We start from the raw sequence: 57,671 nt of genomic DNA on the forward strand, positions 1-57,671 counted from the left end.
GGGGGAAACGCCCGGTCCCATACCGAACCCGGAAGCTAAGACCCACAGCGCCGATGGTACTGCACTCGGGAGGGTGTGGGAGAGTAGGTCGCCGCCGGACAACCATTACAGCTCAGGCCCCCGCAGAAATGCGGGGGCCTGACCTGTTTAACCACCCAACCACCGCAGAACAGGGCCGCTCCTGAATCCTCCGGCCTCGGTGAGTGCCATCCCCGCAGCCTACGAACCGCCGGGGCTCTGCCGCGATCGCGTGAGCCATTCGCGCAGGGCTGCGGTCACCCCGGGCGGATCCTCGTAGGGCGATAGATGCCCGACGCCATCGAGGACGACGACTTCCGGATCGCCGGCGAGCTTGGACTGAAGTTCGTAGGTCTGCTGCACTGGGATCCAGGGATCGTCTCGGCCCCAACCGATATGGGATGGGCAGCGCGTCGTGGCCAGGATCCCGGCGACTGGACGAGTATCGGCGGATTTGAGCGAGGCGATCTGCTGGTAGAACGCCGTCTGCCCGGACGAGTCCAGCCAGGGTGAGGCCAGCACATCGATGTCCTGAGGGGACAGGCTCGCCGAGACAGCCCCGGCGATGTATTCCCTGACCAGCGCGGCATGGAGATGCGAAGGAAGTTGGGCGAACACGTCGGCGTTCTCTGCCACGAGACGGAAGAATGGCGACCCCCATGGGTCTAGCGTGAGTGACGGCATCCCACAGGGACAAGCCTGCGTACTCGACTCCGTGCAGCAGGTGGGCTCGTAGAGCCACCGCACCGCCGATATCATGTGCAACCACATGCGGCCTCTCGATGCCCCACATCCGTACCAGAGCGGCGAGCCGCTCCGCCTGCGTGGCGAGATCGGTCGCCACCTTCGGCCCCTTCTCCGACTCGCCGTAGCCCGGCATGTCCCAGAGGAATACTCGGTAGTCGATGCTTAGCTCGCGCGCGACGCCGGCCCAGATCCGAGAAGACCACGGCGTGCCGTGACACAGGACGAGTTCGCCCCCTGCGGGGTGAGTGGGCTCCAGTACCCGCGTCGCAACGGCGGTCCCGTCGATCATCACACGGCTTGGTTCCGGCAGCAGCGGTTCGCATGTCAGCATGGATCGACGGTAAAACCTCAGGTCGACCTGAGGTCAAGCGGAGAGGGCGCGCGCTATTGCGGATCGGGGAAGCTGCCAGACGAGTCGGCGTCGACATCCATGTCCTGCGGCACTGGGACGATGTGGGTGTGGTCGTTCCAGACCGAGCCGCATCGGGCCAGCGGGTCTATACCGAGGAACATATCCGGCGTCTCGGCATCGTACGGGCCTGCCAGAGCGTTGGAATGAGCCTTGCCGAGATACGCCTTGTCCTCCACCGCGACGAGGAGGGCCGTGCCGAGATCATCGAGAGAAGGCTGCAATCGATCCGCTCACAGCGGGCGCAGCTGGCAGATGCAGAGAAGTTCCTCGAGCACGTCGTCGGGTGCACTCATGATCTCGTCACGCGCTGTCCCGACTGCAAGAGATACCCAGCGGAGGAAGCGCAGATTCCTCCCTCAACCGGTTGAATCAGCGAGCTCCTGGCCGGGAACGTTCGGGCACATCACCCCCGGTCACGATGACTGTGCGAGACCCGGTTGTGAGCGGACCGATAGGCCAGATCGCCCCGAGGGAGGCCCCCGTTTGGCGGCCTCCAGTAGACTTGCATCTTGATGTTCACCGTCGTGACCCGATTCGAGGGGACGGCGGATAGAGGGAAAACCCAATGAGAGGAACGGCCACGTGGCTGATGACCGTCGCACGTCCGGTGCCGACCGTCCGGAAGGCGCTAACTCCAACCGCTCGCAAGGCGGTCAGCGTAATCGTGCAGGCGGGGCGCGGCCGTACAACGGTGGCGGTAGCCGCACTTCCGGTGACGGCGGCCGGGGCAACGCACCTCGCGGAGACCGGGATGGGCAGCGCAGTGGCTACGGCAACCGCGACGACCGCCCCCGCGGTGAAGGCGGCTACCAGAAGCGTGACGGTGAGCAGCGCGGTGGCTACGGCAACCGTGACGAGCGTCCGCGCCGCGAGGGTGGCTACCAGAAGCGTGACGGGGAGCAGCGCGGTGGCTACGGCAACCAGGGCAACCGTGAAGACCGTCCCCGCCGTGAAGACGGTTACCAGAAGCGTGACGGTGAGCAGCGCGGTGGCTACGGCAACCGTGACGAGCGTCCGCGCCGCGAGGGTGGCTACCAGAAGCGTGACGGTGAGCAGCGCGGTGGCTACGGCAACCGTGACGAGCGTCCGCGCCGCGAGGGTGGCTACCAGAAGCGTGACGGGGAGCAACGCGGTGGCTACGGCAACCGTGACGAGCGTCCGCGCCGCGAGGGCGGGTACGTGAAGCGCGACGCCGACGGCGGGCGCGGCCCAGCGCGCGGAGGCAAGCCCCCGTGGAAGGGCGACAAGCCCGCGGGCTCCCGTCCGCGCCGGGACGACGGCGGTCAGCGCGACGACCGCCGTCCCGGCGGCGGTGCAGAACGCTCCGACCGGCCCAACCGCGATCAGAGCTCCTTCAACCCGAAGCGTGGCGACCTCCGCAGCTCCAACCGTGCCGACCGTCCCCGGTCCCCGGAGATCGACGACGACGTCACGGGCAAGGAACTCGACCGCGCTGCCCGCGCGGAGCTGCGCTACCTTGAGGACCCCAACGGCACCTGGGTCGCCAAGCACCTGGTCATGGCAGGGCGCCTGGTCGATCTGGAGCCGGAGCTCGCCTACGAGCACGCACTTGCAGCCAGCCGACGCGGTGGTCGTATCGCCGTCGTCCGTGAGGCCGTGGGCCTCACCGCCTACGCCGCGGGTCAGTTCGCCGACGCCCTGCGCGAATTCCGCACCTTCCGTCGGATCAGCGGCTCCAACGTCCATCTGCCCATGATGGCCGACTGCGAACGTGGCCTCGGCCGTCCGGAGAAGGCCCTCGAGTTGGCCCGCTCCGAGGACGCCGAGAACCTGGACACGCCGCTCAAGGTCGAAATGGCGATCGTTGCCTCCGGCGCGCAGGCCGACTTGGGGAACCATCAGGCGGCCCTCGCGGAGCTGGAGATCCCGCAGCTGGACATCAACCGTGCCTACTCGTTCAGCCCTCGGCTGTTCACTGTCTACGCCGAGGCGCTCGAGGAGCTGGGCCGCCACGGCGAGGCGGAGAAGTGGTACTCGCGTGTCGTCATCGCCGAGCGCGCGCTCGGCTTGGGCGATTACGCCGACCCCGAGATCATGGATCTGGGGGAGGACGACGAGGACGAGCCGAAGCCGAGGGTCAAGGACATCCTGCCGTCCGACGGGCAGAGTGCCGGCGAGGGCCACCCCGCCGACTCGAAGGGCGAGGAGGGCATTGACGAGGAGGACGGCCTCCAGGTCGTCGACTCGTCCACCGCTGACGCTGACGAGGCCGACGACGCTGACTCCGACGACGAGGCCGACGAGGCCGACGACGACGCTGACTCCGACGACGAGGCCGACGAGGCCGACGACGACGCTGACTCCGACGACGCCGACGAGGCTGACGCTGACGCTGACGACGGCTCCGACGAATCGTCCGACAAGTCGGAGTAGCCGTGCTGCTGGATCGGTTCGACGCACTGCTGGCGGATCTCGACGGCGTCGTCTATGCGGGCGAGGAGCCTATCGACGGCGCTGCCGACGCCCTCGGCCGTCTCGAGGAGGAGGGTGTCAGCCTCGGCTACATCACCAACAACGCCTCTAGGTCGCCGACGGCTGTCGCCGATCACATCCGGCGGCTCGGCGCCCCGGCGTCGGCGGAGTCCGTCTTCGGTTCCGCCGATGCGGCGGCCGAGCTCCTCGCCGACCGTCTCGAGGCGGGCGCCAAGGTCCTGATCACGGGCAGCGAGTACCTGCGGTCCTGCGTCGAGGACCGCGGCCTCGTCCCGGTGAGCGATCACCGGGAGCGGCCCGACGCCGTCGTGCAGGGCTTCGATCCGACGCTCGGTTGGGCGGACCTCGCCGAGGCGTCGTACGCCATCAACGCCGGCGCGGACTGGGTCGCCACCAACACGGACTTCACGATCCCACGAGCCGAGGGGATCGCGCCCGGCAACGGCGCGCTCGTCAACGCCGTCGCGTTCGCCACCGGCGCGACGCCTGCCGTCGCCGGCAAACCCGAGCCCTACCTCTTCCACCACGCCGCCGGCCGGCTCGGCGCCGAACGCCCCCTGGTGGTGGGGGACCGGCTCGACACCGACATCCTCGGCGGCAACCGCGCGGGCTTCGCCACGGCCGCGGTCCTGACCGGGATCGACACTGTGCGCACCATCCTGGCCGCCGAGCCGGACCAGCGACCCGACTATTTGCTCGCGACCCTCGGCGACCTCTACCGGCCCTACCCCAGCAGGGACGACGACGGCGGCGAGGCCGTCTCCTGCGGGGACGAGCGGGCCGAGCTGGACGGCGCGACACTGTCCCTCAGCAGCGACAGCGTCGACGCCTGGCGGGCGGCCTGCGCGCTCTGGTGGCGCCTCCACCCGGAGGCGGCCGCCGCACCCGAGGCCATCCGAGTCGACGGAGAGGACCCGCGATGAGCGACGAGACGACGCCCGCGCCCGAGACCACCGGACACGACGCCGTCGACCGGGTGATCGACGGCCTCGCCGGGGTGCCGGACCTGCCGCTGGACGAGCACCTGGCCGAGTACGAGCAGGCCCACGCCGCCCTGCAGTCCGCACTCGACGGATCCGAGCAGGACCACCGCAGTGCCCTCCGCCGGGTGGCCGAGGGCAGCGGCCTGACCCACGACGCCGAAGACCCGGACGCCGAGGCCGGTGGCCCGGCCGGGGAGAGTGCCTAGTGACCCGTCTCGACCAGGAGCTCGTGGCCCGGGGCCTGGCGCGCTCGCGCACCCACGCGGCCTCCCTGATCGCAGCTGACCGGGTCACCGCCGACGGGCGCCCCGCCGGGAAGGCCTCGCTCAAGGTCGCCGACGGCACCGTCCTCCGGGTGAGCGAGCCCGACGGCGACGAGTACGTCAGCCGCGCCGGCCACAAGCTCGCCGGTGCACTGGACCGGTACCCCGACGTCGTCGTCGAGGGTCGGCGGTGCCTGGACGCCGGCGCATCCACCGGCGGCTTCACGGACGTCCTGCTCCGCCGGGGCGCCCGCGAGGTGGAGGCGGTCGACGTCGGCCACGACCAGATCGTCCCCGAGCTGCGGCAGGACCCCCGCGTCCACGTCCACGAGGGGATGAATGTCCGGCACCTCGACCCGGCGGACATCGGCGGTCAGGTGGACCTCGTGGTCGCCGACCTCTCCTTCATCTCGCTCACGCTCGTCCTCGGGCCGCTGGCCGCGGTGACGCGCCCGGGCGGAGACCTCGTGCTCATGGTCAAACCGCAGTTCGAGGTGGGCAAGGAGGCCCTGGCCCGCACCGGCGTCGTCACGGGCCCGGCGCAGCGCCGGTCCGCCGTCCTCAAGGTCGCCGAGGCCGCCGAGGACGCGGGCCTGGAGTGCCACGGGATGGCGCGCAGCCCCCTGCCGGGGCAGGATGGCAACGTCGAGTTCTTCCTCTGGCTGGGCCGGCCGGGAACCGCCCGTCCACAGGCCCGCGCCGCGGGTACGCTGATCGACGAGGTTGACTATTCTTGACGCAGTGCCGCACGCGGCCGTCCCCGAGGGCCGACGCGATCGCGGCCGGTGACGCGTGACCGACCCACGAGCGGCAACACGGAAGGAATGTATGCGACGGATTCTCGTCCTGGCTCACACCGGGCGGTCCGACGCGTTGCGGGCGACGTTCGACACCTGCGTCACGCTGCGCGACGCGGGGCTGATGCCCGTCATGCTGCCCGAGGAGCTGGCGGAGCTGACGCAGGCGCTGCCGCACCCGATGCCGGAGGTCCTCTCGCTCGGCGAGGACTCGACCCTGCAGGAGGTCGACCTCGCCATGGTGCTCGGCGGCGACGGCACGATGCTGCGCTCGGCCGAGCTGGTCCGCGGCTCGCAGGTGCCGCTACTGGGTGTGAACCTCGGCCACGTGGGCTTCCTCGCCGAGAGTGACCGCTCCGACCTGAGGCAGACGGTCCGGTGGGTCGTCGACCGCGACTACACGGTCGAGGAGCGCATGGCCATCGACGTCAACGTCTGGTTCGGCAACCGGCGCGTCGCGCAGACGTGGGCCCTGAACGAGGCCGCCGTCGAGAAGGCCGACCGCGAGCGCATGATCGAGATCGTCATGGAGGTCGACGCGCGCCCGATCAGCACCTTCGGCTGCGACGGCATGGTGCTGGCGACGCCCACCGGGTCCACCGCCTACGCGTTCTCCGCCGGGGGACCGGTGGTCTGGCCGGAGCTGGACGCGCTCATCATGGCCCCGATCAGCGCCCATGCGCTCTTCGCCAAGCCGCTCGTGGTCGCCCCGACGTCGGAGATCGCCGTCGAGATCCTCGCCCGCACCGACGCGCAGGCGGTCCTCTGGTGCGACGGGCGGCGGAGCATCAACCTCCCGCCCGGGTCCCGCGTCGAGGTGACTCGCTCGGCCACCCCGGTGCGGCTCGCACGCGTGAACCAGACGCCATTCAGTGAGCGCCTCGTGCGAAAGTTCGAACTGCCGACGGCGGGCTGGCGCGGGCCGGTCCACCACCCGGAGATCGACCCGGTGTCCACCGCGCTGCCGATCGTCGCGCACGGAGTCGAGGTCGTGGAGCCGCGGCGCAAGCAGGGGACGGAGGGCAAGGCATGATCGAGGAAATCCGCATCAACGACCTCGGTGTGATCGGCGAGGCCACGCTGCCCCTGGGACCGGGCCTCACCGTGGTCACCGGCGAGACCGGCGCCGGAAAGACCATGGTCATCACCGCTCTGGGGCTGCTGCTCGGGCGCCGCGCCGACGCCGGTGCCGTGCGCCACGGCGCCGGGCAGGCCGTGGCCGAGGCCAGTCTGCGTCTGCCGCCGGGCAGCCCGGTCGTCGAGCGCGCCGAGGAGGCCGGCGCCCTCGTGGAGCACGACGACGAGGGATCGGACCTGATCATCGCGCGCTTCCTCAGCGCGGCCGGACGCAGCAAGGCCGCCGTCGGGGGCCGCGCCGCACCGGTGGGTCTGCTCGGGGAGCTCGGCAGCGACCTCGTCGCCGTCCACGGGCAGAGCGACCAGCTGCGGCTCACGGGCGCGACCGCGCAGCGCCAGGCGCTGGACAAGTTCGCCGGCCCGGAGCTGACGGCGCTCCTGGAGGAGTACGGGAACGACTACCGCCGTTGGCGCTCCGTCACGGCTGAGCTGGACGAGCTCGTGGGCGCGGCCCGCGAGCGGCTGCGGGAGGCCGAGGGCCTGCAGGCCGCGCTCGAGGAGATCGATGCCGTGGCCCCGGAGCCCGGCGAGGACGAGCAGCTCAAGGCCGAGGCCACCAAGCTGGCCAACATCGAGGGGCTCCGCACGGCCGCGATGACAGCGCAGACGGCCCTCGCCGGCAGCGAGTTCAGCGAGGAGTACAACGCCCTCGGGCTGATCGCCGCCGCCAAGAGCGCCCTCGAGGGAGTGCAGGACGACGACGCCGAGCTCAAGGCGCTCGCCGAACGGCTCACCGAGATCAACTACCTCGTCTCCGACCTGTCCACCGAGGTCGCGAGCTACGCCACGGGCCTGGACACCGAAGGCCCAGAGCGGCTGGCCGAGCTGGAGGCGCGTCGCGCCGACCTGGGCCGACTGATCCGCAAGTACGCGCCGACCATCGACGAGGTCCTGGAGTGGACGCAGGCGAGCCGGGAGCGGCTCGAGGAACTCCAGGACGACTCCGGCCGGATCGACGCGCTCACCGCCGAGAAGGAGGAGCTCGAGGAGCGGCTGCGCGACCGAGCGGAGACGCTCAGCGAACTGCGCCGGAGGGCCGCCGCGGACCTCGCCGAGCGCGTCACCGCCGAGCTCGCCGCGCTCGCGATGCCGGACGCGCTGTTCACCACCGAGGTCCGCCCCACCGGTGAGCTCGGCCGCTACGGCCAGGACGAGATCCACATGCTCCTGCAGCCGCACTCCGGATCCTCGCCCCGTCCCCTCGGCAAGGGAGCATCCGGCGGCGAGCTCTCCCGCGTGATGCTGGCCATCGAGGTGGTCCTGGCCGCCGTCGACCCCGTGCCGACGTTCGTCTTCGACGAGGTCGACGCCGGCGTGGGCGGCAAGGCGGCCGTCGAGATCGGGCGGCGGCTGGCGATGCTGGCGCGGCACGTGCAGGTCATCGTGGTCACCCACCTGCCGCAGGTGGCCGCCTACGCGGACCGCCACATCAGAGTGATCAAGAACTCGGGCGCCGCCGGCGACCCCGAGGGCGGTGTCACTCAGAGCGACGTGGTCCTGCTGGACGAGAACGAGCGAGTGCGCGAACTGGCGCGGATGCTGGCCGGTCAGGAGGAGTCAGACACGGCGCAGGCCCACGCCGAGGAGCTGTTGAGAACCGCCCGAGATCATGTCTCCGTGATGGCCTGACCGGCCATTGGAGGAGACCGAGAAGTCCACGTGGTGGCAGAGAATGGTAGGCTAGAATTCCGTGGTGCAGCGTATTTTTTCCCGTGAGTCCCGGTCCGAAACGACAAAGCAGATCTTCGTCACCGGTGGTGTGGCGTCTTCGCTCGGGAAGGGACTGACGGCTTCCAGCCTCGGCCATCTTCTCCGAGCGCGTGGCCTGTCGGTCACGATGCAGAAGCTCGACCCGTATCTGAATGTCGATCCGGGCACGATGAACCCCTTCCAGCACGGCGAGGTCTTCGTGACCGACGACGGTGCCGAGACCGATCTGGATCTCGGGCACTACGAGCGCTTCCTGGACGAGAACCTCTCCGGGATGTCGAACGTGACGACCGGCCAGGTGTACTCGACTGTGATCGAGAAGGAGCGCCGCGGCGACTACCTCGGCGACACGGTGCAGGTCATCCCGCACATCACCGATGAGATCAAGCGCCGCATGCGCTTGCCCGCCGAGGGGCCCGATGCCCCCGACGTGATCATCACCGAGATCGGCGGCACCGTCGGCGACATCGAGTCGCAGCCGTTCCTCGAGTCGGCCCGCCAGGTCCGCCAGGACATCGGCCGCAGCAACGCCTTCTTCGTGCACGTGTCCCTGGTCCCGTACATCGGCCCGTCGCAGGAACTGAAGACCAAGCCGACGCAGCACTCCGTGGCCGCCCTGCGCTCGATCGGCATCCAGCCGGAGAGCCTCGTCATCCGCTCCGACCGGCAGATCCCGGACGACATGCGCGAGAAGCTCGCCCGCACCTGCGACGTCGACCCCGAGGCCGTCATCAACTGCGCGGACGCCCCGAGCATCTACGACATCCCGGTCATCATCCACGAGCAGGGCCTGGACGCGTACATCGTCCAGTCGCTCGGGCTGAAGTTCAAGGACGTCGACTGGACCGAGTGGCAGAAGGTCCTCGACGCGGTCCACCACCCCAAGGACGAGGTCGAGGTCGCGCTGGTCGGCAAGTACATCGACCTGCCCGACGCGTACCTCTCCGTCACCGAGGCGCTGCGCGCCGGCGGCTTCGCCAACCAGACGAAGGTGCGGATCCGCTGGGTTCCCTCGGACGAGTGCAGCACCGAGGAAGGCGCCGCGAAGGCCCTCGCCGGCGTCGACGCGATCTGCGTGCCCGGCGGCTTCGGCATCCGCGGACTCGAGGGCAAGCTCGGCGCCCTGAAGTTCGCCCGCGAGCGCAAGCTGCCGACCCTCGGCCTCTGCCTCGGCCTGCAGTCGATGGTCATCGAGTACTCCCGCAACGTCGTCGGCCTCGCCGACGCCTCGTCCACGGAGTTCGACCCGGAGACCACGACGCCGGTCATCGCGACCATGGCGGAGCAGCTCGACATCGTCGACGGCAAGGGCGACCTCGGCGGCACCATGCGCCTGGGCCTCTACGAGGCCCGGCTCGCGGAGGGCTCCGTGGTGGCCGGCACGTACGGCCGGACCCGGGTCTCCGAGCGTCACCGGCACCGCTACGAGGTCAACAACGGCTACCGCAAGCAGCTGGAGGAGCACGGCCTCGTCTTCTCGGGGACATCCCCGGACAACGAGCTCGTCGAGTTCGTCGAGCTCCCCGCCGACGTCCACCCGTACTACGTGTCGACCCAGGCCCACCCGGAGCTCAGCTCGCGCCCCACGCGCCCGCACCCGCTCTTCGCCGGTCTGATCGAGGCGGCCCTGAACCACCAGAAGGCCGCCCGGTAGCCATGCCCCGGAGCGACGGCGCGCAGCGGGACCACGGCGTCGAGTCCAGCAGGACTCTGCAGGACGCGGTGGACCCCTGCGTGCCGTTGTCGTCCGAGACCGTCTACACCGGACGGATCTGGAACGTCGTCACGGAGAGCTTCGCCTTCCCGCATAGCGACGCTCCGCTGGTCCGGGACTTCATCGACCACACCGGCGCCGTGAGCATCGTGGTCCTCGACGACCAGCAGCGGGTCCTGCTCCAGCGCCAGTACCGGCACCCCGTCGGGATGCGCCTCTGGGAGATCCCCGCCGGGCTCCTCGACGTCGCCGGCGAGCCGGCGCTCGACGCCGCCAAGCGCGAGCTCGCCGAGGAGGCGGATCTGGCCGCCGAGACGTGGCACGTCCTCACCGACTTCTTCAACACCCCCGGCTACTCCTCCGAGGCGCAGCGGGTCTTCCTAGCCCGGGGACTGCATAAGGTCCCCGACCACGAGCGGCACGTGCGCACCGACGAGGAGGCCGACATGGAGAGCGCCTGGGTCCCGCTCGACGAGGCCGTGGGCCTGGTCCTGTCGGGCCGCCTGCACAACCCCTCGGCCGTCGTCGGGATCCTCGCCGCCCAGGCGGCGTCCGCCACGGGCTTCGCCGGCCTGCGTCCGGCCGACGCACCGTGGGACGAGCACCCGCGCCTGCGCCCATGACGGCCCCCGACGCCGCGCCCGTCCGCGGGCCCGCCGCTGACGCCTCCCGCGGGGATGCCCCGGCACCCGCGACCGCCCTCGACCGCCAGGTCACCGCCTACTTCCAGCACCTGACGATCGAGCGCGGCATGGCGCCGAACACGGTCGCCGCCTACCGGCGGGACATCGGCCGGTACACGCGGTTCCTGTCCGGGCGCGGCGTCGCGGATGCCCGCGACGCGAGCCCGCGGTTGCTCTCCGACTTCGCACAGGACCTCCGGGACGGCAGCGACGGCGGCGCACCCCTGACCGCTCGCTCCGCGGCGCGGACGATCGTCGCCGTCCGCGGACTGCACAAGTTCTGGGCGCTGGAGGGCATCACCGCCGACAACACGGCCGCCGACCTGAAACCGCCGGCCACCGGATCGCGCCTGCCGAAGGCGATCAGCGTCGCCGACGTCGCCGCGATGATCGACGCCGTGCCCGCGGACACGCCCGCCGGGCTGCGGGACCGGGCGCTGCTCGAGTTCCTGTACTCCACGGGCGCGCGCATCAGCGAGGCCGTGGGGTTGGACGTCGACGACCTGCACTCCATCGCCGAGGGGGCCGGGGAGGCGGATGGCCCCGCCGTCGTGCGACTGTTCGGCAAGGGCTCCAAGGAACGGATCGTCCCCGTCGGCTCCTACGCCGCCCGCGCCCTGCAGGCGTATCTGGTCCGGGCCCGCCCCCTGCTCGTGACGAAGGGCCGCGGCACCCCGGCCCTGTTCCTGAACCTGCGGGGCGGCCGGCTGACCCGCCAGTCCGCGTGGACGCTGCTCAAGACCGCGGCCGAGCGGGCCGGCATCTCCGCCGACGTCTCCCCGCACACGCTGCGCCACTCCTTCGCGACCCACCTGCTCGAGGGCGGCGCCGACGTCCGCGTGGTCCAGGAGCTGCTCGGCCACGCGTCTGTGACGACCACGCAGGTGTACACCATGGTCACCGCGGAGACGCTGCGGGAGATCTACGCGACCGCCCACCCGAGGGCCACATGAGCGGCCCCACGCGCGTGGTTCTCTGCGCTGTGGTCCGGACCGAGGACGACGGCGCGCCCGCGGTCCTGCTTGGCGTCAAGCTCCGCGGCTTCGCCGCCGGGAAGACCGTCCTGCCCGGCGGCAAGATCGAGCCCGGGGAGAGCCCGGTCGAGGCCGCCGTGCGCGAACTCGCCGAGGAGACCGGCCTGGAGGTCTCCGCCGCGGCGCTCTCGAGCGTGCGCGAGGTCGCCCGGATCGACTTCGTCTTCCCCAACCAGCCCGCCGCGGACATGGACTGCACCGTCTTCCGGGTGGCGGCCGGCGCCCGGACCGCCGGCGGCGCCGCCGTCGTCACCGGCGAGCCCGTGGAGACCGACGAGCTGAGGCCGGTCTGGCACCGGCTCGACGCCCTGCCGGCCGAGAGCATGTGGCAGGACTCGGCGCGCTGGCTGCCCGACGTCGTCGCCCCGGCCGGGGACGGCGTGACCCGGGTCCGCGTGGTCCTGGCCGCGGACAACGAGACGGTGGCGGAGTACACCGCCACCGTCCTCGATCCGGCGGACTGACCGGCCCACCGGGCCGGCGTCGCCTACAGCTCGCGCTGCTCCGGCCCGTTGTAGGCGGCCAGCGGCCGGATGAGGGCATTCGCGGCGCGCTGCTCCATGATGTGCGCGGTCCATCCGGTGATCCGGGAGGCGATGAACAGCGGCGTGAACATCTCGGTGTCGAACCCCATGAGGTGGTACGTCGGGCCGGCCGGGTAGTCCAGGTTCGGCTTGATGCCCTTCGCCTCGTCCATCGCCTGCTCGAGCCCGTCGTAGAGGCCCATCAGCTCGGCTCGGCCGTAGTGCGCCACCATCGCCTCCAGCGCCGCCTTCATGGTCGGCACGCGGGAGTCGCCGTGCTTGTAGACACGGTGGCCGAAGCCCATGACCTTCTGCTTCTCGGCCAGCGCCCGCTCCATCCACTCCTTCGCCCGCGCGGCGGCCTCCTCGCGGCTCTCGTCGGAGCGGACGCCGATCTCGTCGAAGGTGTGCATGACGGCCTCGTTGGCCCCGCCGTGGAGCGGGCCCTTCAACGCACCGATCGCGCCCGTGACGGCCGAGTGCAGGTCCGCCAGCGTGGACGTGATCACGCGCGCGGTGAACGTCGACGCGTTGAACGAGTGCTCGGCGTAGAGCACCATCGAGACGCGGAAGGCGTCCACGACCTCGGCGACCGGCTCCTCACCGAACGTCATCCAGAGGAAGTTCTCCGCGTAGTCCAGGTCCTCGCACGGCTCCACGACGTCCTGGCCGCGCCGCCGGCGCTGGTCGTACGCCACGACGGCCGGGAACTTCGCGAACAGCGACTTGGCCTTCTCCAGCTCCACCCCGGGGGAGGAGTCCTCGGCGTCCGGGTGGATTGCGCCGAGCACCGAGACGGCGGTGCGGCCCACGTCCATCGGGTGGCAGGTGGTCGGCAGCAGGTCGATCGCCGCCTTCACCTCGGCGTTCAGGGCGCGGTGGGCGCGCTCGAACGCGACGAACTCCTCCAGCTCCTGCGCCGAGGGCAGCTCGCCGTTCCAGAGCAGGAGGGCGACCTCCTCGAAGCTCTTCTGCGCGGCCAGGTCCTGGACCGGGTAGCCGCGGTAGAGCAGCGAGTTGGTGTCCGGGTTGACCTTGGAGACGGCCGTGTAGTCGACGACGACGCCGGCGAGGCCCTTGCTGATCTCGTTCTCCGTCATGATGCCTCTTCCTTCCGGGTGCTTCTTACGGGTGAGGATGCTGGGTCGGTGGATGCGGGGTCTGCGGACCCGGCGCCGCGTCCAGGCCGGGGACCTGGAAGTTGAAGACGGACGAGTCGAAACGGTTGTACGCCTCGTAGTCCACGAGCTCGTACAGCCGCTGGCGCGTCTGCATCTGCTCGACGGCGGCCGTCTGGGACCCGTCGGCGGCGATGGTCTCGAGGACGCGCTCGGCCGCGCCCATCGCGGCCCGCAGCAGCGTCACGGGGTAGATCACGACGGCGATGCCCACCGCGGCCAGCTGGCTCCGCGTGAACAGCTCCGACTTGCCGAATTCTGTCATGTTCGCCAGGACGGGGACATCCACGGCCCGGCAGACGGCCTCGAACTCCTCGAGGCTGCGCATCGCCTCGGGGAAGATCGCGTCCGCGCCCGCGTCCACCAGGGCCCGCGCCCGGTCGACGGCGGTCTGCAGCCCGTCCGTGGCCCGGACGTCGGTGCGCGCCATGACGAGGAAGTCCGGGTCGCGCCGGGCGTCCGCCGCCGCGGCGACCCGCTTGAGCATGGTGTCCAGGTCGACGACGTTCTTCCCGTCCAGGTGCCCGCACCGCTTGGGGTTGAACTGGTCCTCGATGTGGCAGCCGGCGAGCCCGGCGTGCTCGAGCTCCTGCACGGTCCTGGCCACGTTCATCGGCTCGCCGAAGCCGGTGTCGGCGTCGACGATCGCCGGCAGGTCCGTCATGCGGGCGATCTGCCCGGCCCGGGTGGCCACCTCGGTCAGCGTGGTGAGGCCGATGTCCGGCAGGCCCAGATCGTTGGCGAGGACCGCCCCGGAGATGTAGACGCCGTCGTACCCCTTGTCCTCGATGAGGCGGGCCGAGAGCGGGTTGAACGCGCCGGGGAACTGCCGGGCCGCGCCGGGGACCAGCTGTTCGCGCAGCGTCCGGCGCTTCTGCTCGGGCGTGACGGTCGAGTACAGCATCAGAAGAGTCCCTTCGGTCCGGCGGACGGGTCGATCACGCCGTCGGCCGCGACGAGGTTCAGCCGGTCCAGCTCGCCGGCGCCGAGCCGCTCGACGTCCTGCACGGCCGCGAGGAACCGCTCGATCTCCGCCTCGGCGACGAGGCCCTCGGCGAGCGTGCGGAACTTGGCGATGTACTGTTCGCGGGCGAAGGGGCGCGCGCCGAGGGGGTGCGCGTCGGCGACGGCGATCTCGTCGCGCAGGACGCTCCCGTCAGTCAGCGTGATCTCCACGGAGCCGCCGAACGCCTTCTCGGAGATGTCCAGCGAGTGGTACCGCCGGGTCCACTCGGGGTCCTCCTCCGTGGTGACCTTGTGCCACAGCTCCACGGTGTCCGGCCGTGCCGCCCGCTCGGGGGCGTAGGAGTCCACGTGGTGCCAGGCGCCGTCCTGCAGGGCGACGGCGAAGATGTAGGGGATCGAGTGGTCCAGCGTCTCGCGGGAGGCGGTGGGGCTGTACTTCTGCGGGTCGTTGGCCCCGGAGCCGATCACGTAGTGCGTGTGGTGGCTGGTGCGGATGAGGATGCTGGCGACGTTGGCCGGGTCCGTGGCCTCCGGGTGCTCGCGGTGCAGCTTGCGGGCCAGGTCGATCCAGGCCTGCGCCTGGTACTCGGCCGAGTGCTCCTTGGTGTAGGTGTCCAGGATGGCGCGCTTGGCCTCGCCCGGCTCCGGCAGCGGCACCTCGTAGCGGGCGTCGGGCCCGTCGAGCATCCAGGCGATGACCCCGTCCTCGCCCTCGTAGATCGGGACCGGCGAGGTCTGCCCGCGCATGGCGCGGTCCACGGCCTCGAGCGCCATCTTCCCCGCGAAGGCGGGGGCGTGGGCCTTCCAGGTGGAGATCTCGCCCTTGCGGGACTGGCGGGTCGCCGTCGTCGTATGCAGTCCCTGGCCGACGGCCTGGAAGATCGTCTCCACGTCGAGCCCCAGGAGCGTGCCCAGGCCGGCGGCGGCCGACGGGCCGAGGTGCGCCACGTGGTCGATCTTGTGCCGGTGCAGGCAGATCGCCTTCACGAGGTTCACCTGGATCTCGTACCCGGTGGCGATGGCGCGCACCAGGTCGCGGCCCGTGGCGCCGGTGTGCTGCGCGGCGGCGAGGATCGGCGGGATGTTGTCGCCCGGGTGCGAGTAGTCGGCGGCGAGGAACGTGTCGTGGTAGTCGAGCTCGCGCACGGCGACGCCGTTGGCCCAGGCGGCCCACTCGGGGGAGACGCGCTCGCCGAGGCCGAAGACGTGGGCGCCGGCGCCGCCCGACGACGGCGCGTGGGCCAGCGCCTGCGCGCGCGCCGCCACGATGGGGGCCCGGTTCAGGGACGCGACGGCGACGGAGGCGTTGTCGATGATGCGGTTGACGATCATGTCCGCGACGTCCGGGGCGACCTCCACCGGGTCGGCGGCGACGCGCGCGATCTTGTAGGCGAGCTGGTCCTCGCGGGCGAGGTTTTCCTCGCTCCGGTAGACGCGGACTTCGTGGATCTGCATGGGGGTTCCTCTCGGTCGGAAGAGCTGGACGATCGGTGAGCGGGGCCGCCGGGAGCGGTGGGGAGCCGGAGGCCGGGACCCGGAGGCCGGGTCTAGGCGGGTGCGGCCCGCTGCCCGGGGACGTGGACGGCGGGGGGAGGCGCTGCAGGCGGGGCTGCGGGCTGGGCGGTGGCGGCGATGTGCGCGAGGCTGTGGAAGAGGTGCACCTCGGTGGCCGCTGCGGCGACGTCGGGCTCCCCGGCGGCGACGGCGCGGGCGATGGCGGCATGCTCGCGGGCCGAGGCACGCAGGCGCGGCAGGTCATCCCGGGCGAGCCGGCGGATCCGCTCGAGGTGCACGCGCAGCTGCCGGAGGGCCTGCGCCAGGTAGGGGTTGGCGGCGGCGCCGTCGATCAGGGCGTCGAGCCGGCCGGAGAGCTCGAAGTAGTGCTCCCGCACCCGGTCGAGGTCCTGTGCCGGGGCGGGGGAGTCCGCGGCGGCCAGGAAGGCTCCGGCGAGGGCGTCGAACTCCTCGGGGCCGCGATCCGCGGCGCGTGCCGCCGCGCGGGCGGCGGTCGTCTCGAGGGCCCTGCGCAGCTCGAACAGGTCGTCCAGGTGGTCGAGGGAGACCTCGGAGACGACGACGCCGCGGCCGCGCTGCTGCCTCGCGAGCCCGTCGGCCACGAGTCGGGCCAGGGCCTCGCGCAGCGGCGTGCGGGAGACGCCGATCCGCTCAGCCTGCTCGACCTCGCCGAGGACCGTTCCGGGCTCGAGCCGCCACTCGACGATGTCGCGGCGCAGCACCGCGTAGGCCCGGTCGCTGGCCCGGCCGCTCGCGACGTCGTGCTGCGGTGCTCCCATGCCGCCAGTGTATACATGTCGAGGCGAAGGCGGGAGCCCCGTCACGCAGAGCGCGGGCGCAGGCCCTGCCTGAGGCCGCCGGTCCCACGGCGTGGAGCGCCCTTCTGTATACAGAATCGACGCGTCGGGCCGGAAGGCGGTGGTGGGCGTCCACGCCCCGCCGGGGCGCGGGATCAGTCCGCGGCGGCCCAGGCGTACTCGAACTCGGGGCGGCCTCGGGTCCCGTGCCGGGGCCGGCGGCCGGCCTGCCCGGACGCGGAGAGATGCTCCAGGTACCGGCGGGCCGTCACCCGGGACATGTCCAGGGCCTCGGCCACTTCAGTCGCCGAGCGGGACCCGCGGCCGGCCGCGGCATCCGACTGGAGCAGGTCGGCGATCTGCTCCAGCGTCTCCCGGATGAGCCCCTTCGGCAGCGCCGCGGACGTCTGCGGCCGGAGCGCGGCGAACGCGCTGTCGATGCTGTCCTGCGTGGCCGCCCCGGCCGTGAGCGAGGAGTGGAAGCGGTCGAAGCCCTCGAGCTTCGCTGCGAACATGGCGAACGTGAAGGGCTTGATCAGGTACTGCGTGATGCCCGCGGAGACCGCCGTCCGCACCACCGCGAGGTCGCGGACGGCCGTGATGGCGATGATGTCCACGGTGCTCCCGCGGCCGCGGATCCGCCGGGCCACGTCCAGCCCGTGCAGATCCGGCAGGTTCATGTCCAGCAGCACCAGGTCCACGGGCGTCCCGGCCGCGGACTGCGCGTCCAGCTCCCGCAGGCCCTCCTGGCCGCTGCCGGCGACGGCCACGCACTCGAACCCCGGGACCCGGGCCACGAAGTCGGCGTGGGCCGCGGCCATGATCGGCTCGTCGTCGATCACCAGGACGCGCCAGGGCCGGCCGGCCTCCCGCGCGCTCATGCGGCCCTCCCGCGCAGGGGCAGCGTCGCGGTGAAGATCGCGCCGCCGTCGTTCTCGATCTGCAGGGTCCCGCCGAGGCGCAGGACCGCCTGCCGCACCAGGGCCAGGCCGACGCCGCGCGGGGCGCCGGAGCCGTGCGCGGCGGCCGGACCGGCCGGGATCTTCGAGGAGGCGCCGAAGCGCAGGAACTCCTCGATGAGCTCCTCGTCGAGGCCCGGCCCGGAGTCGGCCACCGTGATGAGCAGCTCGTCGCCCGTCGCCGCGAAGTCGGCCCACACCCGGCGCTCCTCGCTCTCGGCCGCGGCGTCGAACGCGTTGTCCAGCAGGTTGCCCGTGATGGTCACCAGGTCCCGTGCGTCGAGGGAGTCCGGCGGCAGCTCGCCGGACGCGGTGAGCGTCAGCTGGAGGCCCCGCTCGTGCGCCTGCGCGGCCTTGCCGACCAGGAGCGCGGACAGGTACGGCTCGTCGAGGGAGCGCACGACGTCGTCCGTGAGCTGCTGGGAGGCCTGGCGGTCCTCGACGGCGAACCGCAGCGCCTCGTCGGTGCGCCCCAGCTCGATGAGCGAGGCGACCGTGTGCAGGCGGTTGGCGTGCTCGTGCGTCTGGGCGCGCAGCGCGTCGGCGAGCGTCCGCATGGACTCGAGCTCGCCGGCCAGGGACTGCAGGTCGGTGTGGTCCTGCACGGTGGTGACGATGCCGCCGCGCTCGCCGGAGTGCTGGTTGAGGATCAGGATGCGCCCGTGGGCGAGGTGGACCTCGTCCTCGGCGGGGCGCCCGTCCGCGATGAGGCGGGCGACCGGCTCCGGCAGGCCGGCGTCGTCCACGGGGCGGAGGTGCCGCGGGTCCACGGGGGAGAGGCCGAGCAGCTGCGCCGCCCGGTCGTTGTAGAGCACCAGCCGGCCCCTCGCGTCAGTGAGCAGGAGCCCCTCCCGCAGGGAGTGCAGCGCCGAGTCGTAGTAGTCGAACAGGCGGCGCAGCTGCTCGGGGCCGAGGTCCAGCGTGGCCCGGCGGACGTAGCCGGCGATCGCGTAGGACCCGATCCCGCCGATGCCGAGGGCCAGCCCGGCGACGAGGCCGATCGCCGGGATGTCCGAGGCCAGCGCGACGTCCAGGCGGCGCGAGGTGACCCCGACGGCGACCAGGCCCACCAGCTCCGAGCGCCCCACGGCAGGATCTGCGGCCCCGGGGTCGGCGGCGTCCGGGGCGGCGCCGTCGCCCCCGCCCGGCGCCGGGGCTGCGGTGACGAAGACCGGGCTGATCGCCCGGACGGAGGGTCCCAGCGTCCCGGCGTACTCCTCCACGTGGGGCCGGCCCGCCCGGGCCTGTTCGATGCTCCCCAGGTATGGGTGGCCGATCTCGGCCGGATCCGGGTGCGTCACCCGCGTGCCGTCCGGCATCATGATCGTCACGAAGTCGACGTCGGCCTCCTCCAGCAGCTTCGCGGTGTAGGGCTGGAGCCGGGCGGAGGGGTCCGCGCCGGCGAGGTGTCCGGCGACGAACGGGTCGTTCGCCAGCGTCGCGGAGATGCTCTGCACCCGCGCTGCGGTCTCCTCCCGCATCCGGTCCCGTGTGTTGTCGTAGCTGACGCCGGCCAGCAGCGCCGAGAGCACGACGACGACGGCCAGCTGCCAGAGGAAGAGGCGCCGCGCCAGGCTCATGCCGTGCCCCTTCCGGTCGCGCACGTGAACAGTATGAACTCAAGGAGTGTGTTCTGCGACACGTCTCCCACGATGGGTGGTGAACACTTCCGGCGCCCCCGGGGCTCGACGACGAGCCCCCTCCCGGCGCGGGACCATCCTAGGAGGATAGATGACTGCTGCGAACACGGCCGTCGACGAGCGCCCGGCCCAGCCGGCGCCGCCGCGGAAGAAGGATCGCACCCACTGGCTCTACATCATGGTGATCGCCGCCGTCGTGCTCGGCGCCACCGTGGGCCTGATCGCCCCCGAGGTCGGCCAGGACCTCAAGCCGCTCGGGACCATGTTCATCGCGCTGATCAAGATGATCATCGCCCCGGTGATCTTCTGCACCATCGTCCTGGGCGTCGGCTCGATCGCCCAGGCCGCGACCGTCGGCAAGGTCGGCGGCCTGGCCCTGGGCTACTTCATGGTCGTGTCCACGTTCGCCCTCGCCCTCGGCCTGGTGGTCGGCAACGTCATCCACCCCGGCGAGGGGCTGGAGCTGCAGCCGTACGAGGCCGCCGCCGGCGGCGAGGAGAACCACACGGTGGACTTCCTGCTCGGCATGATCCCGGGCGACATCCCGGTGCTGCCCACCCTGGTGCTGGCGCTCCTGGTCGGCTTCGCCCTGCAGCAGATGGGCGAGTCCGGCGCCCCCGTGCTGCGGGCGATCCGCCACCTCCAGGCCGTGGTGTTCCGGCTCATGATGATGATCATGTGGGTCGCCCCGATCGGCGCATTCGGCGCGATCGCCGCGGTCGTCGGAGCCACCGGCTGGGCCGCCATCGGCTCCATGGCCATCCTCATGGGCGCGTTCTACGCCACGTGCGCGCTGTTCATCGTGGTGGTCCTCGGCGGACTGCTGAAGCTGGTCACGGGCATCAGCATCTTCAAGCTGCTGAAGTACCTGGCGCGCGAGTACCTGCTGATCTTCTCCACCTCGTCCTCCGAGTCCGCGCTGCCGCGGCTCATCGCCAAGATGGAGCACGCCGGCGTCTCCAAGCCGGTCGTCGGCATCACCGTCCCCACCGGCTACTCCTTCAACCTGGACGGCACGGCCATCTACCTGACCATGGCGGCCCTCTTCGTCTCCACGGCCATGGGCATGCCCATGAACCTCGGCGAGCAGATCGGCCTGCTGGTGTTCATGATCATCGCGTCCAAGGGCGCCGCCGGCGTCACCGGCGCCGGCCTGGCGACCCTGGCCGCCGGCCTGCAGGCGCACCGTCCGGACCTGCTGGACGGCATGGGCGTGATCGTGGGCATCGACAAGTTCATGTCCGAGGCCCGCGCGCTGACCAACTTCACCGGCAACGCCGTGGCCACGCTCCTGATCGGCAAGTGGACCGGCGAGCTGGACCGGGCGCAGACCGAGGAGGTCCTCTCCGGGCGCCGCCCGTTCGACGAGGCGATCATGGAGACGGTCGGCCACTGACCCCGCTCCGGCCTGGATGAGCCGCCGCCTCCGAGTCCGCTCTGGAGGTGGCGGCTCTTCTATGCCCCGATGCCGCGCAGGAGGGCCAGCGCGCCCCGGTCACGTCAGATATCGAGCGGGGGTCGCCCCTTCTCAGGGCATGCCCGCGCTTCAATTGCCCCAGGCCCGCGGATCAGTGCTCCGCATCAGATGTCACGGGCCGTCCCAAGAACGCAGCCAGCCGGTCCAGGGCTGTCGCGCCGTCACCGGCCGCCTGCTCGGGGGCGAAGCGCCCTGCGCGCGGGACGTCGGCCAGCTGGGCACGTGCGAACCGCAGGCTGTGCGCGGCCAGCGACTCCAGCAGCGGATCGGGGCCGAGGGGTTGACCGGTAGCCCGGGACAGGTCCCACACATGGGCCAGCAGATCGTACTGTCGGATTTCCAGCCGCTCGGCCCCGGTAGCCGCGCCCAGGGGGCCGGGGAAGCTCCGTTCGAGCACGCCTGGAGCGCTGCAGGCAGCGAGTAACCGGCGGGCAGAATCCGCGTAGGCGCCCGAGGGGTCCCCGTTCAAGACGTCGGTGCCGCGCTGCGGTGGCTGTCGATCGGAGAGCGCAGCACCGAAGACCAAGTTTATGCCGACTACGTGCGAGACCAGCTCGCGCACCGTCCACTCGGTGCAGGGTGTGGAGGCCGACCATTGCCCCGGCGCGACGCCGTCGATGAGCCGGCCGGCGATGGCCAGTGCGTGGCCGAGTTCTTCGAGCGATACATGCCGTGAGGTGTCCATAGTGCGGTCCACGCTTCCACGGGCGGTCGCCGAGTCCAAGCCCGCCGGCAAACTCGAACCGTCGTCCGGAACCTTTCACCTCAGCTTCAAGGTAAAGGCTCGCCGGTGAACGGAAGGCGTCGCGGCCGGGCGGCGGAGCGTTAGCCTTGAACGAGTTAGACACACGACGACGGAAGAAGTGGTTGCAACCGTGAGTGAGACTAAGGGAACCCGTCCCCGCGCTGGGCTGCTGAACGAGCCTCCAGTCCTGGGGCCCACGGGGCGTCCGCTGACCCACTTCCCGGAGCCGGAGCCGCTGAGCGTGCACGGTCCGGCGCGCATCATCGCCATGGTGAACCAGAAGGGCGGGGTCGGCAAGACCACGTCCACCATCAATATGGCCGCCGCGCTCGCCGAGTACGGCCGCAAGGTCCTGCTGGTGGACTTCGACCCCCAGGGCGCGCTCTCGGCCGGGTTCGGCATCCAGCCGCACGATCTCGACGTCACCGTCTACAACGTCCTGATGGACCGCAAGACGGAGATCGCCGACGCCCTGATCGAGACCGGTGTGGAGAACATCGACCTGCTGCCGGCCAACATCGACCTCTCCGCCGCCGAGGTGCAGCTGGTCAACGAGGTAGCCCGCGAGCAGGTCCTGGCGCTGGCGCTGCGCAAGGTCCAGGACGACTACGACGTCATCCTGATCGACTGCCAGCCGTCCCTGGGCCTGCTGACCGTCAACGCGCTGACCGCAGCGCACGGCGTGATCATCCCGCTGACCGCCGAGTTCTTCGCGCTGCGCGCCGTCGCCCTGCTGGTGGAGACCATCGAGAAGGTCCAGGACCGCCTGAACCCCGGCCTGTCCATCGACGGCGTGCTGGCGACCATGTACGACGCGCGGACGCTGCACAGCCGCGAGGTGGTGGGCCGGCTGCTGGAGGCGTTCGGGGACAAGGTCTTCGAGACCGTCATCAAGCGCACCATCAAGTTCGCCGACGCCAACGTGGCCGCCGAGCCGATCACCAGCTACGCCGGCAACCACCCCGGCGCCGAGGCCTACCGCAACCTCGCCAAGGAGCTCATCGCCCGCGGGGGGCCCCCGCCGCCCGCGGCCGCGGACCGGGGACGGCAGGGGGCGCCCGCGCGATGAGCGAAGTGAGCGCAGCGGAGTCGGCGAAGCCGGCGGGGGAGGACGCCCCCGCCGGCTTCGCCGTGACGCTGGAGCACTTCAGCGGGCCGTTCGAGGTCCTGCTGAACCTGATCGGCAAGCGCGAGCTGGACATCACCGAGATCGCCCTGGCGGCCGTGACGGACGAGTTCATCGCCTACATCAAGGAGCTGCGCACCCGGGTCGGGAACAAGGCCCTGGACGAGACCACGCAGTTCCTGGTGGTCGCCGCGACCCTGCTGGACCTCAAGGCCGCCCGCCTGGTCCCCTCCGGCGAGGTGGAGTCGGAGGAGGACATCGCCCTGCTGGAGGCCCGCGACCTGCTCTTCGCCCGGCTCCTGCAGTACAAGGCCTTCAAGGCCGTCGCCGCGGAGATCAACCGCCGGTACGTCAGCGAGGGCGGCCGCTACCCGCGCCAGGTCTCGCTGGAGCCGGAGTTCGCCGCGCTGCTGCCGGAGCTGGTCTGGAAGACCGGGATCGCCGATTTCGCCGCGATCGCCGAGAAGGCCCTGGCGCCCAAGCCCATGCCCGCCACCGAGGTGGGCCTGGGGCACCTGCACGCCCCGGCTGTCAGCGTCCGCGAGCAGGCGGCCGTGATCGCCGAGCTGCTGCGCGCCGCCTTCGAGGCCGCAGACGGGGCGGGCTCCAGCCTCAGCTTCGCCGAGCTCACCGCGGACGCCGACTCGACGCTGATGGTGGTGGCCCGCTTCCTGGCGCTGCTGGAGATGTACCGGGACAAGGTGGTGGACTTCGACCAGGCCGACCCGCTCGGCGACCTGCAAGTCCGCTGGACCGGCGACGAGGAGACCTGGAGCGCCGACCGGCTGCAGGAGGAGTACGACGACGTGGGGCCGGGTCCCGCTGAGAAGGAAGCCGCGGCCACGCAGGACGAGGAGACGGAGGAATCATGAGCACGCAGGCATCGACGGGCGCGCGGGCATCGACCAGTGCGCCGGCATCGACGGCGCGGTCGGCGGCGAGCCCGGACACCGGGGTCGACGTCGAGGAGTTGCCCGGCGGGCTGCGGGCCGGGCTCGAGGCCGTGCTGATGGTGGTGGACGAGGCGGTGCCGGCGGCCCAGCTGGCCCGCGTGTTCGGCGTCTCCGCCGCCGAGGTGGAGACGGAGCTGGAGGCGATCGCCGAGGCCACCGAGGGGCACGGATACGAGCTGCGGGAGATCGGCGGGGGCTGGCGGTACTACTCCCGACGTGACTTTGCTCCCTTTGTCTCCCGGTTCGTGGTGGACGGCCAGACGGCCCGGCTGACGCAGGCGGCGCTTGAAACTCTGGCCGTTGTCGCGTATCGTCAACCGGTTACTCGCGGGCGGATAGCGGCCATCCGCGGGGTCAACGTCGACTCCGTGATGCGGACGCTCACCCTGCGGGGACTCGTCGAGGAGGCGGGCACGGACCCGACTTCGGGCGCCCTCCTGTATCGGACGACGTCGTATTTTCTGGAAAGATTGGGACTGGGCAGTATTTCAGAACTGCCGAAGCTGTCGCCGCACCTCCCGGGCGTCGATGAACTCGACGGGCTCGACGGCGAATTCTGACTTTCCGGCGTGCCCCGCGCACGCACCGCGCACCACCGCCAGCGTTGCGGGATGCGCCCGCCGACCACACGAGACGAGAGAGACGAACCGGCGCCGCCGAGCGGCCGACCGGTGAGTCGATGTAAGGACACAGCATGAAGCAGACACCGTCAGGCTCCGGCCGCGGCAAGAAGCCCGCCGCCGGCGGCAGGAACAGCGGCGCCCCCGGCCGGAACAGCGGAGCCCCGGGCCGGGGCGGCCAGCCCTCCGGCAAGGGCGCACCGCGCACGGGAGGCCCGTCGTCGGGCGGACCCCGCTCCGGCGCCCCCCGCTCGGGCGGGCAGCGTCCCGGGTCCTCGCGGACCGACGGGTCGAAGTACAACGGCGACCGGTACGAGGGCTCCAAGTTCGGCGCGCCCAAATCGGGTGCAGGCAAGCCGGGAGCCGGTAAGTCCGGCGCCGGCAAGCCGGGTGCGGGCCGGGGCGGCCCGAAGGCGGGCGCCAAGTTCGGCAAGTCCACCGGCAAGCCGGACGCGCGCGGCGGCAAGCCGCAGCCCCGCAAGAGCGGCACCAAGCCCACCAAGGCGTTCGCGGGCGAGCGGTTCGGCCGCCAGCTCGGCGCCGTGGACCGCAAGCAGCGCGGCCCCGTCTCCCGCCCGGCCAGCACCGAGTCGTCGGGCGAGGGCGTGCGCCTGCAGAAGGTCCTCGCCAACGCCGGCGTCGCCTCCCGCCGCGTGAGCGAGGAGCTCATCGAGGAGGGCCGCGTGGAGGTCAACGGCGAGGTCGTCACCGAGCTCGGCGTCCGCGTGGACCCCACCCGGGACGCCGTCCACGTGGACGGCATGCGCGTGCAGACCAACGAGGAACTGAAGTACTACGTCTTCAACAAGCCCCGCGGCGTGGTCTCCACCATGGACGACCCGGAGGGCCGCAAGTGCATCTCCGACTTCGTCAAGAACCGCGACGAGCGCCTCTTCCACGTCGGCCGGCTCGACGTGAACACCGAGGGCCTGCTGGTCCTGACGAACGACGGCGAGCTCGCCAACCGCCTGACGCACCCCTCCTACGAGGTGCCGAAGAAGTACCTGGTGCAGGTCAACGGGCCGCTGCCGCACGGCGTCGGCGCGGAGATGAAGAAGGGCCTCCGCCTGGAGGACGGCTTCGCGAACGTCGACTCGTTCAAGCTCGTGGACTCCGCCCCCGGCAAGGTCCTGATCGAGGTGGTCCTGCACTCGGGCCGCAACCGGATCGTCCGTCGCCTGTTCGACGCGGTCGGCTTCCCCGTCAAGCGCCTGGTACGCCTGGAGATGGGGCCGCTGCGCCTGGGCGACCAGAAGCAGGGGACCGTGCGCGCGCTCGGCCCGCAGGAGGTCGGGCACCTGCTCGCCTCTGTGGGCATGTAGCGGCGGACCGGAACCCAGCGCATCGCGTCCCTGCACGGGGCGCATGCTTCACCACGACGACGGAAGGACACCATGACGGAGACGCACCTGCACGGGCCCGTGCTGATCCTTGGCACCGGCCTGCTCGGCGCCAGCGTGGGCCTCGGCCTCAGCCGCCAGGGCGTGGACGTCCTGCTGTCCGATCCGTCGCCCACCGCGGAGGCCATCGCCCAGGACATCGGCGCCGGGCGCATCCTCGGCGGGGGAGAGCACGACGTCGCCGCGCTCCAGCCGCAGCTAGTGGTCGTCGCGGCGCCGCCGGACGTCGCGGCCGCCGTCGTCGCCGATGCGCTGCGCACCTACCCGGAGGCGACCGTCGTGGACATCGCCTCCGTGAAGGCCAGCATCCTCGCCGCCCTGCGGCAGGCGGCCGACGCCGGCGAGATCGCACCCGAGGACCTCTCCCGGTACGTGGGCACGCACCCGATGGCCGGCCGGGAGAAGTCCGGGCCGGCCGCCGCGCGGGGCGAGCTCTTCACGGCCATGCCGTGGGTCGTCTGCGCGCACGCGGACGCCAGCCCGGCGGCCGTGCGCACGGCGGCGGACCTCGGCGCGGACCTGGGCGCCACGGTGGTGCGGATGGACGCGGCGGAGCACGACGCCGCCGTCGCACTGGTCTCCCACTTCCCGCAGATCGCCTCCTCCCTGCTGGCCTCGCGGCTCATGAACGCCCCGGCGCACGCGCTGTCGCTGGCCGGCAACGGCCTGCGGGACACCACGCGCATCGCTGCGTCCGATCCGCGGCTGTGGATCCAGATCCTCAGCCACAACGCCCCGGAGGTCGTGAAGATCCTCCACGGGCTCCGCGAGGACCTCAACCGGCTCATCGCCACCCTGGAGGACCCCGGCGCCGAGGGGGCGCTGCTGGATCTGGCGAAGCTGATGGAGGAGGGCAATGCCGGGCAGGCGCGCATCCCCGGCAAGCACGGCTCGCCGCCGCGCGCGTTCGCCGTCGTCACGGTGATCGTGGACGATCGGCCCGGCCAGATCGCCCGGCTCCTCGCCGACGTCGGCGAGGCCGGCGTCAACCTCGAGGACCTGCGCATGGACCACTCGTCCGGCCACCAGGTGGGCATGGTGGAGATCTCCGTGCTGCCGGGCCGGAGCGAGGAGCTCACCCAGTACCTCTCTGACCGCCAATGGAAGGTGATCCAGTGACCGCACCCGAAGAGACCCAGGCCGCCGGCGGCTCCGCCTCGGACAGTTCCGCGCAGGAGCGGCTGGTCGTCGCGATCGACGGGCCCTCCGGCAGCGGGAAGTCCTCCGTCGCCAAGGAGGCCGCCCGCCGCCTCGGCGCCGCCTACCTGGACACCGGCGCCATGTACCGGGCGGTGACGTGGCACTGCCTCGACGCCGGCACGGACCTGACCGACGCCGACGCCGTGGCCCGCGCCGTCCGCGAGGCGGACCTGTCCATCAGCACGGATCCGGGCCTGGAGCGGATCGCCATCCACGGCACCGACGTCACCACCACCATCCGCGAGCCGTTCGTCTCCGAGGCGGTCTCCGCCGTCGCGACCAACCTGGACGCGCGCGCCGAGCTGGTGCGCCGCCAGCGCGCGATCATCGGCGAGCAGCGACGGATCGTGGCGGAGGGCCGGGACATCACCACCGTCGTCGCGCCGGACGCGCACTGCCGGATCCTGCTCACGGCCAGCGAGGAGGCGCGGATGCGCCGCCGCGGGCTGCAGCTCGGCGGGGCCACCGCCGAGGCACTGCAGCGCCAGGTGGTGGAGCGCGATGCCAAGGACTCGACGGTCACCAACTTCACCACCGCCACCGACGGGGTCCACACGCTGGACTCCTCGGACCTGGACTTCGAGCAGACGGTTCAGGCCGTCCTGACGCTCGTGGAACGGGCCCCGCGCGCCTGAACCGGCCCGATAGACTGGAACGATTCTTGACAACGTTCTCCCCAGCAAGCGAAGGAACTTCACTGACATGACCGACACCCCCACCACGGGCGACGGCGACGAGTACCTGCCCTCGGGAGAAGACCACGTCGCCGAGCGCTTCGCCGGCATCTCCGAGGAGGACGCGGAGGCCCGCGTCGCCTCGCTGCGCGCCGGCCTCGCCGACTACGACCTCGACGACGAGGACGCCGCGCTCCTCGCCAGCATGAACGACGAGTACGACGACGAGGGCGAGGACTCGCTCCCGCCGGTCGTGGCGATCATCGGCCGCCCCAACGTGGGCAAGTCGACCCTGGTCAACCGCATCATCGGCCGCCGCGAGGCCGTGGTGGAGGACGTGCCGGGCGTGACCCGCGACCGCGTCTCCTACCAGGCCGAGTGGGGCGGGCAGGACTTCACGCTCGTGGACACCGGCGGCTGGGAGCACGATGCCAAGGGCCTGCAGGCCCGCGTGGCCGAGCAGGCGGAGATCGCCGCCGACCTGGCCGACGCCGTGATCTTCGTGGTCGACGCGACCGTGGGCGCCACGGCCACGGACGAGTCCGTGATGAAGATGCTCCGCCGGATCAAGAAGCCCGTCTTCCTGGTCGCCAACAAGGTGGACGACATCATGCAGGAGGCCGAGGCGCACGCGCTGTGGTCGCTCGGCTTCGGCCAGCCGTACCCGGTCTCGGCGCTGCACGGCCGCGGCACCGCGGACCTGCTGGACGACCTGGTGAAGAAGCTCCCGGAGTACTCCGCGTACGGTGGGCTCATCCCGCGCGGCGGCCCGCGCCGCATCGCGCTGGTGGGCCGCCCGAACGTCGGCAAGTCCTCGCTGCTGAACAAGCTCGCGGGCTCCGAGCGCGTCGTCGTCGACAACTTCGCCGGCACCACCCGCGACCCGGTGGACGAGCTCGTGGAGCTCGGCGACCGCACGTGGCGCTTCGTGGACACCGCCGGCATCCGCCGCCGCCAGCACATGGCGCACGGCTCGGACTACTACGCGTCCCTGCGCACGCAGGCGGCCCTGGACAAGGCCGAGGTGGCCGTGGTGCTCCTCGCCGTGGACGAGGTCCTCAGCGAGCAGGACGTTCGCATCCTGCAGATGGTGATCGACTCCGGTCGCGCGCTGGTCCTCGCCTTCAACAAGTGGGACCTGCTGGACGACGAACGCCGGTACTACCTGGAGAAGGAGATCGACCAGGACCTGGCGCACGTGGACTGGGCGCCGCGCGTGAACATCTCCGCCCGCACCGGCTGGCACAAGGACAAGTTGGTCCCCGCCCTGGACACCGCGCTGGAGTCCTGGGACCGCCGCATCCCCACCAGTAAGCTCAATGCGTTCCTGGGCGAGCTCGTGGCCGCGCACCCGCACCCGGTGCGCGGCGGCAAGCAGCCGCGCATCCTGTTCGCGACGCAGCCGTCGGCCCGCCCGCCGCGGTTCGTCCTGTTCACCACGGGCTTCCTGGATCCGGGCTACCGGCGCTTCATCACGCGGCGCCTGCGCGAGACCTTCGGGTTCGAGGGCACGCCGATCGAGATCAGCATGCGCGTCCGCGAGAAGCGCGGCCGCAACCGCTAGCCGGGAGTGCTCTGTACGACGGCGTGGGGTCGCGTTTCGTGACATTCCCGACGTCGCACGGGGAGCCCCGTGGCACGGCGGACGGCCGACATGGGGTACAGTATTCAAGGAGCTTTTCGCAGACGGTACCCCGCCCCGGCGGGGAGAACGTCTGCGAAAACTTCGGGCTGTGGCGCAGCTTGGTAGCGCACTTGACTGGGGGTCAAGGGGTCGCAGGTTCAAATCCTGTCAGCCCGACCGTGTGATGTGTCGGGACATCGTTGACAGATGTCTCAGCACATCGTTGACAGGAGGTCCTCCGAACCTATGGGTTCGGAGGACCTCCTTTTTTGTGCGTGGGTGCGGATTCGCCCGCAACTTGCGGTGAGGCTTCGGCCCGTCGAGTCGGTCGTCTACTGAGGTTTCTACCGTTCGGCCCCTGGAGCGTCGGACCGCGTGCTTCGGACATGTAGCGGTGTACGTTCCCCGGGACTGCGGTGCCCGCGCTCTGGGGCTGGTTTACACCTCTTTGGAGCCATATTCGACCGACAGTGCGTAGATCCACTGATGGCTCGCGCCGTACTTTGTGGCGGCCGCGGTGACGCTCAGGCCCTCCTCGAGCACGGAGCGGACGATGACGAGGTTCTTCTGCTTTCCCATGCCCGGCTCAACGCCGCAGTTGTCAACGATGTCCCGAGACACCTGTCAAGTATCACCGGCGGTGCCGCTCCAGAGACTGTCGACTATGTTCTGAGACTGTGCAAGAGAATGGCGAGTTGAAGCGGGTGCATGTCGCCCTGATGAGTCCCTCATCGTTTCGCCACGAGGCTCGAGCGTCGCACGACGCGCCGGTCCGGCCCGTTGTCTCCCCGTCGAGGTGGAATCGGGGATGAGCCTGGTGCTTACGTCGCTGCCGTGGCCGCCGCCGTCGTCGCGACCGAAGCTGACGGCTGACTCGGCCTCAAGATGCTTCAACTTGTCCGTGCTCCATGGAACCATCTATCTATGGACGAGCGCACGGAGCTGAAGCTCCTGAAAATTCCTAGTATCCGGTGTGGACGAACGCTCGGACTGTTACCGCATGCTCATCTATGCGACGGCAGTGTTGTGAAGCGGACATACTTAGGGGTCTCCGAAAAACATGCTTCGAAGCGAGCCGAGCGAGCACTTGGGCGTTCAGCCACAGTTCAGTTTGGGTTGTGATGGCTAGGCTTCTCCTATTCTTATCGTCATTGTCTCCCGGAATTGTCGTCGCCGGCATCAGGGCGGCAGGAGAGTTTGGCTTCCCGGGTTGGATCATCACACTGGTTGGAGTCGTTCTCATGCCCGTCGGCTTCTTCACCGTTCGGTCAAGAAAGGGGAACGCAGCCATTCCAACAGAAATTGTGTCAGTTAAGGATGAGACACTCCAGATTCCGACGTACTTGATTACATTCATATTCCCGTTTCTATTCGTCCAGATAGACGACCTCTGGACCTTGGCGGCCCTAGCAGTTTTCGTCGGGTTGGTCTCCGTCCTATTATGGAAAAACGATATTTCGTTAATAAATCCGGGTATGCTTGTTTCAAAGTATAGAATGTATGAGGTAGAGTCGGTGGATGGTCGGAATCTAATTGTAGTCTCAACCAGGAGGCCTTACGTCAGGGACTACGAGGACCTCCATCATTTGGCCGGACGCACTTATGTTTTATCAGATTAATAATCGTAGTTGGGGAGAATATGGATAACGAATTAAAGGATCTGACGCTCTTGCAGTTTTCGGAGGCCGATCCAATCACTTTGGCGGTCGGTTGGACGGTTGGCAAGAACACAAAGGTTCGCCAGATAATGCTTGGTGAAGATGTGAGCGCAGCATTCATGTCGGTAGCCATGCGCACGGTCGACGATTTGGGACAGCGTGAGGCCGCGGAGTGGACGCCGGATGCTGACCTAACCCCGGAGACATATTTGGTCTTGCGAGCGGATGAAGTTGGCGACGCGCCTACACTCACCAGTGATCATGACCATGGGAAGTCCTTTCTGAATGTTTTGGCTGAGGCGGAACGATTAGAGGCAATCAACCCCAGGCATTTACCAACTGGTGACGTTTCGTTTTACGCCATCGTTATCGGTAAGCCGGGTGCGAGGAAAGCTTTCATTAGACGCAGTAACCCAAGAAGAGGACTAAAGAGGGGGCGCATATACAGCACGTTAGGCGATTCTCTTCAGCGTGTTGAGGATCCAATTTTCGCATTTGACGACTGGGTGGACCTAGTCTTGGACGGACCGTATCTGTATATCTTAAGTCAAACAGTATTCGCTGCCTTCTTTAGAGATCAAGAAACCTTGGCAAAGAAGATTCCGGAATGGATTGACCAGTTAACGAATCATGTCCCGTTGGCGGACTCGAGTCGAGACGTGATAAGAGGGAAGGTTAGCCGCGACTCGCGCCTTAAGGCGCGGCTCGAAGCAATAGTCCGCCGCGGTCACTTGGGTGAAGTTACAGCAGAGACACTTCGCAGGGCCATGGAAGACAACGAACTGGATCCTGATCGTCTTTTAGATGAGAGTGGTAATCTTACGTTGGAGGAAGACGATGTCCCTCAGGTTTTGTACCTTTTGAATGAAGATCTATTTACTGGTTCGCTGACAAAAACCGGTTTTAGGGCTGATAGAAAAGCGGCGCGTTAATAAAGCGTGCGGAAGCCAAAAGTCGAGGACCCGGTGACGAACGTCATATGTTGCTTGTCAGCTATTCGATGCTACTTGAAATCTTCAAGGCTATATCTCTTGATGAATGAATGAAGTTGCCGACACTGGCGTAATGGCAGGACTCTCGGCTGGCGTATGCCAGTCGAGAGTCCTGCGCTTATCGCTTCTAACCATACTTTGCCCTTAGGCGCCTTTTCGATATTTGACTAATGATGAACGAGAAGGCTCTAAAGCTTTGTGGAGGTGGTGCCGGACTGGGGGCTTAGCATCTGAGTGGGACAGCGTGAGGTGATACCCGCGGGACCCGAGTCAACCCCTTCGGGCGTGGGTGCATTCTGCGGGTCTTGTTTGGTAAACCTAGATGTGCTCACTCGATAGCATCGTGAATTCCACTGCGGAAGGCCTCTTGCAGGAAAGATATTTTCATAGGGCCGGGCCTCGACCGACACCGCTATTTGCCAGATGGGAGATATTGTCTCTGTCGTATTCTCTCGCCGACGCCTCAAGAAGCCAACGTTGCGTAACTGTGTCCAAATAAGGGCTCGGCCGTTCATTACTTGATCGTCCGCCTCTTTTTCGGGAATTTCTTTGATGATTTTATCAGTGTGGCATGCCAATCAGTCAGACATTTCGGTCTAGGCGCGGGATGACGATTCGCTTGATGATGAGCAGGATCGCCGCGGTCACTGGGATGGCTACCAAAGCTCCCAGGAGCCCGAGCAGCGTGCCGCCGACCAGCGCTCCGATGACCACGAGTGAGCCTGGAACGGAGATGGTGCGGTTCATGACCCGGGGCGTGAGCAGGTAGGCCTCGAGCTGCATGTAGACGAGATACACGAGCGCGAAGACCAGTGCGTCCGTCGGGCTGGTGAAGAGGGCGAAGAGCGTGCCGATGCCCCAGAACAAGACCGGACCCACCAGTGGGATCAGCGTGATGCAGAAGGCGACCACGGCCATCAGCTGGGGGAACGGCAGCCCCAGGATGAGGTGCAGCACGAAGGTGAACACCGCGTTGAAGAGGGCCAGGACCACCATCCCGGCGAGGTAGCTGCCGACCGAGGCCGTGATCTCCTCCGTGAGCTCACCGACGATCGTCCGATTGCGAGCCGGGGCCAGCCGGATCAGTGACGACTTCATCGCCGGCAGGGAGGCCAGGAAGTAGAGACCCAGCACGAGGACGATCACGATTCCGGAGAGCGCCGTGGCGAGCGTGGAGCCGATCTGCAGGACGCCGCCGCCGATCGCAGCGAGATTGGTGGGATCCGTCAGGAACGCCTGCGCGTCGGCGAGCATCGAGCCGACGCGGTCACCGAACGTCTCTTGGAGCCACCGGTAGAGATCCGACTCCTGGAAGTCCGCGATCAGCGTGGGGGCGGACCGCACGAACTGCGCCACCTGGTTCACCACGGTGGGGATGATGAGCAGCAGCACCCCGGCGAGCGCCACGACGAATCCGAGGCACACGAGGACGATGCTCCACGCGCGGGAGAGCTTCCCGCGTGAAATGCGGCGGACGAGCGGATCGAGGCCGAGGGCGATGAAGAGTGCCAGCGCGACGTAGACGAGGACGGTCGAGAGGCTGGTCAGGGCCGCGCCCAGCGCGAGCGCGGCGAGGCCACCGAGGGTGAGGAAGAAGCCGGCCTGGAAGGGCCGGCGCAGGATCGCGCCGACGGCCCGGCCTGCGGTGGGGGCGGCCGTCTCAGTGGTGGGAACCCCATCGGTGCTCATATCCGTCACTCTAACCGGGCGAATGACCACCATCGGGAGGCGGTGCCGCGGGGCCGGCGCTGAGTTTCACTGTCCGATCCGCGACGGGGATGTCCCTACGCCGCACCGGCGGAACCGATGAGGTCGCGGGCGGTGCCCAGACTCGCCGCGGCCTCGGCTGGGGCGACTCGGATCAGGGCGAAGGCGGCGATGACGAGCCCGGTGACCACGTCGGCCAGTTGGCTAGTTCGTTCTCCGGGAAGCCCGGGGGAATGGGCCTCAATGCCGCGCTCGATCGCGGCCCGCAGCTCGCTCCGGTACTCCGCGATGAGCCCGGCGACCGCGGCGTCCTGGCCGATCGGGGCACCGGCGGCGTTGATCAGCAAGCAGCCGCAGGTGGCCGGCAGGGAGCCGGCCTGCTCGAAGGCCCGCCGCATCCCGTCCAGGTACTCGAGGACCGCGTGGGGTTCCACAGCCTCCGCCTGCAGGGGTGCGAGCCGCGGCCGCAGGATCTCGTCGAAGTAGCTGCGCACCGCGGCGTCGAAGAGTCCGCGCTTGGAACCGAACGTGTTGTAGATGCTCGAGCGGCTCAGCCCGGTCGCCTGCTCCAGCTCCGGGATGGACGTGTTGTCATACCCGGAACGCCAGAAGAGCGCGCGGGCCGCTCGGACGACGTCGTCCCGGGCGAAGGCCTGGGTCCGTGGCATCGCTCACCCTCCCTTTCTGTACAGACCATTACAGTATACATTGGTCCCATCAGGAGCCACCCGCAGAAAGGAAACCCGACCACCCATGTCTGATTTCAGCACCACGCAGATCCAGCTCGTCTCCCGCCCCACCGGGTGGCCGACGCCGGAGAACTTCCGCACCGTGGAGGTCTCCTACGGCGACCTGCAGTCCGGCGAGGTCCGGGTCCGCAACGAGTTCGTCTCCGTGGACCCGTACATGCGCGGCCGCATGAGCGACGCCCGCAGCTACGTGGCCCCCTACGAGCTCGGCACCACCATCGGCGGCGGCGCCGTCGGCCGCGTGGTCGAGTCCGCCACCGACGAGGTGCCCGTCGGCGCGCTCGTCCTGCACCAGCACGGCTGGACCGACGCCGTCCAGGCCGACGCCTCCACCTTCCGCGTCCTGCCCGAGCTGCCCGGCGTCCCCGACTCCGTGCACCTGCACATCCTCGGCATGACCGGCCTGACCGCCTGCGTGGGCCTCACCCGGATCGCCGAGCTCAAGCAGGGCGAGACCGTCTTCGTCTCCGGCGCCGCGGGCGCCGTGGGCACCGCCGTGGGCCAGATCGCCCGCCTCCTCGGCGCCGGGCGCGTCATCGGCTCGGCCGGCTCCGCCGAGAAGGTCGAGCTGCTCACCGGCAAGTACGGCTACGACGCCGCCTTCAACTACAAGGACGGCGACGTTCGCGAGCTGCTGGCCGAGGCTGCGCCCGAGGGCATCGATGTCTTCTTCGACAACGTCGGCGGCGACCACCTCGAGGCTGCCATGGCCGCGTTCAACGACGGCGGCCGCGGTGCCCTCTGCGGGGCGATCTCCGGCTACAACACCACCGAGAAGCCCGCCGGGCCGGACAACATGGCCAACATGATCACCCGCGGGCTCACCCTCAAGGGATTCACGCTGGCCTCCTACTTCCACGTCGCCCCCGAGTTCCAGGAGAAGATGAGCGGCTGGTTCGCCGAGGGCAAGATCTCCTACGACGAGACCGTCGTGGACGGCATCGAGAACACCGTCGACGCGTTCCTCGACATGATGCGCGGCGGCAACATCGGCAAGATGCTCGTCCGCGTCGGCGAGCCCGCCGGCCAGTAGCCCGGCTCCCGCCCTCGCCTCGGGACGTCGCCATCGAGCGGCGGGGCGGCGGGGCGATCGCCCTTGGGCGGCAGAGGCGGAAGGCTGAAGTGTCCGACGGAGAGGGCCCCGCGAGCATGCGCTCCGGGGGTCTCGCCGTTTCATTTTCTGCTCCCCACGTGCCCGTTTTCCTGCAAGCCATGTAAATAGTGGAAACGCTTGCACTCCTCGTCGGCGCCCGCCTAGTGTGCTCTGTATCACTCCACCCCGGTGCGCTGCGGGCTGGCCGGAACCACGCGAGTTTTCGCGACTCCGGGCCGGTCCGCGCCGCCGGGATCCATCGCCGCAGCGGGCACGCTGCGCTGACGCAGAGAAGACGAGGCAGCCTTCGTGAGGATTTCTTGGCCGGGCACCGGCGCGCGCCCAGACGGACAGAGCTCTACCGGACAGGGCTTGAGCGGGCAGAGCTCCACCAGACCGGGTGCGAGCAGACAGAACTCGAAGGGCGCGGGCGGCGACCGTACCTCCACCCCTCGCCGGTGGAGCTGGCGCCGGCCCCTCGCACTCGCGGCGGCCCCCGCCGTCGTCCTCGCCACCCTGGCCGCCGGCCCGGCGGTCCTGCCCGCCGCGGCCGAGGAGCGCACCGTCGCCCTGGTCGGCTCGCTCCAGGACGAGCTCGGCTGCACCGAGGACTGGCAGCCCGCCTGCGACGCGACCGAGCTCGCCCCCACCGACCAGCCCGGCATCTTCGCGGCGGAGTTCACCCTCCCGGCCGGCACGTACGAGTACAAGGCCGCCCTCAACGACGCCTGGGACGAGGCCTACGGCCTGGACGGCGGGCAGGAGAACATCCCGCTGACCATCGCCGGCGAGTCCACGCTGCGCTTCACGTACGACGACGCCACGCACCGCGTCAGCCTCCAGCCCCTCGATCTCGCCGCCGGCTACACCGAGGAGGACGCCGCGCTGGTCGCCGACCCCGTCCGCCAGGCCGGCAGCGACGAGCAGTTCTACTTCGTCATGACGGACCGCTTCGCCAACGGCGACCCGGCCAACGACACCGCCGGGATCGCCGGGGACCGGCTGGAGCACGGATTCGACCCCGCGGACAAGGGCTTCTTCCACGGCGGCGATCTCGCCGGCCTGCACTCGCAGCTGGACTACATCGAGGGCCTCGGCACCAGCGCCATCTGGCTGACCCCGAGCTTCAAGAACAAGCCCGTCCAGGGCGAGGGTGCCGACGCCAGCGCCGGCTACCACGGCTACTGGGTCACCGACTTCACGCAGATCGACCCGCACCTGGGCACCAACGAGGAGCTCAAGGCCCTCATCGACGACGCCCACGCCCGCGGCATCAAGGTGTACTTCGACATCATCACCAACCACACCGCCGACGTGATCGACTACGCCGGGGGAGAGCACGCCTACATCGACAAGGCCACCAGCCCCTACCGGGACGCCGACGGCAACGTGTTCGACCCCGCCGACTACGCCGGGACCGGCACGTTCCCCGCGCTGGACGCGGCGACGTCGTTCCCCTACGAGCCCGTGGTGACCGCGGAGGGGATCAAGGTCCCCGAGTGGCTCAACGACCCGACGCTCTACCACAACCGCGGTGACTCCACCTGGGAGGGCGAGTCCGTCACCTACGGCGACTTCGTGGGCCTGGACGACCTCATGACCGAGCACCCCACCGTGGTGAACGGGTTCGTGGACGTCTACCAGCAGTGGGTGGACCTGGGCATCGACGGCTTCCGCATCGACACCGCCAAGCACGTGAACTTCGAGTTCTGGGAGACCTTCAGCACCGAGGTCCGCGACTACGCCAAGGCCCAGGGCAAGGACGACTTCTTCATGTTCGGCGAGGTCTACGACGCCGACCCGGCCAAGCTCTCGCCGTACGTGCGCGAATCCGACATGAACTCCGTCCTGGACTTCACGTTCCAGTCCGGCGCGGCCGGGTACGCCGGCGGCAACTCGGCGCAGGTCCTCTCCCGGCTCTTCGCCGGCGACGACTACTACACCACGCCGTCCACCTCCGCGACGGCGCTGCCGACGTTCCTCGGCAACCATGACATGGGTCGGATCGGCCACTTCCTCCAGAACCAGGGGGAAACCCTCCAGCGCGACGAGCTGGCCCACGAGCTGATGTTCCTCACCCGCGGCCAGCCGGTGGTCTACTACGGCGACGAGCAGGGCTTCGCCGGCACCGGCGGCGACAAGGACGCCCGCCAGTCGCTCTTCGCCACCGAGGTGGCCGAGTATGCCGACCAGCCCCTGGTCACCGGCGAGACCGCCGGGTCCGTGGACCGGTACGACGCCGACGCGCCCCTCTACCGGCACATCGCCGAGCTCTCCGCCCTCCGCGAGGCGCACCCGGCCCTGTCCTCCGGCGCGCAGATCGAGCTGCACGCCGCCGACGGACCCGGCGTCTACGCGTTCGCCCGCGTGGACCGGACCGAGAAGACCGAGTACCTGGTGGCCGTCAACAACAGCACCGAGGAGCGCAGCGTCGAGCTGACCACCCTCACCGCGGACGCCTCCTACGCGCCGCTCCACGGCACCGACACCACTGTCGCCTCCGACGCCGCCGGGAAGGCGACGGTCACCGTCCCCGCCCTCGGCGCCGTCGTCCTCAAGGCCGACGCCACCGTGACCGCGCACGCCCTCGCCCCCGAGATCGGTGTCCCCGCCGCCGGGGCCGGCGTCGACGGGATGACCCCGGTCGCCGTCGACCTGGACGGCGCAGTCAACTCCGATGCAGGGGACTCCGATTCAGCGGGCTCCGACGCGGCCGACGCCTCCGGATCCGCCGCCGAGGGCTGGGCCGAGACCAGCTTCGCCTGGCGCGTGGCCGGCTCCGCCGAGTGGGCGCCGCTGGGCACCGCCGAGGACACCACCCCGCGCGTCTTCCACGACACCAGCGCGCTCGCCGCCGGCACGCTCCTGGAGTACCGGGCCGTCGCCGTCAACGCGGCGGGGGAGCGATACGCCGCCTCCACCTACGCCTCCGTCGGGAACAGCGTCACCGGCACCGAGCCGGAGGCGCCCGCCCCCGAGATCGACCAGGTCTCCGTCCCCGGCAGTCACAACTCGGAGATGGGCTGCGCCGGCGACTGGGACCCGGCCTGCGAGGCGGCCGCCCTGACCGAGCAGCCCGGCGGCGTCTATGCCGGCACGTTCGAGCTGCCCGCCGGCGATTACGAGTACAAGGTCGCCGTCAACGGCTCCTGGGAGACCAACTACGGCGCCGACGGCGCCCCCGACGGGGCGAACATCGCCTACTCGCACGAGGGCGGCCCGGTCACCTTCTACTTCGACCCGCGCACGCACATCGCGCAGTCGGACGCCGAGGGGCCGATCGTCACCCTGCCCGGCAGCCTGCAGGACGAGCTCGGCTGCCCGGCCGACTGGGCGCCGGACTGCCTCGGCACCCTCATGGCCGACGGCGACCGCGACGGCGTCTACGAGTTCACCGCGCAGGGGTTGCCCGCCGGCCCCTACGAGGCCAAGGTGGCCCATGGGCTCTCCTGGGCGGAGAACTACGGGGTGGACGGCGCGCGCGACGGCGCCAACCACGCTTTCACCGCCGCCGAGGGCACGCCCGTGACGTTCGCCTACACGCTGGAGACCCACATGCTGCAGATCTCCTCCGGGGACGACGCCGCCGATGAGATCGCCGGCGTCGGCGAGGAACGCGCCCACTGGATCGACGCGACCACCCTGGCCGTCCCGGCGGACCTGGGCAGCGGTGACACGTTCGCGCTCTTCGCCTCCGCGGACGCCGCCCTCCAGCTGGAGGACGGCACCGTCACCGGGGCCGAGCCGATCCCGCTGACGCCCGTCGAGGGCGGCCTCACCGGGGAGCAGCGCGAGCGCTTCCCGCACCTCGCCGAGTCCCTGGCCGTCCGCCTCGAGACGGACGACGCCGCAGCCCTCCTGCGCGGCCAGCTCGCCCTGGCGCGTTACGCCGCTGCTGCGGAGGAGCAGGCGGACGACGCCGCGGATGACGACGCCGATGACGACCCCGCGGATGACAGTGTGGCGCAGCCGACCCTGACGGCATTCACCGGGGTCCAGATCCCCGGCGTGGTGGACGACCTCTACGCGGAGGCGCTCGCCGACGTCGAACTCGGCGCGACGTTCACCGGCAAGAAGCCGACGTTCCGGCTCTGGGCGCCCACCGCCCAGACCGCCACCCTCCTGACGTGGCCGGCCGGCACCAGCGAGGGCGACGACTCCGGAGCCGACCCGACCCGCCACGAGGCCGAGCTCGACCCCGCCAGCGGCACCTGGACCGTCCCCGGCCACCCGCGGCTCGCGGACGCCGAGTACCAGTGGGAGGTGCGCGTCTACGCGCCGGAGACCGGGCGGATCGAGACCAACCTCGTCACCGACCCGTACTCCGTGGCCCTGACCCTGAACTCCCAGCGGTCCGTCGCCGTCAGCCTGCAGAGCCCGCACCACCAGCCCAAGCAGTGGCGCCAGGCCGCCGCGGACCCGGTGGAGCAGGACGTGGACCGGGCCATCTACGAACTGCACATCCGCGACTTCTCCATCGGCGACGAGACCGTCGACGAGGAGCTGCGCGGCACCTACGGCGCCTTCGCCGCGGACAGCGCGGGCACCGAGCAGCTCGCCCAGCTCGCCGACGCCGGCATCACCACCGTGCACCTGCTGCCGAGCTTCGACATCGCCACCATCGAGGAGGACCGCGCCGCGCAGGCCGCGCCGGACTGCGATCTCGAGACCTTCGGGCCCGCCTCCAGCGAGCAGCAGGCCTGCATCGCGGCCGTGGCCGCCGGGGACGGCTTCAACTGGGGCTACGACCCGTTCCACTTCATGGCCCCCGAGGGCTCCTACGCCCGCCAGCCGGACGGCGCCTCCCGCGTCGCCGAGTTCCGCACCATGGTGGGCGCGCTGCACGGCCTGGGCCTCGAGGTGGTCCTGGACCAGGTCTACAACCACACCGCAGCCTCCGGGCAGGCCGAGCGCAGCGTCCTGGACCGCGTGGTGCCCGGCTACTACCACCGGCTCGACGCCGCCGGCCAGGTGGAGACCTCGACCTGCTGCCAGAACGTCGCGACCGAGCACGCCGCCGCGCAGAAGCTCATGGTGGACGCCGTGGTCCTCTGGGCCCGGCACTACAAGGTGGACGGATTCCGGTTCGACCTCATGGGCCATCACTCGCGGGCGAACCTGGAGGCCGTGCGCGCCGCCCTCGACGAGCTCACGCTCGAGGACGACGGCGTCGACGGGTCCGCGGTCTACCTGTACGGGGAGGGCTGGAACTTCGGCGAGGTCGCGGACAACGCTCGGTTCGTCCAGGCCACCCAGGGCCAGCTGGACGGGACCGGTATCGGCACGTTCAACGACCGGCTGCGCGACGCCGTCCATGGCGGCAGCCCCGTCGACTCGTCGTCGACCTTCACGCAGGGCTTCGGCACCGGCCTCGGCACGGACCCGAACGGGGACCCGATCAACGGCACCACCGAGGAGGCGCTCGCCGACCTCGCCCACCAGGCGGACCTGGTCCGGCTCGGCCTGGCCGGGAACCTGCGGGACTTCGAGCTCCAGGCCTCCGACGGCACCGTCAAGCGGGGCGAGGAGCTGGACTACCGCGGGTCGCCGGCCGGCTACGCCGCGGAGCCCGGCGAGGTGGTCAACTACGTGGACGCGCACGACAACGAGACGCTCTACGACCTCTCCGTCCTGAAGCTCCCGCGGGAGACCACCATGGAGGAGCGCGTGCGGATGAACACCCTCTCGCTGGCCACCGCCACGCTCTCCCAGTCCGTGTCCTTCTGGCACGCCGGCACCGAGCTGCTGCGCTCCAAGTCGCTGGACCGGAACAGCTACGACTCCGGCGACTGGTTCAACCGGATCGACTGGGCCGGCCAGGAGAGCACGTTCGGCTCCGGCTTGCCGCCCGCCGCGGACAACGAGGCCAAGTGGGACCTCATGGCGCCGCTGCTCGAGGACCCGGCGCTCAAGCCCGACGCCGAGGCGATGGCCCAGGCGGAGGCGATGGCGCTGGACCTGCTGCGCGTCCGCTCGGAGGTGCCGCTGCTGACCCTCGGCTCCGCCGAGCTGATCCAGCAGAAGGTCACGTTCCCGAACAGCGGGCCGGACGCCACCGACGGCGTCGTGGTGATGCACATCGACGACCTCGTCGGCGACGACGTCGCGCCGGACCTGGCCGGCGCGCTGGTGGTCTTCAACGCCTCGCCGGATCCCGTCGCCGAGACCGTGGCCGGGCTCGCCGGACGGGAGTACGCCCTCACGGCGGCCCAGGCGGACGGGTCCGACGACGTCGTCAAGACGACGGCGTGGGACGCCGCGTCGGGAACCGTGACCGTTCCCGGGCGGACCGTCGCCGTGCTGGTGGAGCAGGAGTAGCACGGGCCTCCGGCGGCGGGGCGGTGCAGGGGGTCGGACGGCGGGCGGGTCAAGCCCGCCGTCCGACCCTGTGAATTACGGAGATTTCGCGTCGGACTAGGTGCATCGAGTGATAACAACATGATTAACTTGGGCTAGTCTGTTGGGACGTAGGCCATGCGGCGACCGGGAAGGAATCGGCGCCGCGGAGCGGCCGGATCGGTTTTAGAGGAGGAGACGCCATGGGTGCTCACGAGGGACAGGGCGAAGCGGTGCGCGAGCCCGGCGAGCGGGCGACGGAGACGACCAGCATCAGCCTGCCTCCATTGGCCGACGCCGCCGTGGCGAACCCCTCGCTCTCCGTCGAGGAGCGCGAGGCCATCGCAGCGCTCCCGGAGGGATCGGCGCTGCTCATCGCCCACTCCGGACCCAATCGCGGGGCGCGCTTCCTCCTCGACCAGGACGTGACCACCGCGGGCCGGCACCCGGACGCGGACATCTTCCTGGACGACGTCACGGTCTCGCGCCGCCACGCGGAGTTCCGCCGCCGGGGCCAGGACTTCGAGGTCGTCGACTCGGGCAGCCTCAACGGCACCTACGTCAACCACGACCGCGTGGACGCCGTCGGACTGCGCACGGGCACCGAGGTGCAGATCGGCAAGTTCCGGCTCACGTTCTACGCCGGCGCCCGCCGCGCCGACGTCTAGCACTGCCGACGCCCGGCCAGACCGGCCGGCACCGGGGACTGCCGACCACCGACACACTCCAGGAACAGGTTCATTGGTTTCATCTGCGAAAGCGCACCGGGGGGCCGCGGGCGAGGCGCCGCGGCCCCAGGTTCACAACATCGGCGAAGTCCTCTCCGAGCTCTCGGACGACTTCCCGCAGATCACCGCGTCGAAGATCCGGTTCCTGGAGGAGAAGGGGCTCATCACCCCGCAGCGGACGGCCGCCGGCTACCGCAAGTACACCGCCGGGGACATCGACCGGCTCCGCTTCATCCTCGCCCTCCAGCGGGACCAGTACCTTCCGCTGAAGGTCATCAAGGACTACCTCGACGCCGTCGACCGCGGCGAGCGGCCGGAGCAGCTCCCCGGAGGGCTCCAGCTCGCCCCACGCAGCGTCACCGAGCAGTTGGCCCAGGAGATCGCCGGCCACACCCGCGCGCTGACCCGCGCCGAGCTCATCGGCGCCACCGGGGCCGGCGAGGACCTCATCGACGAGCTCCTGCAGTACGGGCTCGTCAGCGAGGAGGACGGCCGCTTCGACGAGCACGGTCTCCGCGTGGTCAAGGCCGCCGTCAAACTGGCCGGGCACGGCATCGAGCCGCGGCACCTGCGCGCCTTCCGGACCGCAGCCGACCGCGAGATCAGCCTCGTCGAGGGGGCCATCGCCCCCGTGAGCTCCCGGCGCAGCGCCTCCTCGCGGGCCCACGCCCAGGAGACCGCCCGGGAGATCAGCGACGCCTGTCTCTCCCTGCACAGCGCGCTCGTGCAGGGTGCTATTTCCGAACTCGATCACTAGGCTTGGTGCACCGGAGTCCTCGAGGACTCCGCACCGCCGGCCCGAGGAGTGCAGATGCGTGAACTGGAAATCGTCGGCGTTCGGATCGAGCTGCCCTCCAACCAGCCGCTGATCCTCCTGAAGGAGGTCGACGGCCCCCGCCACCTGCCGGTCTGGATCGGCGCCCCGGAGGCGGCCTCCATCGCCACCAGCCTGCAGGGCATCACGCCGCCCCGCCCCATGACGCACGATCTGCTGGCCAGCGTCATCGACGCCGCCGGCCTGGTCCTCACGGGAGTCAGCATCGTCGCGGTGGAGGACGCCGTGTTCTACGCCCGGCTCCACCTCTCCAACGGGGCCGAGGTCGACGCCCGCACCTCCGACGCCGTCGCCCTCATGCTCCGCACCGGGGCGCCGCTGAACTGCGCGGACGCGGTCCTCGACGAGGCCGGCGTCATCATCGGCGACGGCGGCCAGGAGGAACGGGCCGAGCCGGAGGAGGCCGAGGCGCAGGTGCGCGAATTCCGCGAATTCCTCGACGACATCGAGCCCGAGGACTTCCGGTGAGAGACGCCCGCGACCGCCGCCGGAGCGTTCCCGGACAGTTCTCAGGTCGGTGTGCTCGCGACACGCCCTCAAGTTAAACTTGAAGGTCGTTGACCCCCGTCCCGGACCCCCGTAGCGTCAGAGCCAAGGTTTCCCGTTGCCCAGCGCGGCCCGGCACCGGCACAATGGATGGAGGCGTCCATCGGCGCCGCCGCGTGAGCACTTCCCCAAGGGGAGACCAAGACAAGGAGGGTTCACGTGAGTCCGACCAGTGATCACGGCGCGACGCCGACGGGCGAGGCCGCCCCGGCCGTCACCCATGCACAGGGACTTCTGTTCACCGAGGACCTGCCGGTCCTGGACGAGGACGCGGGCTACCGCGGTCCCATCGTGTGCAAGGCCGCCGGTATCACCTACCGCCAGCTCGACTACTGGGCGCGGACCGGACTCGTCGAACCCGCCGTGCGCGGCGCCCGCGGCTCGGGCAGCCAGCGCCTCTACAGCTTCCGCGACATCCTGGTGCTCAAGGTGGTCAAGCGGCTCCTGGACACCGGCGTCTCCCTCCAGCAGATCCGCACCGCCGTCTCCCATCTGCGCGAGCGCGGCGTCGAGGACCTCGCCCAGATCACCCTCATGTCCGACGGCGCCTCCGTGTACGAGTGCACCTCCGCCGACGAGGTCATCGACCTGGTCCAGGGCGGCCAGGGCGTCTTCGGCATCGCCGTGGGCCGCGTCTGGCGCGAGGTCGAGGGCAGCCTCTCCGAGCTGCCGAGCGAGCACGCGGAGGACGAGCTCTTCCCGCAGGACGAGCTCAGCCGCCGCCGCGCGGAGAAGAAGCGCACCGCCAGCTGAGGCGGCGGGCACCGCAGACCCGAGACAAGAACACGACGTCGGCACCCGGAGGGGTGCCGACGTCGTGCTGTCGTGTGGATCCGGTGCTCGCCGCCGGCGGCTGGCCGGTCAGGCGGAGGCGCGCTGGCGCGGACGGCGGGCGGCCACGGTCCCGGTGATGCCGCGCAGGAGCTCGTCGAAGTGCCCGGCGGTGCGGCGGGCGTCCTCGCCCGGCCACTGGTGGACCGAGTAGGCGGCGCCCTGGATCTGCTGCCAGTCCGGCTGCTCCGGCAGGACCGGGGTCAACAGCTGGTCCGCGAACATCTTGCGCATCTCCCCGAGGCGGAACCGCTGCTCGGTGGAGGTCTCGCGGTACCGGTTGGCCACCACGTGGGTGCGCGCCGGGCCGGAGGTGAACTCGTTGCGGAAGAGGTCGAGGGCGCGCATGGTCCGCTCGGTGCCGGCCACGGAGAACAGGCTCGGCTCGGCCACCAGGATCGCGCGGCTGCTGGCCATCCACGCCATCCGAGTGAGGCCGTTGAGCGACGGCGGGCAGTCGATGAGGACCAGTTGGTAGCGGCCCGTCCGGTCCAGCAGTGTCTTGAGCCGCTTCAGGTCGCGGGTGCGCAGGTCGGGGCGGTCGTAGATGCTCCCGAAGGCGCCGCCGACGGCGACGTCGAGCACGGGGGCCGAGCCGTTGGCCGAGCTCGCGCGCTGGATCCAGGGGCTGACGACGGCGTTCGCCTCCAGGTCCGCCTTGCGGATGCCCTTGAGCTGGCGGCCGATCTCCTGCTCCGGACGGTTCAGGGAGACGCCGAGGCCGGTGCTGGCGTCCGCGTGGGGATCGAGATCGATGACGAGCGTCGGGATTCCGGCCGACAGGGCGGCAGAGGCCAGCCCAAGCGTCACGGACGTCTTGCCGACCCCGCCTTTGAGACTGCTGATGCTGACAACCTGCACGGAACCGACCACGTCCCCTTCTGTGTCCTTGAATCCGGCGATCTACCCACTACATCATACGGTCAGGGGAGTGCTCCTCCCCAACACCCGCGGGGCCGTCGGCGGGGCTCGGGGCGAGACATCATTAAATGCAATGTGACGTGCTGTTCCCCACACATGCGACGGCGCTGTAGCGTAAGCGGAGCTGACTGACAGCGTCGTCGGACGGCCAGCACCTGTGTGCTGCCTGCCGGCATCCGTCCTGCCGATCGAAAGACATTCAGGAGCCGTATGTTCAAGAAGGTGTTGGTCGCCAATCGCGGCGAGATCGCGATTCGCGCATTCCGTGCGGGCTACGAGCTCGGCGCGAAGACCGTGGCCGTGTACCCGTACGAGGATCGGGGCTCGATCCACCGCCAGAAGGCGGACGAGTCCTACCAGATCGGCGAGGAGGGCCACCCCGTCCGCGCCTACCTCGACGTCGACGAGATCGTCCGGGTCGCGCGCGAGGCCGGCGTCGACGCCATCTACCCGGGGTACGGCTTCCTCTCCGAGAACCCCGGCCTGGCCCGGGCCGCCCGCGACGCCGGCATCACCTTCATCGGACCGCCGCCGGAGGTCCTCGAGCTCGCCGGCAACAAGGTCGCGGCCCTGAAGGCCGCCCGCTCCGCCGGGATCCCCGTGCTGGAGTCCTCCGAACCGAGCGACGACGTCGACTTCCTCCTGGCCGAGGCCGACCGGATCGGCTTCCCGATCTTCGTCAAGGCCGTCGCCGGCGGCGGCGGGCGCGGCATGCGCCGCGTGGACCAGCGCGAGGACCTGCCCGAGTCCCTCGGCGCCGCGATGCGCGAGGCCGGGACCGCCTTCGGCGACTCCACCGTCTTCCTGGAGCAGGCCGTCCTGCGGCCGCGGCACATCGAGGTCCAGATCCTCGCCGACGGCCAGGGCGACGTCGTCCATCTCTTCGAGCGCGACTGCTCGCTGCAGCGCCGGCACCAGAAGGTCATCGAGATCGCCCCGGCGCCGAACCTGGACGAGGACATCCGCCAGGCCCTGTATGCGGACGCGGTGAAGTTCGCCAAGGCGCTGAACTACCAGAACGCCGGCACCGTGGAGTTCCTCGTGGACACGGTCGGCGAGCGCGCCGGGCAGCACGTCTTCATCGAGATGAACCCGCGCATCCAGGTCGAGCACACGGTGACCGAGGAGATCACCGACGTCGATCTGGTGTCCTCGCAGATGCGCATCGCCGCCGGCGAGACGCTGGAGCAGATCGGCATCCGCCAGGAGGACCTGCGCATCCGGGGTGCGGCCATGCAGTGCCGCATCACCACCGAGGACCCGGCCAACGGCTTCCGCCCGGACGTGGGCACCATCAGCGTCTACCGCTCCGCCGGCGGCTCCGGCGTCCGGCTCGACGGCGGCACCGTCTTCACCGGCGCCGAGGTCTCCCCGCACTTCGACTCGATGCTCGTGAAGCTCACCTGCCGCGGTCGCGACTACGAGATGGCCGTCCGCCGCGCCCGCCGCGCGCTGGCGGAGTTCCGCATCCGCGGCGTCGCGACGAACATCCCGTTCCTCATGAACGTGCTGGACGACCCGCAGTTCGTCGCCGGCGACGTCGCCACCGACTTCATCGACTCGAGGCCGGACCTGCTGGTCGGGAATCGGTCGCAGGACCGCGGCACCAAGGCGCTGACCTACCTGGCCGAGGTCACGGTGAACAAGCCGCACGGCCCGCGGATCGACGGCATCGACCCCCGCCAGAAGCTCCCGCGCTTCCCCGGGGACAAGTCCGAGCAGCCCGAGCGCAGCCCGTTCGACGGACCGGCCGGCGCCGTCCCGCCGGCCGGCTGGCGGCAGGTGCTCCTGGAGAAGGGCCCGGAGGGCTTCGCCGCCCACCTGCGCTCGACCGACGCCGTCGCGGTCACCGACACGACCTTCCGCGACGCCCACCAGTCCCTGCTGGCCACCCGGGTGCGCACCCGCGACCTGCTCGCCGCCGCGCCCGCCATGGCGCACACGCTGCCGGGGCTGTTCTCCATGGAGGTCTGGGGCGGGGCGACCTACGACGTCGCGCTGCGCTTCCTGGGCGAGGACCCGTGGCGCCGGCTCGAGCTGCTGCGGGCCGAGCTGCCCAACGTCCCGCTGCAGATGCTCCTGCGCGGGCGCAACACGGTCGGCTACACGCCGTACCCCACCGAGGTCACCGACGCGTTCGTTGCCGAGGCGGCCGCGACCGGCATCGACATCTTCCGGATCTTCGACGCCCTGAACGACGTCAGCCAGATGGCCCCGGCCATCGCCGCCGTCCGCAAGACGGGCACCGCCGTGGCGGAGGTCGCCCTCTGCTACACGGGCAACCTCACGGACCCGGACGAGAAGCTGTACACGCTGGACTACTACCTGTCGCTGGCCCGGCAGATCGTCGACGCCGGCGCGCACATCCTGGCGATCAAGGACATGGCCGGGCTGCTGCGGCCCGCCGCGGCCGGCCAGCTGGTCTCCGCGCTGCGCGCCGAGTTCGACCTGCCCGTGCACCTGCACACCCACGACACCGCCGGCGGCCAGCTGGCCACCATCATGGCGGCGATCGACGCCGGCGTGGATGCCGTGGACACCGCCGTCGCCTCGATGGCGGGGACCACCAGCCAGGTCTCGATGTCGGCGCTCGTCGCCGCGCTCGAGCACACCGAGCGGGACACCGGACTGGACCTGGGCGCCGCCGCGGCCATGGAGCCGTACTGGGAGGCCGTGCGCGCCATGTACGCGCCGTTCGAGTCCGGCCTCGCCGGCCCCACCGGGCGTGTCTACCGGCACGAGATCCCCGGCGGCCAGCTCTCCAACCTGCGCCAGCAGGCCATCGCCCTCGGCCTGGGGGAGCGGTTCGAGGCCATCGAGGACATGTACACGGCCGCGAACGCGATCCTCGGCCGCCTGGTCAAGGTCACGCCGTCGTCGAAGGTGGTGGGCGACCTCGCCCTCCAGCTCGTCGGCGCCGGCGTCGACCCGGCAGAGTTCGAGGCGAACCCGCAGGCCTACGACATCCCGGAGTCCGTCATCGGGTTCCTCTCCGGCGAACTCGGCGATCCGCCCGGAGGCTGGCCGGAGCCGTTCCGCTCCAAGGCCCTGCAGGGACGGAACGTGAAGGTCCGCCTCGAGGAGCTCGAGCCCGAGGACTCGCAGGCGCTGAAGTCCGACTCGGCCACGCGCCGGTCGACCCTGAACCGGCTCCTCTTCCCGGGTCCGACGCGCGACTTCGAGAACCTCCGCGCCCAGTACGGGGACGTCTCCGTCCTCGGCACCAGGGACTACCTCTACGGTCTGACCCCGGGCGCCGAGCACGTGATCAGCCTCGGCAAGGGGGTGCGCCTGCTCGTGACTCTGCAGGCCATCGGCGAGCCGGACGAGAAGGGCATGCGCACCGTGATGTGCACCCTCAACGGGCAGATGCGCCAGATCACCGTCCGGGACCGCAACGTCGAGTCCACGGTCAAGGCGGCGGAGAAGGCCGACCCGGCCAACACCGGGCACGTCGCCGCCCCGTTCGCCGGGGCCGTGACCGCCACCGTCGCGGTCGGGGACACCGTCGAGGCCGGCGGCACCGTCGCGACGATCGAGGCCATGAAGATGGAGGCGGCGATCACCACCCCGGTCGGCGGCCGCGTCGCCCGGATCGCCATCGCCGGGACCGCGCAGGTCGACGGCGGCGACCTGCTCCTGGTGATCGACCCCGCCTGATCCGCGGGTCCCGACCGCTCGGCGTGTCTCGGAGGGCCGGTACCGCACCCCGCCAGGGGGCGCGGCACCGGCCCTCCGGCGCCTCCCGGCGGCCCGCCGCCCGTAGGTTAGGGTATTGCTGACTTTCAGGCCGACGGGCCGCTGTCCACCGACCACAGGAAGGCCTCCATGGCTGGCAAGGCACGCGAAGAGCACCCCGACGACGGCGCGCCCGAGCAGGGCGTGCCGGCGGGCGCGACTCCCGGAGAGGCCGGACCGGAGCCCGAGCCGGGCACGGAGCCGGAGCCCGGGGCGGCGGCGGAGGCCCTCGGCACCGTGCCGGAGCCCGGCGACGCCACGGCGGAGCGCCGCACGACCTCGGACGGCCCCGCTGCGGTGGACGAGGACGGCGAGCACGTCGCCGCGCCCGGGACGACAGGCGGGACGGTCGACGACTTCGCCGCCGCCATGGAGTTCCATCCCGCCGACGGGGTCGAGGCGGCCGAGCCGGGTATCCCGGCCGCCGGCACCCACACCACTCGCTTCCCGGCCGCCGAATCGGGGTCGGCGTCGAGCCGACCGACGCCCGAGGCCGGGGGAGACGGTCCCGCGGCCGAGGCCCCGGAGGAGCCCGCACCGAAGCAGGCCGAGCAGGCCGGCGACCTGACGGCCTCGCGCCTGCTGGCGCTGCCGCAGCGTCCGCCCGTGGGCGGCTGGCGGCGCTGGCTCTACAAGGCGACGCTCGGCCGCGTCAACGTCGGCGACTCCGACGCCGTACGCCTGGCGCGTCAGACGGAGCACAGGATCAAGGCCCCGCTCGAGGGTGGGACGCGGTTCGTCACCGTGCTCTCCCGGAAGGGCGGCGTCGGCAAGACCACGGTCACGACGCTGCTGGGCATGGCGCTGGCCGACGTCCGCGAGGACCGGGTGATCGCCCTCGACGCGAACCCGGACCGCGGCACCCTCAGCGACCGCTCTCCCGGAGGCACCCGCTACACCGCCCGCCACCTGGTGCAGAACCGGTTCATGATCGACTCGTTCTCCAAGTTCGCGCAGTACTCGGCGCGGGAGGGCTCGCGCCTGCACGTGCTTGCCTCGGACACCGATCCGAACGTCGCCCAGGCGTTCGACGACGCCGACTACCGGGCCGTGACCGACCTGGCGAGCAAGTTCTACTCGATCGTGCTGACCGACTCCGGCACCGGCATGGTGCACTCGGTGATGAAGGGATCCCTGGAGAAGTCCGACGTCGTCGTGCTGGTCTCCGGCGGGAGCGTCGACGAGGCGCGCCTCGCCTCCGAGACGCTGTCCTGGCTGGAGGCCCACGGCCGCACCGACCTGGCGGAGAAGGCGATCGTGGTCATCAACCAGTCCGCCGGCCTGAGCCGCGGCGTGAACGTGGACGAGATCGAGGCGCACTTCGCCTCGCGCGTGGAGCACGTGGTGCGGCTTCCGTTCGACCCGCACCTCGCCGAGGGGTCGCAGGTGGACATCGAGCGGCTCAAGCCCGCCACACGCGACGCCGTCATGGACCTGGCCTCCCTGGTGGTGGACCAGCTCCGCGGCTGACGGACCGACGAGCGGCCACGCCGCGAGGGGCCCGGGCGGCGGATTCCGCCCGGGCCCCTCGCCGCTGACACCCGCTGCCCCGCTCCTGCAGGGGCGCAGACCCTACTGGGCGGGCCTGGCGCCGGAGTAGATGTCGTCCACCACGGCCTGGAAGTCCTTCAGGACCTGTGCGCGCTTGAGCTTCATCGACGGGGTCAGGTGCCCCGAGTCCTCGGTGAAGTCGGACGGGACCACGCGGAACTGCTTGATCGCCTCGGCCTGGGAGACGGTGGAGTTGGCCTGGTCGATGATCTCCTGGATCTCCGCCTTCAGCTTCGGGTGCCCGGCGGCCTCCGCCACCGACATCTCGCCGAGCTCGTGCCGTTGCAGCCAGCCGGGCAGGGCCTCCTCGTCGATGGTCACGAGCGCCGAGATGAACGGCTTCTGGTCCCCGAGCACCAGGCACTGGGAGACGATCGCATGCGAGCGGATCTGGTCCTCGAGCAGGGCGGGGATCACGTTCTTGCCACCGGCCGTCACGATGATCTCCTTCTTGCGCCCGGTGATCCGCAGGTAGCCGTCGGAGTCGAGCTCGCCGATGTCGCCGGTGCGGAACCAGCCGTCGACGAACGCCTCCTCCGAGAGGTCGTCCCGGTTGTAGTACCCGCGCATGACGCAGACGCCCTTGCCGAGGATCTCGCCGTCGTCCGCGATCTTCACCGCGTTGCCGGGCAGGGGCGCGCCCACGGTGCCGATCTTGTTCAGGTTCGGCGTGTTCACCGTCAGCGGGGCCGTGGTCTCGGTGAGGCCGTAGCCCTCGAGGATCATGACGCCCATCCCGCGGAAGAAGTGACCGAGCCGCTCGCCGAGCGGAGCGCCGCCGGAGACCGCATACTCCACGTTGCCGCCCATGGCATGGCGGATCTTGGAGTAGAGCAGCTTGTCGAACAGAGCGTGCTTGAGTTTCAGGGGCAGTGGCACGCGCCCGGCGTCCAGTGCGCGCGAGTAGGCGATGGCCGTGTCCGCGCCGGCGTGGAAGATCTTGCCCTTGCCGCCGTCCTCCGCCTTGAGCATCGAGTTGTTGTAGACCTTCTCGAAGACGCGGGGGACCGCGAGCAGGAAGGAGGGGGAGAACGACTGCAAGTCGCCCAGGAGGTTCTTCACGTCCGGCGTGTGGCCCACCCGGGAGCCCGTCGCGACGGCGAGGACGGCGATGAACCGGGCGAACACGTGCGCCAGCGGCAGGAACATGATGGTGGAGGCGCCCGGGTGGACGCAGTCGCCCATCACGGCCGCCGCGTTGTCGCTGAGGTCGACGAAGTTGTAGTGCGTCAGCTCGCAGCCCTTCGGCCGGCCCGTGGTGCCCGAGGTGTAGATGATGGTGGCGACCGAGTCGATCCGCAGGGACTTCCGGCGCCGCTCCAGCTCGGCGTCCGGCACGTCGGCGCCGGCCCGGCGCAGCTCGTCCAGGCCGTCGCCCTCGAGCTGCCAGACGTGCTCCAGCGGCAGGTCCTCCTGCTCGGCGGCGGTGCGCACCACGTTCTCGTGCCGGCCGGCCTCGACGAATACGGCGCTCGCGCCGGAGTCGCCGAGGATCCACGCGACCTGGCTCGGGGACGAGGTCTCGTAGACCGGGACCGAGACGCAGCCCGCGAACCAGATCGCGAAGTCCACGAGCGTCCACTCGTAGCGCGTCCGGGACATGATCCCGACCCGCGCGCCCTGCTCGACGCCCGCCGCGATCAGGCCCTTGGCCACCGCGCGCACGTCGCGGGCGAACTCGGCCGCCGTGACGTCGGTCCAGGTGCCGTCGGCGGAGGGGATGGAGAACAGGGCGTGGTCGGGACGCTCGGTCTCCTGTCGCAGCACGAAGTCCGTGGTGTTGGCGTCCTGGGGGCTGATGACGAGCGGCGGGACGCTCTTCTCGCGCACGGGTGACGGGTGCACTGGATCCTCCAATCCATAGCGGCCCCGCGGCGGCTGGGGCCGCCGGGCCGGTCCTTCGAGCCACGCATCGGTGGCCTGCATCACAATCCTACTGGATGGTAACCACGGCGTCTCTCAGCGGACCTGCCTCAGTAGCGGTCGAAGAACTCGGCGGTCCCGGCGAAGATCGTCTCCGCGTCGTAGTCGAGCGTCGCCACGTGGTAGCTGTTCGGCAGCCGGGTCGCTCGCCGGTGCTCCGCGGGGGTGCCCACGCGGGCGTGGATGAGCGTGGAGTCCGACGGCGGCACCACGTGGTCCGCGTCCGAGGTGAACGTGGCGAGCGGGGAGACGACGAGCGGGAGCCGCCGTCGCACGTGCTTCATGAGTGCACCCAGCTGCGCGACGCCCGCCACGGGGGTGCGGGGGTAGGCGCCCTCGTCCTGGCCGGGGCGGGCGATGTCGTTGGCGATCGCCGGTGTCGACTTCACGACGTGCCGCAGCACGCCGGCCGTCCGCGCGCGGCGGTCGCCGAAGCTCAGCGCGGGGTTGACGAGGGCCAGGGCGGCCGGGCGGCGGTGCGTCGCGAGGTCGAGGGCCAGGGTCCCGCCCATGGACAGCGCCCCGACGTAGACGCGGTCGTGATTGCGCTGCAGTTCGTCGAAGGCATGCAGCACGGCTGAGGCCCAGCTCGGCCAGCGGGCGGAGACCAGGTCCTGCCAGGCGGTCCCGTGCCCGGGCAGCAGGGGGAGGCTGACGGTGTAGCCGCGGCCGCGCAGATCCTCCGCCCACGGCTCGAGGCTGACGGGCGAGCCCGTGAACCCGTGGACGAGCAGGACGGCTCGTCCGGCGGACCCGGCCGGCGGGATCGGCGATGTCGGGGTCGGCGATGTCATGGTGCGCTCCTGACCCACGGGATCCGCCCGGCGATGCGGCGCGCCGGGGTCCCGTGTGCTTAGAGTAGATCGTAAGCGACGGCCGCGGGCACTCCGTCGGGCGCAACGGCAGACTGTTCTGTAGGCGGAGGCAAGCACCGGTGTTCTATTGGGTCGTGAAGCGGTTCATCGTGGGGCCGCTCGTCAATCTGCTCTTCCGGCCCTGGGTCAAGGGACTGGACAACATCCCGGCCAGTGGCGGCGCCATCCTGGCCAGCAACCACCTCTCCGTCTCCGACTCGGTCTTCCTGCCGGTGGCCGTGGACCGGCCGGTGGTCTTCCTGGCCAAGAGCGAGTACTTTACCGGGCCCGGGCTCAAGGGCCGCATCACGGCGGCCTTCTTCCGGATGAGCAATCAGCTGCCCATGGACCGCTCCGGCGGCGCGGCCTCCGCCCGCTCGCTCGGCGCCGGCGAGAAGGCACTGCTGGACGGCAAGCTTCTGGGCATCTACCCGGAGGGCACCCGCAGTCCCGACGGACGGCTCTACCGGGGAAAGCTCGGCGTTGCCAAGCTCGCGCTCTCCACCGGGGTCCCCGTGGTCCCGATCGCCATGATCGGCACCGACAAGGTGCAGCCGATTGGCAAGACGGTCCCCAGCATCCGCCGGGTCGGCATGATCATCGGCGAGCCGCTGGACTTCTCCCGGTACGCCGGACTCGAGGACGACCGCTTCGTCCAGCGCTCCGTCAGCGACGAGATCATGTACGCGATCATGCGGCTCTCCGGCCAGGAGTACGTGGACGCCTACGCGTCGACGGTGAAGGCCAGGCTCGACGCGCAGAAGAAGGAGGCCAAGGCGGACTCCGCGCGTCAGGGGGCCGCGGACGGGCCCGGGACCGGCGCGGTCTGACGCAGCAGCGTTGCGGCCGGCACCTGCTCACATTACGGACGGACTGGGAGGCGGCGGCGTCCGGGCCTACGCTTGTCGGGTGAGCGAGATTGCAGAAGCCCCGAAGCCACTGACCACGCCGATCCCCGGACCGGCGACGGACCCGGGTCTCGACGCCTGGCGCGAGCTGCCCATCCAGCAGCAGCCCGACTGGCGCGGGACCGACGAGCACGCCCATGCCGTCGACGAGCTCTCGTCGCTGCCGCCGCTGGTGTTCGCCGGTGAGGTCGACGTGCTGCGCCAGCGTCTGGCCGAGGCCGCGCAGGGCAAGGCCTTCCTGCTCCAGGGCGGCGACTGCGCGGAGACCTTCGACGGTGCGACTGCCGACAAGATCAGCGCCCGCGTGAAGACGATCCTGCAGATGGCCGTGGTCCTGACCTACGGAGCCTCGATGCCCGTGATCAAGATGGGCCGCATGGCCGGCCAGTTCGCCAAGCCGCGCTCGTCCAACACCGAGACCCGCGAGGGCGTCACCCTGCCCGCCTTCCGCGGCGACATCGTCAACGGATACGAGTTCACCGAGGCCTCCCGCCGGCACGACCCGTCCCGTATGGTTCGGGCGTACCACACGTCCGCCTCCACGCTGAATCTCATCCGCGCGTTCACGCAGGGCGGCTTCGCGGACCTCCGCCTGGTGCACCAGTGGAACCAGGGCTTCAGCGCGAACCCCGCCTACAAGCAGTACGAGTCGCTCGCTGCCGAGATCGACCGGGCCGTCCGCTTCATGGACGCCTGCGGCGCCGACTTCGACGCCCTCAAGCGCACCGAGTTCTTCGCCGCCCACGAGGCGCTTCTGCTCGACTACGAGCGAGCCCTCACGCGCACCGACTCCCGCACCGGACTGCCCTACGACACGTCCGGGCACTTCCTGTGGATCGGCGAGCGGACCCGACAGCTGGACAGCGCGCACGTTGACTTCCTCTCCCGCGTCCGCAACCCCATCGGCGTGAAGCTCGGCCCCAAGACGACGGGCGACGACGCGCTCGCGCTGATCGACAAGTTGGACCCGAACCGCGAGCCGGGTCGCCTGACGTTCATCACGCGCATGGGTGCCGAGAACATCCGCGAGAACCTGCCGCCGCTGGTGGAGAAGGTCACCGCCTCCGGCGCCCAGGTGCTCTGGGTGACCGACCCGATGCACGGCAACACGGTCACCAGCGCCAACGGGTACAAGACCCGGCGCTTCGACGACGTCATGGACGAGGTCCGCGGGTTCTTCGAGGTCCACGACGCCCTCGGCACCGTGGCCGGTGGCCTGCACGTCGAGATGACCGGCGACGACGTCGCCGAGTGCCTCGGCGGGGCGGACCCGATCCGCGAGGAGCAGTTCGACGACCTCTACGAGTCGCTCTGCGATCCGCGCCTGAACCACCGGCAATCCCTCGAGATGGCCTTCCTGGTCTCCGGGGCACTCGCCGCACGCGGCCCGCGGAGCTGATCCCGGGCCTGCGCTCCGGCCCGTCCCGGCGGCTAGTCTGAGGCCATGTTCACCGAGGTCGACTACTTCACGCCGATGGTGCTGCTGGCCTGCGCGGTCATCGTCGGGCTCTTCGGGGTGCCGCTGGTGGTCCATGCCCTGTTCCGATGGCGCGCGTTCAGACGCGACTCCGAGTCCCTCCAGACCTACGCGCGGCGCCGCAGCCTCGGCGTGGAGTCTGGGCTGGGCGCGGTCCTGCTCCTCGGCGGGGCCGCGCTGGCGGTGGCCGGGTTGATGGGCCTGAGCCGGGCCGAGGATGCCGTCGTCGCCAACATCCTGCGGGCCGACCCCTCGATCGGCGCGGTGGAGGACTACCGCTGGACCGGTGCGCACGCGCTGGTGGACCTTCGCCTCACGGATGGTTCGGTCCACGAGGACGTGCGGGTCGTGATCGAGGACGACGGCCGGCCGGTCATCGAGGGCGTCCCCGGGTCCGCGGAGCCCACCGACGGCTAGGCAGCTAGACGACGCCGATGGTCACGGTCGATCCCTCCGGCAGCGTCCCGCCCGCAGGGTCCTGGGTGGCGACCGTGTTGAAGATAATGCCGAACGTGCCCTCGGTGACCTCCACCGCGAAGCCGGCCTCCTCCAGGATGCGCCGCGCCTCGTCGAGCTGCTTGCCGGTCACCCGGGGCACCTCGATCATCTGCGGGCCCTCCGAGACCACGAGGGACACGGTGCTTCCCCGCTCCAGTTTCCCCTGACCGGGAGTCTGGGCCATGACGGCACCCTCCGGGATGGAGGCGTGGTGCTCGCTGCCGGACTGCTCGCCGACGAGGCCGGCGGCCTCCAGCAGCCGGACGGCGTCGTCCAGCGCCTCGCCCACGACGTCCGGGACCGTCACCGGCGCCGGCCCGCGCGAGACGACGAAGGACACCCCGGTGCCGCGCCGGACCTGCTCGTCCGGGGCGACGGACTGGGAGACGATCTCGCCGGCGGCGATCGACTCGCTGTACTCCTCGGCGACATTGCCGACCGCGAGCTGGGCGTCCGCGAGGAGCCGGGCGGCGTCGTCCGCCGTGCGCCCGCGCAGGTTCGGGACGGCGAACAGCTCCGGGCCGCGCGAGACGATCAGCTCCACGCCCTGGAACCGGCGGATGGTGGCCTCGGCTTCGGGCTTGGTCCCGACGACGAGCCCGTCGTCGAATTCCTCGTGGTAGACGCGGCGCTGGGCGGCCTCGACGCCGAGCGCGGCGAGTTCCTTCACGGCCCGGTCCGCCGGCTGGCCCTGGAGGCTCGGGATGACCACGGGCGCCCCGGGGCCGGCGCCGAAGAACCAACCGGCCGTGCCGAGGATCGCCGCGAGCAGCAGGACGATGAGCCCCCAGATGAGGCCGCGGCCGCGGGTGTTGCGCTCCAGTCGGGCGGTCGGGACCTGCGCGGTCCGACGCCACCGGCGCTGCTCGAGCTTGGTCTGCCGGCGCTGCTGGCGGGGCGTGAGGGCGCCGGCGCCGTCGTCGTCCGGGCCGTCGTCGTCTCCGCCATGGGCGGGGGCAGCGGCAGGGGCGGACGC

The 57,671-nt window shown here is 70.4% G+C and carries 48 protein-coding genes, 1 tRNA gene and 1 rRNA gene (1 of these 50 running past the window's edge); 34 read left to right on the forward strand and 16 right to left on the reverse strand.

What is annotated here, in order from left to right:
• Positions 1–100: ribosomal RNA gene (gene rrf / locus RIN46_RS12085) — 5S ribosomal RNA — on the forward strand; the annotation flags it as partial.
• A 12-nt stretch (positions 101–112) separates the two neighbouring features.
• Here the strand turns inward: rrf and RIN46_RS14350 are convergent.
• On the reverse strand, positions 113–1,096 hold the full coding sequence (locus RIN46_RS14350) for an alpha/beta fold hydrolase (RefSeq protein WP_375141891.1): 984 nt from the start codon (positions 1,094–1,096) through the stop codon (positions 113–115).
• Between RIN46_RS14350 and RIN46_RS14355 the strand changes: the two genes are divergently transcribed.
• Positions 1,087–1,545: a MerR family transcriptional regulator gene (locus RIN46_RS14355; RefSeq protein ID WP_375141892.1), complete on the forward strand. Its 459-nt coding sequence runs from the start codon at positions 1,087–1,089 to the stop codon at positions 1,543–1,545. The two genes, RIN46_RS14350 and RIN46_RS14355, sit on opposite strands and share 10 nt — an antisense overlap.
• 148 nt (positions 1,546–1,693) lie before the next feature.
• Here the strand turns inward: RIN46_RS14355 and RIN46_RS12105 are convergent, their stop codons facing one another.
• Positions 1,694–2,305, reverse strand: a complete 612-nt coding sequence (locus RIN46_RS12105; protein ID WP_309109468.1) for a hypothetical protein — start codon at positions 2,303–2,305, stop codon at positions 1,694–1,696.
• Between the two features lie 51 nt (positions 2,306–2,356).
• On the opposite strand from RIN46_RS12105, the gene RIN46_RS12110 reads away from it, so the two are divergent.
• The 10 genes from RIN46_RS12110 to RIN46_RS12155 all read left to right on the forward strand — a co-directional run bounded on the left by RIN46_RS12110 (position 2,357) and on the right by RIN46_RS12155 (position 12,416).
• Positions 2,357–3,571, forward strand: a complete 1,215-nt coding sequence (locus tag RIN46_RS12110; protein WP_309081990.1) for a hypothetical protein — start codon at positions 2,357–2,359, stop codon at positions 3,569–3,571.
• A 2-nt stretch (positions 3,572–3,573) separates the two neighbouring features.
• Positions 3,574–4,554: an HAD-IIA family hydrolase gene (locus RIN46_RS12115; protein WP_309081991.1), complete on the forward strand. Its 981-nt coding sequence runs from the start codon at positions 3,574–3,576 to the stop codon at positions 4,552–4,554.
• On the forward strand, positions 4,551–4,820 hold the full coding sequence (locus tag RIN46_RS12120) for a hypothetical protein (protein WP_309081992.1): 270 nt from the start codon (positions 4,551–4,553) through the stop codon (positions 4,818–4,820). The genes RIN46_RS12115 and RIN46_RS12120 overlap by 4 nt, the downstream gene beginning before the upstream one ends.
• On the forward strand, positions 4,820–5,614 hold the full coding sequence (locus RIN46_RS12125; RefSeq protein WP_309081993.1) for a TlyA family RNA methyltransferase: 795 nt from the start codon (positions 4,820–4,822) through the stop codon (positions 5,612–5,614). Before RIN46_RS12120 ends, RIN46_RS12125 begins: the two co-directional genes overlap by 1 nt.
• A gap of 91 nt (positions 5,615–5,705) precedes the next feature.
• Positions 5,706–6,707, forward strand: coding sequence for an NAD kinase (locus RIN46_RS12130; protein WP_309081994.1), 1,002 nt, complete (start codon positions 5,706–5,708; stop codon positions 6,705–6,707).
• Positions 6,704–8,440 (forward strand): DNA repair protein RecN, encoded by a 1,737-nt coding sequence (recN, locus tag RIN46_RS12135; RefSeq protein ID WP_309081995.1) that lies wholly within the window; start codon positions 6,704–6,706, stop codon positions 8,438–8,440. The genes RIN46_RS12130 and recN overlap by 4 nt, the downstream gene beginning before the upstream one ends.
• A 61-nt stretch (positions 8,441–8,501) precedes the next feature.
• Complete coding sequence (locus tag RIN46_RS12140; RefSeq protein ID WP_309081996.1) at positions 8,502–10,175, forward strand: CTP synthase; 1,674 nt, start codon at positions 8,502–8,504, stop codon at positions 10,173–10,175.
• Positions 10,176–10,177: 2 nt separating this feature from the next.
• Entirely contained in the window at positions 10,178–10,858 is a 681-nt protein-coding gene (locus RIN46_RS12145) for an NUDIX hydrolase (RefSeq protein ID WP_309081997.1), read from the forward strand.
• A complete protein-coding gene (gene xerD / locus RIN46_RS12150; protein WP_309081998.1) occupies positions 10,855–11,871 on the forward strand; it encodes a site-specific tyrosine recombinase XerD in 1,017 nt (338 codons plus the stop codon). Before RIN46_RS12145 ends, xerD begins: the two co-directional genes overlap by 4 nt.
• A complete protein-coding gene (locus tag RIN46_RS12155; RefSeq protein WP_309081999.1) occupies positions 11,868–12,416 on the forward strand; it encodes an NUDIX domain-containing protein in 549 nt (182 codons plus the stop codon). Before xerD ends, RIN46_RS12155 begins: the two co-directional genes overlap by 4 nt.
• A gap of 23 nt (positions 12,417–12,439) precedes the next feature.
• Here RIN46_RS12155 and RIN46_RS12160 read toward each other — a convergent pair whose 3' ends face one another.
• The 6 genes from RIN46_RS12160 to RIN46_RS12185 form a co-directional block, all read right to left on the reverse strand.
• Positions 12,440–13,576, reverse strand: coding sequence for a bifunctional 2-methylcitrate synthase/citrate synthase (locus tag RIN46_RS12160; protein ID WP_309082000.1), 1,137 nt, complete (start codon positions 13,574–13,576; stop codon positions 12,440–12,442).
• A 25-nt stretch (positions 13,577–13,601) separates the two neighbouring features.
• A complete protein-coding gene (gene prpB / locus RIN46_RS12165; protein ID WP_309082001.1) occupies positions 13,602–14,558 on the reverse strand; it encodes a methylisocitrate lyase in 957 nt (318 codons plus the stop codon).
• Positions 14,558–16,075 carry an MmgE/PrpD family protein gene (locus tag RIN46_RS12170; RefSeq protein WP_309082002.1) on the reverse strand — a complete coding sequence of 506 codons (1,518 nt, stop codon included), beginning with the start codon at positions 16,073–16,075 and terminating at the stop codon, positions 14,558–14,560. The genes prpB and RIN46_RS12170 overlap by 1 nt, the downstream gene beginning before the upstream one ends.
• 92 nt (positions 16,076–16,167) lie before the next feature.
• Positions 16,168–16,914 (reverse strand): GntR family transcriptional regulator, encoded by a 747-nt coding sequence (locus RIN46_RS12175; protein WP_309082003.1) that lies wholly within the window; start codon positions 16,912–16,914, stop codon positions 16,168–16,170.
• A gap of 173 nt (positions 16,915–17,087) precedes the next feature.
• Positions 17,088–17,813, reverse strand: a complete 726-nt coding sequence (locus RIN46_RS12180; protein ID WP_309082004.1) for a response regulator — start codon at positions 17,811–17,813, stop codon at positions 17,088–17,090.
• On the reverse strand, positions 17,810–19,495 hold the full coding sequence (locus RIN46_RS12185; RefSeq protein WP_309082005.1) for a sensor histidine kinase: 1,686 nt from the start codon (positions 19,493–19,495) through the stop codon (positions 17,810–17,812). The genes RIN46_RS12180 and RIN46_RS12185 overlap by 4 nt, the downstream gene beginning before the upstream one ends.
• Positions 19,496–19,622: 127 nt before the next feature.
• Between RIN46_RS12185 and RIN46_RS12190 the strand changes: the two genes are divergently transcribed.
• Positions 19,623–20,927: a cation:dicarboxylate symporter family transporter gene (locus RIN46_RS12190; RefSeq protein ID WP_309082006.1), complete on the forward strand. Its 1,305-nt coding sequence runs from the start codon at positions 19,623–19,625 to the stop codon at positions 20,925–20,927.
• A gap of 172 nt (positions 20,928–21,099) precedes the next feature.
• Here RIN46_RS12190 and RIN46_RS12195 read toward each other — a convergent pair whose 3' ends face one another.
• Entirely contained in the window at positions 21,100–21,693 is a 594-nt protein-coding gene (locus tag RIN46_RS12195) for a TIGR03086 family metal-binding protein (protein WP_309082007.1), read from the reverse strand.
• A gap of 190 nt (positions 21,694–21,883) precedes the next feature.
• Here RIN46_RS12195 and RIN46_RS12200 point away from each other — a divergent pair, with 190 nt between their 5' ends.
• The 8 genes from RIN46_RS12200 to RIN46_RS12235 all read left to right on the forward strand — a co-directional run bounded on the left by RIN46_RS12200 (position 21,884) and on the right by RIN46_RS12235 (position 29,527).
• On the forward strand, positions 21,884–22,822 hold the full coding sequence (locus tag RIN46_RS12200) for a ParA family protein (protein ID WP_309109469.1): 939 nt from the start codon (positions 21,884–21,886) through the stop codon (positions 22,820–22,822).
• Positions 22,819–23,751 (forward strand): segregation/condensation protein A, encoded by a 933-nt coding sequence (locus RIN46_RS12205; RefSeq protein ID WP_309082009.1) that lies wholly within the window; start codon positions 22,819–22,821, stop codon positions 23,749–23,751. The genes RIN46_RS12200 and RIN46_RS12205 overlap by 4 nt, the downstream gene beginning before the upstream one ends.
• On the forward strand, positions 23,748–24,392 hold the full coding sequence (gene scpB, locus RIN46_RS12210) for an SMC-Scp complex subunit ScpB (RefSeq protein WP_309082010.1): 645 nt from the start codon (positions 23,748–23,750) through the stop codon (positions 24,390–24,392). The genes RIN46_RS12205 and scpB overlap by 4 nt, the downstream gene beginning before the upstream one ends.
• A 134-nt stretch (positions 24,393–24,526) precedes the next feature.
• On the forward strand, positions 24,527–25,774 hold the full coding sequence (locus RIN46_RS12215; protein ID WP_309082011.1) for a pseudouridine synthase: 1,248 nt from the start codon (positions 24,527–24,529) through the stop codon (positions 25,772–25,774).
• Between the two features lie 72 nt (positions 25,775–25,846).
• Entirely contained in the window at positions 25,847–26,971 is a 1,125-nt protein-coding gene (locus RIN46_RS12220) for a prephenate dehydrogenase (protein ID WP_309082012.1), read from the forward strand.
• Positions 26,972–27,033: 62 nt separating this feature from the next.
• Complete coding sequence (gene cmk, locus RIN46_RS12225) at positions 27,034–27,687, forward strand: (d)CMP kinase (RefSeq protein WP_309082123.1); 654 nt, start codon at positions 27,034–27,036, stop codon at positions 27,685–27,687.
• Between the two features lie 67 nt (positions 27,688–27,754).
• Positions 27,755–29,290: a ribosome biogenesis GTPase Der gene (gene der, locus RIN46_RS12230; RefSeq protein WP_309082013.1), complete on the forward strand. Its 1,536-nt coding sequence runs from the start codon at positions 27,755–27,757 to the stop codon at positions 29,288–29,290.
• A 163-nt stretch (positions 29,291–29,453) separates the two neighbouring features.
• Positions 29,454–29,527, forward strand: a tRNA-Pro gene (locus RIN46_RS12235).
• 261 nt (positions 29,528–29,788) lie between these two features.
• Here the strand turns inward: RIN46_RS12235 and RIN46_RS12240 are convergent.
• On the reverse strand, positions 29,789–29,929 hold the full coding sequence (locus RIN46_RS12240; protein ID WP_309082014.1) for a hypothetical protein: 141 nt from the start codon (positions 29,927–29,929) through the stop codon (positions 29,789–29,791).
• A 542-nt stretch (positions 29,930–30,471) separates the two neighbouring features.
• Here RIN46_RS12240 and RIN46_RS12245 point away from each other — a divergent pair.
• Together RIN46_RS12245 and RIN46_RS12250 are read left to right on the forward strand one after the other, a co-directional pair.
• A complete protein-coding gene (locus RIN46_RS12245; RefSeq protein WP_309082015.1) occupies positions 30,472–30,969 on the forward strand; it encodes a hypothetical protein in 498 nt (165 codons plus the stop codon).
• Positions 30,970–30,989: 20 nt separating this feature from the next.
• Positions 30,990–31,940, forward strand: a complete 951-nt coding sequence (locus tag RIN46_RS12250; RefSeq protein WP_309082016.1) for a hypothetical protein — start codon at positions 30,990–30,992, stop codon at positions 31,938–31,940.
• A gap of 642 nt (positions 31,941–32,582) precedes the next feature.
• On the opposite strand, the gene RIN46_RS12255 is transcribed toward RIN46_RS12250, so the two are convergent.
• Positions 32,583–33,689, reverse strand: a complete 1,107-nt coding sequence (locus RIN46_RS12255) for an AI-2E family transporter (protein WP_309082017.1) — start codon at positions 33,687–33,689, stop codon at positions 32,583–32,585.
• Positions 33,690–33,784: 95 nt separating this feature from the next.
• The gene (locus tag RIN46_RS12260; RefSeq protein ID WP_309082018.1) at positions 33,785–34,375 is read right to left on the reverse strand and encodes a TetR/AcrR family transcriptional regulator; all 591 of its coding nucleotides are present in this window, start codon (positions 34,373–34,375) and stop codon (positions 33,785–33,787) included.
• 85 nt (positions 34,376–34,460) lie between these two features.
• Here RIN46_RS12260 and RIN46_RS12265 point away from each other — a divergent pair, with 85 nt between their 5' ends.
• The 6 genes from RIN46_RS12265 to RIN46_RS12290 all read left to right on the forward strand — a co-directional run bounded on the left by RIN46_RS12265 (position 34,461) and on the right by RIN46_RS12290 (position 44,747).
• Positions 34,461–35,489 (forward strand): NADP-dependent oxidoreductase, encoded by a 1,029-nt coding sequence (locus RIN46_RS12265; RefSeq protein ID WP_309082019.1) that lies wholly within the window; start codon positions 34,461–34,463, stop codon positions 35,487–35,489.
• Between the two features lie 432 nt (positions 35,490–35,921).
• Positions 35,922–41,867 carry a pullulanase-type alpha-1,6-glucosidase gene (gene pulA / locus RIN46_RS12270; RefSeq protein WP_375141893.1) on the forward strand — a complete coding sequence of 1,982 codons (5,946 nt, stop codon included), beginning with the start codon at positions 35,922–35,924 and terminating at the stop codon, positions 41,865–41,867.
• 221 nt (positions 41,868–42,088) lie between these two features.
• The gene (locus tag RIN46_RS12275) at positions 42,089–42,553 is read left to right on the forward strand and encodes an FHA domain-containing protein (protein WP_309082020.1); all 465 of its coding nucleotides are present in this window, start codon (positions 42,089–42,091) and stop codon (positions 42,551–42,553) included.
• Positions 42,554–42,626: 73 nt separating this feature from the next.
• Positions 42,627–43,370: a MerR family transcriptional regulator gene (locus tag RIN46_RS12280; protein WP_309082021.1), complete on the forward strand. Its 744-nt coding sequence runs from the start codon at positions 42,627–42,629 to the stop codon at positions 43,368–43,370.
• 54 nt (positions 43,371–43,424) lie between these two features.
• Entirely contained in the window at positions 43,425–43,916 is a 492-nt protein-coding gene (locus RIN46_RS12285; RefSeq protein WP_309082022.1) for a bifunctional nuclease family protein, read from the forward strand.
• 237 nt (positions 43,917–44,153) lie between these two features.
• Positions 44,154–44,747 (forward strand): MerR family transcriptional regulator, encoded by a 594-nt coding sequence (locus RIN46_RS12290; protein ID WP_375141894.1) that lies wholly within the window; start codon positions 44,154–44,156, stop codon positions 44,745–44,747.
• A 108-nt stretch (positions 44,748–44,855) separates the two neighbouring features.
• Here the strand turns inward: RIN46_RS12290 and RIN46_RS12295 are convergent, their stop codons facing one another.
• The gene (locus tag RIN46_RS12295; RefSeq protein ID WP_309082023.1) at positions 44,856–45,698 is read right to left on the reverse strand and encodes a ParA family protein; all 843 of its coding nucleotides are present in this window, start codon (positions 45,696–45,698) and stop codon (positions 44,856–44,858) included.
• A 258-nt stretch (positions 45,699–45,956) separates the two neighbouring features.
• Between RIN46_RS12295 and RIN46_RS12300 the strand changes: the two genes are divergently transcribed.
• Both RIN46_RS12300 and RIN46_RS12305 read left to right on the forward strand, forming a co-directional pair.
• Positions 45,957–49,406: a pyruvate carboxylase gene (locus RIN46_RS12300; RefSeq protein WP_309082024.1), complete on the forward strand. Its 3,450-nt coding sequence runs from the start codon at positions 45,957–45,959 to the stop codon at positions 49,404–49,406.
• Between the two features lie 168 nt (positions 49,407–49,574).
• Positions 49,575–50,954 carry a hypothetical protein gene (locus tag RIN46_RS12305; protein WP_309082025.1) on the forward strand — a complete coding sequence of 460 codons (1,380 nt, stop codon included), beginning with the start codon at positions 49,575–49,577 and terminating at the stop codon, positions 50,952–50,954.
• Positions 50,955–51,056: 102 nt separating this feature from the next.
• Here RIN46_RS12305 and RIN46_RS12310 read toward each other — a convergent pair whose 3' ends face one another.
• Together RIN46_RS12310 and RIN46_RS12315 are read right to left on the reverse strand one after the other, a co-directional pair.
• Positions 51,057–52,865 (reverse strand): long-chain fatty acid--CoA ligase, encoded by a 1,809-nt coding sequence (locus tag RIN46_RS12310; RefSeq protein WP_309082126.1) that lies wholly within the window; start codon positions 52,863–52,865, stop codon positions 51,057–51,059.
• A gap of 143 nt (positions 52,866–53,008) precedes the next feature.
• On the reverse strand, positions 53,009–53,752 hold the full coding sequence (locus tag RIN46_RS12315) for an alpha/beta fold hydrolase (protein ID WP_309082026.1): 744 nt from the start codon (positions 53,750–53,752) through the stop codon (positions 53,009–53,011).
• A gap of 140 nt (positions 53,753–53,892) precedes the next feature.
• On the opposite strand from RIN46_RS12315, the gene RIN46_RS12320 reads away from it, so the two are divergent.
• The 3 genes from RIN46_RS12320 (at position 53,893) to RIN46_RS12330 (ending at position 56,614) form a co-directional block, all read left to right on the forward strand.
• A complete protein-coding gene (locus tag RIN46_RS12320) occupies positions 53,893–54,642 on the forward strand; it encodes a lysophospholipid acyltransferase family protein (RefSeq protein WP_309082027.1) in 750 nt (249 codons plus the stop codon).
• Between the two features lie 88 nt (positions 54,643–54,730).
• Positions 54,731–56,119, forward strand: a complete 1,389-nt coding sequence (locus RIN46_RS12325; protein ID WP_309082127.1) for a class II 3-deoxy-7-phosphoheptulonate synthase — start codon at positions 54,731–54,733, stop codon at positions 56,117–56,119.
• 45 nt (positions 56,120–56,164) lie between these two features.
• Positions 56,165–56,614: a hypothetical protein gene (locus RIN46_RS12330; protein WP_309082028.1), complete on the forward strand. Its 450-nt coding sequence runs from the start codon at positions 56,165–56,167 to the stop codon at positions 56,612–56,614.
• Between the two features lie 4 nt (positions 56,615–56,618).
• Here RIN46_RS12330 and RIN46_RS12335 read toward each other — a convergent pair whose 3' ends face one another.
• Positions 56,619–57,671: the 3' portion of a PASTA domain-containing protein gene (locus tag RIN46_RS12335; protein ID WP_309082029.1), read on the reverse strand. The gene runs 1,233 nt beyond the window's last position; only the last 1,053 of its 2,286 coding nucleotides appear in the window; its start codon lies off the right edge, out of view; the stop codon is at positions 56,619–56,621.

Source organism: Zhihengliuella sp., assembly GCF_031178195.1.
In the GTDB taxonomy this organism is placed as follows: Bacteria; Actinomycetota; Actinomycetes; order Actinomycetales; family Micrococcaceae; genus Zhihengliuella.

Excerpts from the sequence above, each read along its gene's own strand:
- RIN46_RS14355 (WP_375141892.1), top strand. The coding sequence starts at position 1,087 with ATGTCAGCATGGATCGACGGTAAAACCTCAGGTCGACCTGAGGTCAAG.
- RIN46_RS14350 (WP_375141891.1), bottom strand. The coding sequence starts at position 1,096 with ATGCTGACATGCGAACCGCTGCTGCCGGAACCAAGCCGTGTGATGATC.
- RIN46_RS12120 (WP_309081992.1), top strand. The coding sequence starts at position 4,551 with ATGAGCGACGAGACGACGCCCGCGCCCGAGACCACCGGACACGACGCC.
- RIN46_RS12130 (WP_309081994.1), top strand. The coding sequence starts at position 5,706 with ATGCGACGGATTCTCGTCCTGGCTCACACCGGGCGGTCCGACGCGTTG.
- recN (WP_309081995.1), top strand. The coding sequence starts at position 6,704 with ATGATCGAGGAAATCCGCATCAACGACCTCGGTGTGATCGGCGAGGCC.
- RIN46_RS12145 (WP_309081997.1), top strand. The coding sequence starts at position 10,178 with ATGCCCCGGAGCGACGGCGCGCAGCGGGACCACGGCGTCGAGTCCAGC.
- xerD (WP_309081998.1), top strand. The coding sequence starts at position 10,855 with ATGACGGCCCCCGACGCCGCGCCCGTCCGCGGGCCCGCCGCTGACGCC.
- RIN46_RS12155 (WP_309081999.1), top strand. The coding sequence starts at position 11,868 with ATGAGCGGCCCCACGCGCGTGGTTCTCTGCGCTGTGGTCCGGACCGAG.
- RIN46_RS12160 (WP_309082000.1), bottom strand. The coding sequence starts at position 13,576 with ATGACGGAGAACGAGATCAGCAAGGGCCTCGCCGGCGTCGTCGTCGAC.
- prpB (WP_309082001.1), bottom strand. The coding sequence starts at position 14,558 with ATGCTGTACTCGACCGTCACGCCCGAGCAGAAGCGCCGGACGCTGCGC.
- RIN46_RS12170 (WP_309082002.1), bottom strand. The coding sequence starts at position 16,075 with ATGCAGATCCACGAAGTCCGCGTCTACCGGAGCGAGGAAAACCTCGCC.
- RIN46_RS12175 (WP_309082003.1), bottom strand. The coding sequence starts at position 16,914 with ATGGGAGCACCGCAGCACGACGTCGCGAGCGGCCGGGCCAGCGACCGG.
- RIN46_RS12180 (WP_309082004.1), bottom strand. The coding sequence starts at position 17,813 with ATGAGCGCGCGGGAGGCCGGCCGGCCCTGGCGCGTCCTGGTGATCGAC.
- RIN46_RS12190 (WP_309082006.1), top strand. The coding sequence starts at position 19,623 with ATGACTGCTGCGAACACGGCCGTCGACGAGCGCCCGGCCCAGCCGGCG.
- RIN46_RS12195 (WP_309082007.1), bottom strand. The coding sequence starts at position 21,693 with ATGGACACCTCACGGCATGTATCGCTCGAAGAACTCGGCCACGCACTG.
- RIN46_RS12205 (WP_309082009.1), top strand. The coding sequence starts at position 22,819 with ATGAGCGAAGTGAGCGCAGCGGAGTCGGCGAAGCCGGCGGGGGAGGAC.
- scpB (WP_309082010.1), top strand. The coding sequence starts at position 23,748 with ATGAGCACGCAGGCATCGACGGGCGCGCGGGCATCGACCAGTGCGCCG.
- RIN46_RS12215 (WP_309082011.1), top strand. The coding sequence starts at position 24,527 with ATGAAGCAGACACCGTCAGGCTCCGGCCGCGGCAAGAAGCCCGCCGCC.
- RIN46_RS12220 (WP_309082012.1), top strand. The coding sequence starts at position 25,847 with ATGACGGAGACGCACCTGCACGGGCCCGTGCTGATCCTTGGCACCGGC.
- der (WP_309082013.1), top strand. The coding sequence starts at position 27,755 with ATGACCGACACCCCCACCACGGGCGACGGCGACGAGTACCTGCCCTCG.
- RIN46_RS12240 (WP_309082014.1), bottom strand. The coding sequence starts at position 29,929 with ATGGGAAAGCAGAAGAACCTCGTCATCGTCCGCTCCGTGCTCGAGGAG.
- RIN46_RS12245 (WP_309082015.1), top strand. The coding sequence starts at position 30,472 with ATGGCTAGGCTTCTCCTATTCTTATCGTCATTGTCTCCCGGAATTGTC.
- RIN46_RS12250 (WP_309082016.1), top strand. The coding sequence starts at position 30,990 with ATGGATAACGAATTAAAGGATCTGACGCTCTTGCAGTTTTCGGAGGCC.
- RIN46_RS12255 (WP_309082017.1), bottom strand. The coding sequence starts at position 33,689 with ATGAGCACCGATGGGGTTCCCACCACTGAGACGGCCGCCCCCACCGCA.
- RIN46_RS12260 (WP_309082018.1), bottom strand. The coding sequence starts at position 34,375 with ATGCCACGGACCCAGGCCTTCGCCCGGGACGACGTCGTCCGAGCGGCC.
- RIN46_RS12265 (WP_309082019.1), top strand. The coding sequence starts at position 34,461 with ATGTCTGATTTCAGCACCACGCAGATCCAGCTCGTCTCCCGCCCCACC.
- RIN46_RS12275 (WP_309082020.1), top strand. The coding sequence starts at position 42,089 with ATGGGTGCTCACGAGGGACAGGGCGAAGCGGTGCGCGAGCCCGGCGAG.
- RIN46_RS12285 (WP_309082022.1), top strand. The coding sequence starts at position 43,425 with ATGCGTGAACTGGAAATCGTCGGCGTTCGGATCGAGCTGCCCTCCAAC.
- RIN46_RS12300 (WP_309082024.1), top strand. The coding sequence starts at position 45,957 with ATGTTCAAGAAGGTGTTGGTCGCCAATCGCGGCGAGATCGCGATTCGC.
- RIN46_RS12305 (WP_309082025.1), top strand. The coding sequence starts at position 49,575 with ATGGCTGGCAAGGCACGCGAAGAGCACCCCGACGACGGCGCGCCCGAG.
- RIN46_RS12315 (WP_309082026.1), bottom strand. The coding sequence starts at position 53,752 with ATGACATCGCCGACCCCGACATCGCCGATCCCGCCGGCCGGGTCCGCC.
- RIN46_RS12330 (WP_309082028.1), top strand. The coding sequence starts at position 56,165 with ATGTTCACCGAGGTCGACTACTTCACGCCGATGGTGCTGCTGGCCTGC.